The following is a 57,289-nucleotide window of genomic DNA, read 5'->3' as shown; positions in this document are numbered from 1 at the left end:
CCCAGCATTCGGAGTATTTACAAAGAGTCAGCTCCGCATACTTCGGCGGGTGTACCTTTCCACTGGAATCTCAGACGGCTCTTGGCGTCTCCTCCGGTGTACTGATTACATCCGCGACCTCTACCTCATCATAAAACAGGGTTGATGAGGTGTATGACATGATATTTTATTGTATAGCGAACTACAGTATAGCGTACCTGTACATCTTCTGACAATCGACAATTTTTTGAAGGTCCAGTCGTAAAATCACAAGTTAAGAGTTGCGTTTGGCCATCTGCTGCCAAACCGTCCCTGCGGCTTGCTCGCCTGACTCAATGCGCTCCAGCGCCATTTTGGCCTGTAGACTGACCTCGAATTCGGGGTCATCTACAGCCTTCTCCAGCGCGTCACGCGCGTCCTCGGTGCCGACCTCGTACAAAAAACGGGCAGCCCGCCAGCGAACCAGCTTGCTGTTATCTGACAAGGCTCCCATCATAGCTACGGTAGCCGACGGGTCGCCGATATCCGACAGCGTATCGCCCGCCGTACGGCGTACGGCCGCTGAAGGATCGCGTAGCGCCTCGGACAGCAGCTTCATCGCCTCCGGTGTGCGCAGATCGCCCAAATAGACGACCCCCAGCCGCCGTAGCTGCATTTTGTCGTCATGCAGCGCTTGGCGGATGAGTGGCAAATGCTCGGGCGTCGGCTCCAGCCGATCCAGCGCAGCGTAGCGAGTGCGCCAATCCTTGTGCTGTAGTGCCAGCTCCAGCTCGGTATCGCTCCACTCGCGGCGTTCCTCCACGAATTCGCTGTTGTCCGCGCCATGGGCAATCGCCTGCTGGATAATCTGCTCCAATCGCTCCTGTGGGAAGGCCGCCTCCAACTCCTGCTCCACCTCGCGCGCGATATCCGGCAGTTCTCCATAGCGGACGCCGTAATCGCTCAGCTTGCGCTCCTTGATCAGCGTCGCGCTGGCTACCCGGGTTACGGCCTCCACGAAACGGTCGGACAAGGAAATCCGTTCCTCCTGCTGGCCCGCTTTGACCCGGATTTGCATCGGAATGCCCCGGAAAAATTGCACAAATACCTGTGCCTCACCAAAAGCTTCCCCGGAGGTTTCCTCTGGCAAGTCCCAATTGGCGTCTGCGCCTTCCTCGCCTAGCTGGTCGCGAACCTGACCCAGAATGGTGGACCAATCTGCGTTCCCTTTGCGATCAAGGGCTACAAAATCCGTCGTGTGAAACACGCTTTTAACTCCTTCAATGCCCAGCATACGCCGGATAAAGGGGGGAGCGGAGCGTTCATTATCCCGTGTATATGTTCTGCGAATGCCCGCTTCCAGCCGCTCATCCAGATGCAGCATCATGGTGTTCGGACTGGGAGTTGGCTCGATAGATGTTATTTTCATAGCGCGGTACAGCCTCCTATTCAAAAGTTCTCCATATATAGCTTATCTGTATTGTACCTCATTCTACGAATGTCTCCAAAGAGGGAGTTCGTCATTTCGACGAAAATACAATGATAAATCTCACACAAATCATATGAATATGCCTAATGAAAGTTACTATGGTGCCACTGCGCAGTCGGATGGTGCTTCCCATCGCCACCGCCCCCGGATTTCTGAAATAAAGTCTATGATCAGGGTAGAAATCCGGGGACAAAAGCGACCGCTTCGCTTGTACAGCACCATTCCGCCTACTCCGTTTTTATGTGAATTTTACGAGTTCATTATACATAGCTTTATACACTTCGCTTCAGCGAATCGTTCTGGTGGCTGCGAATGAGCAGGGAGGCGATAAAGCCCACAGACAGAACAGCTGCCAGCAGCATAAATGTAATCGCCTGATTTCCGCCATCACCCATCAAACGAATAGAAAGCATAGGGGCTAGACTCGTACCGGCAAACAGAATGAAGGTATACAGTGAGACCGCTATCGCTCTTGCCGAGCCTCCAAGCTGGCCGACAATGGCAATCAGTGAAGGAACGCTTAGGGCAATGCCGCTTACAAAACATACACTCAACACGACGATAGCGATAAGAGAATGCGTCATTCCCATCAGCGCCAAGCTGAGAATGGAAAGGACAAGAGCTGTGCGTAATATTAGATGTACACCGAATTTTTGGGCTAGCTTTCCGGCAAACGGTGATAAAAGCATGCCGATGATGCCAGCGGCTCTTATATAAAGCATCTGTGTGCGATTCAAGCCAAATTCGGGTCCGCTAAGATAGCTGCCCAGAACTGTATACATACTCACGAAAGACATCAGGAGAACGAAGGCGACTGTATAGCTAAACCATAAAGGATACGACCGGAGAACGGTGCCTAGCTGACTGAAGGAAGCCCAAATACGGACGCCCCGTTGAGGCGTGGGTGCTTTCGGTAAGAAAAAAGTTACGATCAAGAAGGTTATGGCGTACAGTACGCCTAATACTCGAAATACCATATTCCATCCCATGTGTTCGCTAATGATGATACTAAATACCTGTCCGGCAATCCCCGCCACCAGAAACCCGGTACTGATAAAGCCAATGGCCGTTACCCGCTTTTCGGACGGAAACATATCTACGGCGTAGGCGAGAGCTACGGGAGAAAAGGTGGCTGCCGCCAAACCTTGAAGCAAGCGTAGTGTAATTAATAAAGGATACTGACTGGTAAAACCAAGACATAGCGAGATGATGGTTAATGCGAATAGTCCGGTAACGATAATCTGCTTTCGTCCAAAACGATCAGACAATCCCCCATACACAAGGCATCCGGCCGCAAACCCCAAGGAGAAGATGCTGCCCGGTATCGCAGCTTCAGCGAGCGTTTTGCCGAATATGTCCGCAAAGAGCGGAACTAAAGGAATGGTTACATATAGACTGGACATGACTGCAATCGCTGACCAACATAGAATTACGGTCATCCATGCATAAGGTAGAACAACGGATTTTTGCTGTATAGCTGTATGATCTGTTCGTAATTTACTCATCAATCGAACACTCCCTTAATAATAAAATAAGCTTTCATTTAATACATGCAATTAATTATATTAGATAACCTAATTATATGTTTAAAAAAATTTATCTGCCCACCCCCAGTCTGCGCTCCATATGATGATGAAGCTTCTCTATAATCCGCGAAAAAATCACTTGTTCCTCAGGCTCCAAAATGCTCGCCAGGGAAGCGCACGAAGACCAGAATACAGGCAGTACCTGTTGTACAAGCTTGGAGCCCGCTACTGTAATACGTACATGAATCTTGCGTCGATCTGTGGAATTATGTTCTCTGATAATCCATCCTCTTTGCTCCGTCCAGTCCAGTATAGATGTAACGGAGGCACGTCGGATTCCGAGACGGTCGGCAATCATGGAGGGGCTCATTTGCTCCTGTGATTGATGTAGTGTCAGCAGCAACAGCAAATCCAGCTTGCTCTCCGTCAGGCCAAAAGCCGATAAATCCAGATCAATCGCGTCGAGCACGTTATCACCCGTCCATAGCAAGAAGAGACCCATGCGGGCAAGATGACGGTCGGTTTCCGCAAGAGCGGTTTGATCCATTAACTCCAGATAAGGCTCTGGACCGAGACGGGGGAGGGGATGTTGAACGGTATCCCGCTTATTTTGTTTTGGCGGCATAGTTTCACTCTTTTCATATAATTAGGTTATCTAACTATATAGCAATATAACCGATCGACTGCACATTGGCAATATCCAAAATGGAATCCTGCTAAATTTATAGCGGCAGGATGGTTAAAAATAACAAAATTTAGATAGACTAAGATATGTTCTCCCCATGCTCCAAACGACGAGTAAAGGAGGCGTTCCATGTTCCGCAAGCAGGAAAGAACGCTCATTATTGTGTGTATTGTGATAGCGGCTATTATGCTGTACGCAGTCATTAAAAGCATAGCCCGCTTGACTCCCTAGATTGTAATCCGAAGAAATGTATGCAGGTACTTTCTATTAAAATGTGAAATGAAGGAGTGAGTACCATTTGTCTTCACTGGACCCCGTATTGCTAAGCCGGATGTTGACCGGAATTACCCTGTTTGTTCATATTGTATTTGCATCTATCGGCGTTGGCGTACCTTTGATGATTGCGCTCGCGGAATGGCGCGGGCTGCGAACTGGTGATCCGCACTATACACTGCTGGCCCGACGTTGGGCGCGGGGGTTTGTCATCACCGTTGCCGTAGGTGTCGTTACAGGTACCTCCATTGGACTGCAACTCAGCTTGCTATGGCCTACCTTTATGCGGGTGGCTGGACAAGCGATTGCGTTGCCCCTGTTTTTGGAGACGTTTGCTTTTTTCATCGAAGCTATTTTTCTAGGCATTTACTTGTACACCTGGGATCGGTTTAAAAGCAAATATTTTCACCTGATGCTGCTCATTCCGGTAGCGATTGCCTCATCTGCATCAGCGGTTTTTATTACGACTGTGAACTCGTTCATGAACCAGCCTCAAGGCTTTACACTTAAAAATGGAGTCATGACAGATATTCATCCCATCCAGGCCATGCTGAATCCGGCCACGCCGACCAAGGTTTCTCATGTGCTGGCTTCCTCGTATACGTTGAGCGCCGGGCTGCTGATGGGACTGGCTGCCTATAGTATGCTACGGGGGCGTAACCACCCGTATTTTAAAAAAGCGCTGAAGCTGACCGCCACCTGCACCATTGTATTTGCTATCAGCACCGTGATGATCGGAGACGCTTCTGGTAAATTTCTGGCCAAATATCAGCCGGAGAAGCTGGCCGCCGCCGAATGGCATTTTGATACGATGACGCACGCTCCTTTCGTATATGGCGGTTATATGGACAAGAACGGAGACATCAAGTACGCCTTGAAAGTGCCTTATGCGCTTAGCGTTTTGGCCGGGAATCTGCCCAGTACGGAGGTCAAGGGATTAAATGATTATCCCGTAGATCAGCGTCCGCCGTTGTCTATCCACTATATGTTCGATCTCAAAATCACCACCGGGGTGCTGATTCTCGTCATTCCGCTGTTGTATCTGATTCGCAAACGTCTGCCAGGTCGTAAACCATACCCCAAATGGCTGCTGCTGGCGCTCATTCTGGTGGGGCCGATGGCTATGGTAGCCATTGAGCTGGGCTGGATGTTTGCGGAGGTCGGCAGACAGCCGTGGATTTTACGCGGATACATGAAGGTGTCCGAAGCAGCAACCACTTCTACGAGTGTTGGGTGGATGCTGGTGTTGTTTGTTATTTTGTATCTGGTGTTGTGTTTCTCGGCCATTAAGGTACTCAGCAAGCTATTCCGTAATAAGGATGCGGTGGAAGAGATGAAGCAGTTGGGCCTGGAAGGGGCTGAAGGCAAGTGAGCTATGAAATTGTAGGTATCGCCATTTTGTGGACCTTCCTGTTCGGATATTTGCTTGTGGCATCTATTGATTTTGGTGCAGGTTTTTTCAGCTTTTACAGTGTGTTAACAGGCCACCAGAACAAAATCCACAATATCATTCAACGGTATTTGTCTCCAGTGTGGGAGGTAACGAACGTATTTCTCATCTTTTTTGTGGTGGGATTGAACGGGTTCTTCCCGGATGCGGCTTATTACTATGGCACAGCGTTACTCGTTCCCGGCAGTATTGCGATTGTGCTTCTCGCGATCCGGGGAGTGTATTATGCTTACAATACGTATGGGCATTCCGGTAAAAATAATATCGTCTACATGGCGTTGTACGGTGCGACTGGGTTGCTGATTCCGGCGGCACTGTCGACGGTCCTTGCTATTTCGGAAGGCGGCATAATTGTAGAGAACGACACAGGTGTTCATCTTCAATGGGGCCAGCTATTAAGCAACCCCTATACGTGGGCGGTTATTTTTCTGGCGTTGGTGAGTGTGCTGTATATTTCAGCGATGTTTTTGTCGTACTATGCCAAAAGGGCGGGAGACAAGGTCGCTTTTGAAATCGTACGGGGATATGCGCTGCTTTGGAGTGGTCCAACGATTGTAGCGAGTCTGCTCGCATTTTTTCAGATTAACAAACAAAATCCGGACCATTTTGCCAATATGCTGAATATGGCATGGATGTTTGTCGCCTCCTTCGTCTGCTTTGTCGGAGCTGTCTATCTGGTATGGCGTCGTCGTCATCTCGGAACCTCCTTTATTCTGGTCATGCTGCAATTTGCATTTGCCTGGTATGGCTATGGTCGCTCGCATTTGCCGTATGTTTTGTATCCCTACATTAATGTGCATCACAGCTTTACGAACTCCGCAATGGCGTATGCATTGATTACGGCGTTTATTGCGGGTCTGCTGGTATTGATTCCTTCGCTGATTTTGATCTTGAGACTGTTCCTATTCGATGCAAAATATGTGCGAGGAGAAGCAGGGAAGAAAGGGTGAGTACAAATGGCTGCTTTCGAGCATTTTACGATTATGTACGAGTCGCCTATTATTATTGTGGTGGCGATTGTGTTTCTGTTTATTTATTCGGCACGCTTTAAAAATCCACAGGACTGACAGCAATAGGTGGAACAGGCCTTTCTGATTGATCCGGGAGGTCTGTTTTTGCTGTATTATCGCAGAATTTCCTTTACAGACGTGATTGAATTATACTTTACATATATCAGGCTGTTGCATCATTTCATGTTCACACTCGAGTGACAATGTATAGTTAAATTGAACCGCTGCGTTTTTTGGAGAACGCGTTCATCAGGGAGGGAGCTGCATCATGCCCAAAGTTCGTTTTAACAATATGGATCATGTAAATACCGATAAAACAATCAAGCAATTCAGACAATGGCGGCAGGAGCGACGCAGCAAAATAAAGGATTATACGTTCGTTGTGCCAAACCATCCCCCAGAGCTGGAGTTCCTGCATAGTAATCGGGAGATGGCGACAGCCACCTGGGTGGGACACTCCACCTTTTTCATCCAGTATCTTGGGCTGAATATCGTCACCGATCCGATATGGGCAGAACGTATGGCTTTTGATAAAAGGTTGGCTCCGCCCGGCATTCGCATTCAGGATGTACCGCCGCTGGATATCATTCTGCTGTCTCATTCGCATTATGATCATTTACATTTAGAATCATTGCGGAAATTATATCGTGCAGATACGCTGATGCTTGTACCCTCGGGGTTAAAGTCGAAAATGGTCCGCAAAGGCTTTCGTAACTGCCATGAGCTGCAATGGTGGGAGCATTTTACGGTAGGCGGGGTACGATTTACGTTTGTTCCGGCCCAGCATTGGACACGACGTACGCCGTTTGATACCAATACTTCGCATTGGGGTGGATACGTGCTGCAAAGTGAGCAGCAGGTGATCGGCTCTGCCACGTCTGTCGCGGAATCCCATCGTCATTCGGATGCAGATTCAGCGGATGCACCGACGTTGTATTTTGTGGGAGACACCGGATATTTCCGCGGCTTTAAGGAGATTGGAGAGCGCTTTGCCATTGATCTGACCTTTATGCCGATTGGTGCGTATGAGCCGGAATGGTTCATGACCTCGCAGCATGTGACACCGGAGGAGGCGTTACAAGGGTTTGTAGATTGCGGCGCGGATCAGATGATCCCGATGCATTACGGAGCCTTTAAGCTGGCGGATGATACGCCGAGAGAGGCGCTGGATCGTCTCGAAGCGGAGCGTGAACGCTTGGGCATCGCCAAGGAGCGCATTCACATACTGGGACACGGTGAGACGCTGAAAATTCAAAGCCGCTGTTCAACTATCATCTGAGGATTCCATATAAAAAGCGACTCCGCAGACCTTTGTCCGCAGAGTCGCTTTTTATGGTTGTTTTGAATGAGTGAAAAGGTACGGGCAGACAAGTCTGTCGCTGTGTTACAGGATCAAACCGCTTCGGTATCGCTCACGAGTGAGGATTCGGAGTCAGTGTTGGCAATGGGGTGCCGCACGATTTTGACTTCATAGAACGTGATTTTATTATCTAAAATATAGTCCGGAATTTGGCGATGGCTGTGTGATTCACGGAAAGCTTCGCTTTTGGTCCAGCCCTGGAAGTTTTCTTTTTCCTTCCAGCGTGTGCTGATCGTTACTTCATCATAATCCTTTGTGTTTTCAGTGAGCAGTACTTCCAGACCGAGGAAGCCTTCCATTTTCTCCACTTTGCCTTCTTTGTTAAAGCGTTCGATGAGCAGGTGGGCATTGCCTGGGGTGATTTTAGATGTGTTTGTAACGATAACCATATTAAATTCCTCCTGAATGATGTGGTATGGTCGGTATAATGATCGGATAGCCATCCTCAAATTTGATCGTAGCGTTCATTTCATAAATGTCGCGAAGAAAAGCAGACGTCAAAATCTGACGGGGTTCGCCGGCAATGGCGATACGTCCCCTTTTAAGCGCAATCATATGATGACAATAGGCCGCAGCTTGCTGCAAATCATGCAGTACCATAACAATCGTCAAGCCGGACTCGTGATGGATACGCCTCAGCATATCCATCACCTCAAATTGATGGGCGATATCCAGAAAAGTGGTAGGTTCATCGAGCAAAAGAATGCCCGTTTGTTGGGCCAGAGCCATTGCAATTCGCGCTTTTTGTTGTTCACCTCCTGATAGAGTATGGAACATCCGATCCGCATAGGGCTTCATGCCTGTGATTTCCATGACATGGTCCACAATATGCTGATCCTGTCCGGTATGCCGTGTCCTCAAGCCCTTGGCATGAGGGGATCTTCCGTAAGCGACCAGCTCACGAACCGTTAATAACGGCAGCATTTCCTTCATTTGCGGCAGCATGGTAATCGTCTGGGCAAAATCACGTCGCTTGTATTCCTGAACCGGCTTGCCCAGTACGGAAACCTGCCCCTGATCCTGCTTGAGCAGCCGGGTCATAATCCGCAAAAGCGTGGACTTGCCCGAGCCGTTGGGCCCGACAATCGCGGTGAGCTGTCCGGCGGGCAAGGTGATGTTTACATCGTCCAGCCTGAAATACCCGTGTTGTAAGGAGATATGCTCACCCTGAATGGCTGTCATCCGAAATTCCCCCGTTTCTTGAGCAGGATTAAGAAGAACGGCGCTCCGATGACGGCCAGCAAAATACCTACAGGCAGCTCAATCGGGTCAAACCAGGATCGTGCCACCGTATCCGCGAGGACTACCAGCGTTCCGCCGCCCAGAATGGAAAGGGGAAGGAGGAAACGATAATCCTCCCCGATTAGCAGCCGTATGACATGGGGAACGACCAGTCCTACAAAGCCGATCAGCCCCGCCACACTGACCGCCGTACCGGCGAGCAGGGCAGAGAGCAAGATAATGAGCAGCCGCTGAAGCTCTACTCGCTGTCCGAGCAGTTGTGCTGAATCGTCGCCCAGCAGCAGCAAATTGGCAGGCTTGATCGCAAACAGGGAGGCGATTAAGCCGATGATGGCGTAAGGCGCCATGAACTCCAGATGATGCCAGCTTCGTCCGTTCAATCCGCCGGATAGCCACGGCAGAACTGCTTGCACGCGGTCGCTGTACATGACCATCACACCGTTGGTGAGCGCGCCCAGCAGCGCATTGATGGCAACGCCAGCCAGCACGATTTTGACTGGAGAAGCCCCCCGGTCCCAAGCCAGCAGATAAATGACAATAGCACTCAGAAAGGCTCCCGAAAAGGCCGTTACCGGAAGAAGATAACTGAGCTGCGGAAGCATTACCATCGTGATGACCGCAGCGAGTCCGCCACCAGCCGATACGCCAATAATGCCGGGATCAGCCAAGGGATTTTTCATCACTCCCTGAAGAAGTGCCCCGGAAGCTGCCAGACATGCTCCTACGAGCAGACCCACTAGTACTCTGGGGAGCCGGAGATCCATCAGAATTGTGCGATATATAGAGTCATCGTTATACAGCAAAACCTGATTGATTTCTCGTAGTGGAATCGACACCGATCCGTAAGCCAGGCCGTACACGGATACAGCTAGCAACAGGATCGGAAGCGTAATCCAGGCGATGGTGCGTCTTCTGGCGCGTTGTAGTTTGTTCATCGCTTATTTCGCCGGATACAGCTTTTGATGCATCAAATCCAGTGCCTCAGTAACCCGTGTGCCGGGATTTGTTCCGAACAGATCCGAGGGTAAAACTTCAACCTGATTGTTTTTGACTGCCCGAATTCCACTCCAAGCTGCATTTTCCTGCATTTCCTTGATAAATGCGGCTTTGACCTCATCCGTATTGCCGTGGGTCATAATCAGGATGTAGTCAGGGTCGGCCTGTACGATGCGTTCCGTATTTAGCTGCGCATATTGCGGGAAATTTTGCAGGCCCGGAAAATCAGCCGCAATATTAGAACCGCCAGCCATTTCCAAAATATTTCCGCCTAATGAATTCGGCAATGCCGCCATATATGTGGCCGGGGCTCCGTAGACAAGCAGCACTTTAGGTTTGGAGGTAGAGGCAGTTTCCTTTTGTAATGTGGCTATCTGTTGGTCAATTTGCTGATTCAGCTTCACGGCCTGAGCCTGCTTTTGCAGTAATTGTCCGAAGAGTGTAATTTGTGACTGAATATCTTTGACTGAATTGGCCCCTGTCAGCAGCAACTGCGAACCGACACCTTCAATAGCTGGAATGTCTTTCTCATTCATAGGATAATTGCCCAATACAACATCAGGTTTGAGCATTGTAATTTTCTCCAGATCGACTTCATGAGTAGAACCTACTTGTTGAACGTTTTCAGCAGCAGGCACGACGGAAGGTCCATTCGAGTTGGGTCTGCCGACGGCTGTCCCGCCCAAAGCATATATGATATCCAGATCGCCATTGCTGAGCGCAATGATATGTTGAGGGACACCTTGGAACGCCAGCGTCCGTTTTGAAAAATCAGTAACCTGAATCGCCGCATCGCTTGTTGTACCGGAAGTCGCAGATACAGATGCAGTGGCTGGTTTGTGATCTGCGGCCGGAGTACCATTACTACATCCGGTAACTGCGAATAAAAGCGCTGCGGATGACCACAACACATAAGATTTCATGTCATTCCTCCTGCAATTTTGAGTTAAATAATAATGATAATCATTTTCATTTACGTATAAGAGAATGATAATGAATATCAATGGAGATTGTCAATTGAAAAAACCAAAATTTTAAATAATTTATTTACTGAAATGGAGTAGATGGGATTCATGGTATAGAGGAAGGTATCCTAAATTTTTCTTAAAAAATAGCATATATCAAGGGGTTATGTACACGCTAATACATATTGACATTTTCGAAAAGTGTAAGATATATTGGTGATGGGTTCACTTGGTTTTGCGAATTTCTGGATGGGAAGGTGGGGAGGAAAAGCTCAAGAAGAGCTATTTTTTTTAAAAATTCAATTGAGAATGATAATCAATTACTTATATTCTCGTGGGGAGGAACTGCTGTCAAAATGAGGAAGGGTTATTCTGCAATGATTGCTGTGTTTCTGCTGGTCAGTGTGCTGAGCTTTTGGCCAACCTCATCATCTGTGGTAGCCGCTACAGCTTCTACAAAATTGGCGGATGGTACATACACGCTTAAATACAATATTCTCAAGGCCGAAAACGATTCTGTATCCATGGCTAATGATTATTTTGAAAAGCCAGCCAAGCTGTATGTAAACAAAGGCCAAATGACCATGCAAATTAAGCTGAATCACAGCGAATGGACAACCGGGTTTAAAGTGGATTACAAAGGCAAAATTATCGACACAAAGGTCATTCACAAGGACACCAAAACCGATACCCGTACTGTGCAATTTCCAATTACAACTGTGAACAGCCCGCTGATTTCAAAAATTCATGTTACCGTCCCTGCGTATAACTATGATCATGACTATACCATTCGCTTCGCTTTTGATTCCAAAAGTGTCAAAAAGGTAGCGGCCGTCCAGTCAACGAAATCAACCAAATCTTCTAAAAAGTAAATTCAAGCAATCTTATCGTTCATGAAATCAACATAAATTCAAGCATAAAAAATGGAGGAGTGTGTGTAGATATGAATATGGTAATGAATCGCTTTGAACAGTTTTCTTTCAAAAAGGTACTCGTTGCATTGATCATGACAGCGCTTGTTTTTGCGGTTATTGCTCCGTTCTCCGCTAAAGCGGCAGCAGCTGACGGCGCGTATGCAGTAGACTATACCGTTCTGAAAGATCAAACGAATGAAACCTCCCGTCTGGATAGCTATTTGACGAAACCAGCTCAGGTTACTGTAGCTAATGGCAAAAATGTTGTTCGTTTGACTGTGAAAAGCAGTAATCTGATCACGACGTTCAAAGTGAAACAAAACGGTGTACTGCAAGATGCGACTGTGGTAAGCACAGATACTGCCAACAACACTCGCGTAGTGGAATTCGAAGTTGCTGACCTGAATGCTAAAGTCAACGCTTACGCTGAAATCACCATTCCAGTCATTGGCTACACAGGCAAGTATGACGTACAACTGCAATTCGACGAAATCTAATCCAAAATAAAACGTAAAAGGAGACTGAGAACATGAACATGATCATGAACCGTATGGAAAAATTGTCTTTAAAAAAAGTGATGCTGACTGTATTGATGGCTGCTCTGGTATTTGTTGTACTAGCTCCATTTTCTGCAAATAAAGCGAATGCGGCTTTGCCTAACGGTACGTACACCATTGATTACACAGTGTACAAAGATGGTACAACTTCACCTTCCTACATGGACACAGGCGGTTATGTGGCGAAGCCAGCTACCTTGATTGCTGCTAATGGTCAGTACAAGGTTAGAGTGACGATTACCAAAAGCGCTTGGGTCACTGAATTCAAGACACAACAAAATGGTCAATATGTGAATGCAACTGTAGTCAGTACATCCGGTAATACAAGAGTGGTTGAGTTTCCGGTGAGCGATTTGTCCGCACCATTGAACGCTAAACTTCACGTAAGCGTACCAAAAGAATACACTGGCGGTGTGCCATACGAGCACGATTACATCGTTCAATTTGGTTTTGATGAAGATACGATTAATTAGTACAGAGACATTGCATGGATTTGAATACTCATTTGAAGTTCGGGAGAGCTTCAAATGAGTATATTTTAAGTAGGGGGATTAATACACTTGAAGAGGCAATTTAGAAAATACTTAATAACGTTAGCGACCTTTGCCATGCTGCTTTCGGTTGTGTTCCCGTTTGCACCAGTTGTATCTGCCGAAGATACTGTCACATCAACTGAATCTGGTGCGTCTGCAACTTCTGTGAGTGAGGATGTATATTCGATAGAACCAAGTATGGCGGAAACAACCCCGACAGAGAACGAAACGGCACCATCGGGAGGTGTGGTTTCAGTTGCAGAGGTACAGAGCCCCAGCGTCGTTCAGGACTCCAATAAATATTCAATTGAATATGCAGTGAAGAACAGAAAGACAGGCAACAATTCACCCCAAGCTCTCTATTTTGTGAAACCAGCTACTTTTAAAGTAGAGTATAATGCGTCAGTCGGACAAGCTACGTATCATGTTTCTTTGAATATTGATAATCCAACAGAACCATTATTAACAGATTTTGAATTTAAACAAAATGGAGAAGGTATTTCTGCTCATGTTTCAGATTTGGTCCAAACAGGAGACAAGTATAATCAAAGATCTGTAACATTTGACGTGTATGATTTAACTCAGAAAATTGATGTGGATTTTAATTTCAAAAATATAAAGAGAGAAAACTCGATTGAATTTGATCCATCTACAATAAAGGTTGCAGAGGAGACGACTCCGCCTGTAACATCACCAGAACCCGAGGTTCCTTTACAACCAGGAAACCTTGACTTCACGATTTTGACAGATAAATCGCAAGATGTGTCCGTTATGGATGGCTATGCTGTAAAACCAGCTAAACTGGTTCAAAAAGAAAACAAATGGTATGTACAACTGACACTTAAAAACAGCAGTTGGATTCCATCCTTCCAAACAGAACAGAACGGAAAATACGAAGAAGCCACTACGGTATCCACTGAGGGTGACCAACGTACAATCGAGTTTGAAGTAGGCAATCTGTCTAACAAAGTAAACGCTTATACCCACGTTATCGTGCCTGGTTTGGAATTCGGCGGAGTACCATACGATCATTGGTACTATGTTCAAATCCAGTTTAACGGCAGTGTTACCCCTGATCCGGGTACACCTTCGACTTTGGTGGATGGAACGTATTCCATCAACTTTGATGCGCTGCACGCAACCAAGGACCAAGCCTCTTCGATGGCACGGTACTTGGTGTCGCCAGCAACATTGACAGCGACTAAAGGCAAATATGAAGTGTCCATCCAGATCAAGGACAGTGCAACGATAACGAAGTTTAAAACCGAACAAAACGGAACGTTAACGGACGCAGGCACTGTGAGTGAGGATAAAGCAGCCGATACTCGCATTGTGAAGTTCCCAGTGGCTGATTTGGATGCCATTTTAAATGCGCAGGTTCATGTTAGTACCAGCTACAACGGAACCGCTTATGAAATGGATCATGCGATCCGCCTCAAATTCGACCGTAGCAGCATTGCGGTTAAAGGAACGGATGGCGGTACAACTCCTGGGGCTGAGAACGGCAGATACAGCATTGATTTCTCTGTACTCAAAAATGGAAGCAATGAAATATCTGTGATGGATGGTTATATGCAAAAACCAGCCACTCTATTGAAGCAATCCGGCAAAAATTTGATCCAGATCAAAATGGACAAGAGCAGCTGGATTAAGACGTTCAAGGTAAACGGTGCAGAGGCTCTGGTTATTGATCAATCGACCTCCGCAGATACAAGAACCATACAATTTGAAGTCGCAGATCTATCGGATAAAGTTTCAGTGAATACACATGTCATCGTACCGGGTCTGGAATTGGGTGGCATCCCTTATGACCACGTATATGATGTGCAGTATCAATTCGAGCCTGCTACCATTCGCAGCTTTGTCGAACCGTCCTCTTCAGGGTCACCAGATCCAATCGTCAAATTGGATTTTGACAAGCTCGCTAATGGTAAATATGTTTTGAAATTCAGTATTGTTTTAGCGGATGGAACAACAGGAGAGAATTCTCCGGCTCAACGCTTTATTGCCAATGAACCAGCGCAATTGGTCGTGGAAGGCGACAAACGGTTTGTTGGTCTAAAGCTGCAAAACAGCAACGAAGTGAAGGCATTGCGCATTTGGGATACTGCAAGCGGAGGCTACAAAGACGCAGAAGTGACCCAGGAAGATGCAGCAAGCAATACCAAGAACGTTCGTTTTGGCGTAAGCGACTTTAAGAACAACGTAAAAGTACAACTGGTTGTCTACGAAGCTCCGAAGGTAGCGAGTGCTGCTCCGATGGTCTTCAAAGCTGAGGATCGTGTAGAGAAGGTATACGATTTTGAATTCAAATTCGATACTAGCGATGTAACGTATTACAACGATAAAAAGACAAGCGAAGTTGAAAAAGGGAAAAGCAATTTAGCCGATGGAGAGTACACAGCGAATTTCCGTGTGCTGGCGAACGGAACAGACAAGGAATCCCTTGTAGCTCCTTTTGTACAGAGTCTCGCGAAGCTGGTTGTGAAGAATGGCAAAGTGCAAGCACATCTAACCGTTACGGATAATCAGGCTCTGAAGCTGTTCCAAACAGACATTGAAGGCCGTTATGCCAACCCGACCGTTGTTGGTTCCAACACGAAAGGTGGCACGCGCACCATCGCTTTTGAAGTGCCTGATCTGGACAAAAAGCTGAGCGTGTACACACAGGTATACCTGCCTGAGAAATTCATTTTGAATGAAAAATTCGGCGGACAAATTCAATTTGACCGTGCATCGCTTAAAGGCGAGGGAGTCAATGCAGCTACAACCGCACCAGCTACTGAGCGGACAGCAGAAACGCAAACACCTGTGGCTGAAACGAAACCTGTAGTTGAGCAACCAGCTCAAACCTTAGCTTCCGAAAAGCAATACACGATCAATTACAACGTATTTAAAGATAAAACGAGCGAAGCTTCCGTCATGGATGGATACCTCGACAAGCCAGCCACACTGATTGAAAAGGGAGATAAGCGTTATATTCAAGTTACTTTGAAAAATAGCTCTTGGATGCCTGTTCTTCAAGTGGAGCAGAACGGTAGCCTGAAAGATGTGGAGGTAATTTCGACATCTGGCGATACGCGTGTCGTTCAATTTGAAGTCGGGGACTTGTCTCAGAAAATCAGTGCCTACACCCACGTCATTGTGCCAGGATTGGTTCTTGGCGGCGTGCCGTATGATCACTGGTATACAGTTCAGTTTCAATTTGATAAAGCAAGCCTGAAAGCAAAATAACATCAGGACGCAGGAGCATCATACTTGCTTCAATAACAGAATAGCTTGTATGCAAGCAAGTCTTGGTGCCCTGGCATCAAGACTTGTCAGCATTTCATTACCCGAAAAGTTGAGGCTCATGCTGCTTCTATATTTTAAACTGAGGTGATTTGGCTTTCATGAAACGATATACAGCTTTGGTACAAGGGAAATCGTTCTGCTTTTATATGTTGATAGGTCTGGTGCTTTTGTTGCTCGCCGGATGTTCGGGAGGAACACAGGCCGGACAGAATCAGAGCGATGGTTCAAAATCAGCGGCAACATCTAATGCAACCGGAAAGTCGTCTGACGATCAAGCTCAAGCTCCGCGTATTGTGGCGACTACGGTAGCCATTGCAGAAATTACGGATGCGCTGGGCCTGGATTTGGCAGGCAAGCCGACAAGCATGAAAGTACTGCCTGACCGTTACAAGGATGTACCTGATGTGGGTAATCCGATGAGTCCTGATATGGAAAAGGTGATGTCGTTGAAACCAACGGACGTACTGTCGGTTACGACACTGAAATATGATTTGGAGCCTAAATTTAAGGACTTGAAAATCAATGCCGAATTTATGAATTTTGAAAGTCTCGCGAATATGCAAAAAGAAATTCAAAAGCTGGGAGATACGTTCGGTAAAGCCGAAAAGGCCAGAGAGATTAATGGAGCCTTGGACGCCAAAGTAGCCGAGATTCAACAAAAGATCAAGGGGAAGAAGTCCCCTAAAGTGTTGATTTTGCTGGGGGTACCGGGAAGCTATCTGGTGGCTACCGAGCATTCCTATATTGGGGATCTGGTTAAAATTGCAGGCGGAACAAATGTGGTTCAGGGCGAGAAGGTGGAGTTTATTGCCCACAATACCGAAGCCTTGCAACAGTCCAATCCGGATATTATTTTGCGTGCTGCACACGGGATGCCGGATGAAGTGGTCAAAATGTTCGACGAAGAGTTCAAAACCAATGATATTTGGAAACATTTTAACGCTGTGAAAAACGGACACGTCTATGATCTGCCTGAGCCGCTGTTTGGAACAACAGGAAATTTGGCGGCAAACTCGGCGCTGGATGAGCTAGTAAAAATGTTGTATCCTTCGAATTAAAGGAAGCTGATGACATGTCGAAAAAAGGTTGGAGTTTTATCGTTGTAATCGCCTTGCTCATCGGTGTCATTCTCTATTCAGCGATGACAGGAAGTCTCAAGGTGAATTTGAGTCAATTGGTGACCGGATTGTGGACAGGTACGGATAATCAGGTCAATGTGGTTAAGGATCTGAGGCTACCGAGAATTATCGTAGCTGTGATGGCGGGAGCCGCGCTTGCGGTGGCGGGTGTTTTGCTGCAAGCCGTGATGAAAAACCCGCTGGCGGATGCCGGGGTTATCGGTATTTCTTCGGGGGCGGCTCTGGTTTCGCTGATAGCCGTTACGATCTTTCCGGCGCTCTATTTCTGGATGCCCTTCTTTTCTTTTATTGGTGGTGCGCTGGCCTGCCTGATGGTTTACGGATTTTCATGGAAATCCGGGCTGCATCCGATTCGTCTGATCTTGATCGGGGTCGCTGTGAATGCGATTTTTTCGGGTCTGGGGCAGTCGTTTTACTATCGGGGGAGTTATGCGGTCACCAGCATTAATCAGGTTACAACCTCAACCTTGTCCATGAAAAAATGGGTCGATGTCGAGGTTATTTTGACCTATGGCGGGATTGGGCTGATTTTAGCTATGCTCGTGTTCTCCTGGTGCAATTTTTTGTCTTTGCAAGATAAAACGGCTAAAAACCTGGGATTCAATGTGACGCGTGCGCGGCTTTTGATCTCCGTCATTGCGGTGCTGCTTGCGGCAACGGCTACAGCCATTGCTGGAGTTATTGCCTTTATCGGCCTGCTCGTTCCGCATTGTGCCCGCTACTTGGTGGGTTCGGATCACAAGTGGCTGATTCCGTTCTCTGCTTTATGCGGGGGATTGCTGCTACTGCTCGCGGATACACTGGGCCGGACGGTACTTGCTCCCAATGAAATTCCGGCTTCTATTATTATGGCCGTCATTGGCGGGCCGTTCCTGATATTCCTGATCAGAAAGGCGGATCGCACCTATGGACATTAAGGATATTACCTTTTCATATGACCGGAAAACGGATCGTCTTCACGCCATCAATGCTGTCATTGAGCCGGGACGGATTACGACCATCATTGGTCCCAACGGCTGTGGCAAATCGACGCTGCTTAGCGTCATGTCGAACAATGCGGCTCCCCGCCTGGGTCAGGTGATTTTGGACGGTAAAGAGATTGTCCACTACAAGCCCAAGGAGCTAGCCCGTCAACTGGCGGTGGTTCATCAGCAGAATGAGGCACCCTCTGACCTGACCGTAGAAAAGCTCGTCAGCTTCGGAAGACTCCCGCATAAGAACATGTTCACAGCGAGACGTGACGAGGACGAGCAGGCGGTCGAATGGGCGATAGCCTGTACGAATCTGGAGGAACGCAGAACACGCACGCTGGACCAGCTATCCGGGGGAGAAAGGCAGCGTGTATGGATTGCAATGGCCTTGGCACAACGGACACCGATTTTATTTTTGGATGAGCCGACCACCTATCTGGATATGTACTACCAGCTTGAAATTTTGGAACTCATCCGGCAGTTAAATCAGGAACACGGCCTGACGATCGTAATGGTGCTGCATGATATCAATCAGGCTATTCGGTATAGCGACGTTATGATTGCCATGAAGGAAGGGCGCATTATAACGAACGGTCCGCCCGCTAAGGTCGTCACATCTGATATGATTCAGGCAGTATACGGCGTGGAAGTAGTCGTAAGACATGACGCTGAGGCGGGAATGTATCTTATTCCGATTGGTGTGGGAGCTTCCGTACATTTACAAGCACAGGGAGTGTAGATACTGCCTGCTGAATGGCTCGTCTGTCTCCTGGTGGCATCGAATTTGGAAACAAGAAAAAGTGGTTCTGACCCGCGTTTTTGTCAGGAGACAATCGTGGGGATGGAAGCATTTTTTATTTTATTTTTAGAATATCGACGGAGGTTTCAGGGTTGTTCGGTTCACACACGGTTCGAATCCGATCCGTTGTGTGTTATACTATTGCCGTCGGTAATTTTGTGATTAGCACTTTACTAATGATAAGGATGGTATGCTCATATGATCAGTACAAGCGGCGTAACGCTTCGTTATGGTAAACGCCCACTTTTTGAAGACGTAAATATCAAATTTACTCCTGGGAACTGCTACGGCCTGATTGGGGCGAATGGCGCGGGCAAATCTACCTTTTTGAAAATTCTTTCCGGTGAAATCGAAGCCAATTCAGGTGAGGTTCACATGACACCGGGCGAACGGATGGCAGTGCTCAAGCAGAACCATTACGAATACGATGAATTCCCGGTTCTGGAAACCGTTATTATGGGCCATACGCGTCTGTATGAAATCATGAAGGAAAAAGATTCGCTGTACGCTAAATCGGAATTCACAGAGGCAGACGGCCTGCGTGCCGGCGAGCTTGAAGGTGAATTTGCGGAGCTGAACGGATGGGATGCCGAGCCGGATGCGGCTTCATTGCTGATCGGTCTTGGTATTCCGCGCGACCTGCATGACAAGAACATGTCTGAGCTGAGCGGTAATGACAAGGTACGTGTTTTGCTGGCTCAAGCGTTGTTTGGTCGTCCGAATAACTTGCTGCTCGATGAGCCTACCAACCATTTGGATCTCGAATCCATTCAATGGCTGGAAAATTTCTTGATGGACTATGAAGGCACCGTCATCGTCGTATCCCATGATCGTCACTTCCTGAACAAGGTATGTACACATATTGCGGATATTGATTTTGGCAAAATCCAGATGTACGTCGGCAACTACGACTTCTGGTATGAGTCCAGTCAGCTTGCGCTTGCCTTGACTCGTGATGCCAACAAGAAAAAGGAAGAGAAGATCAAGGAGCTGCAAGCCTTTATTCAGCGCTTTTCCGCGAATGCTTCCAAGTCCAAACAGGCTACTTCACGTAAAAAACAATTGGATAAAATTACGCTGGACGATATTCGTCCGTCGAACCGTAAATATCCGTTCCTGAACTTCAAGCCCGAACGCGAAGCGGGCAAACAACTCCTGACAGTAGACCGTCTCAGCAAATCCATTGAAGGCGAGCAAGTGCTGAATGAGTTCAGTCTGGTTGTGAACAAAGGCGATAAAATCGCGTTTGTCGGCCCGAATGGTTTGCCTAAATCAACGCTCTTTCAGGTATTGATGAACGAAACGGATGCGGATAGCGGTGAATTCTCTTGGGGGATTACCACCACTCAGGCTTATTTCCCGAAAGACAATTCCACCTATTTTGAAGGTGTGGATATGAATCTCGTGGAATGGCTGCGCCAATATTCCAAGGATCAGGACGAAACGTTCCTGCGTGGCTTCCTGGGACGTATGCTCTTCTCAGGTGAAGAAGCGCTTAAGAAAGCAAGCGTGCTGTCCGGAGGCGAGAAGGTTCGCTGTATGCTGGCCAAGATGATGCTGAACGGCGCCAATGTGCTGCTGCTGGATGAACCGACCAATCACTTGGATCTGGAATCCATTACAGCGCTGAACAATGGTCTGATCGACTTTGACGGTACCGTGTTGTTTACATCTCATGACCATCAGTTCATTCAAACCATCGCGAACCGTATCGTGGAAATTACGCCAAACGGTGTAATCGACCGTACGATGAGCTATGATGAATACTTGGAAAACGATGAAATCGCAAAATTGCGTGAACGTATGTATCCGGTAGAAATCGGCTAAAAACCAGCTAATTTCAGTAAATAGATAAACGAAAAGAGGAGCTCCTTCAGGCCATTTATGATGGCGGGGGAGACTCCTCTTTTTCGTTTGCGCCATTACCAATGGCTTACACCGCCAGGGCTACAGGGCAAAGATAATCCTGCCTGAGTCCGGTGCAGTTAGCCTAACGGGTTGGCTTATGATCCGCCTGTACGACGGCGTTGGTTGTTCGGCTTCTTCGTATTTTGGCTTTTCAGTGTTTTGGCGGAACCGCCTTGAAAGCCGCCCTGCTGTGAAGCGCCGGACTGCTGTTTTTTTTGTGCCAGCTTTTCCCGAATGGCATCTGCGAGATTAACTTTACGTGGTTCATTAGCATCGCTCATGAATAAATTCCTCCTGTTGCCGCCAAATTCATGTCAATCATGCTGGATTGAAGGAAAACGCGGCTGTGTCCCCATTTTATACGTTTTTAAAAGAAGGGACAAGGGCAACAATGATAACATGACGACGGGGCGGACCGGAAGAGGGAATGCATTTTTTTGCATAAAGGAAAAAAAGTTTTATATACCCCACAGGAATGGGGCTTGGCAATACTTTTTCGTTGTTCCTACAGCGATGCGGAGCGGAAAGACTGTTTCTCTAGACCCACACAAAGATCGTCTGCTATCCTGAAAATAACCGTTACCCGAAGGCAAATGGTTAGTTTTAGGGCAGCTACGCTGCTGTTTTGGAAAGCACTGTTTACCGTAGAAGTGCAGATCGTTTGATCGGTTTATTTTCAGGGCAGCTATGCTGCTATTTTTATTTTGGGTTGGCACAGTATGAAACGACATAAGTGTTTATCCTGACTTTTATGGTTCTCCCGTGACTATGGTGGTGAGATCGTTCTGTCGGGAACTCTAATTTTGAAGGAGTGTTCCCCGTTGTGGTGAATGTGTATGATGAAATACGAAAAGGTGAGCGAGGAGCATGGGTGAGCATTATCGCCTACCTATTTCTGTCTGCCTTTAAGCTGATTAGCGGATATATATTTGCTTCCAGTGCGTTGCTGGCCGATGGATTTAACAATGTCACTGATATTGTGGTGTCCGTTGCCGTACTGATCGGTCTGCGAATATCTCAAAAACCGCCGGATTCCGACCATGCCTATGGACATTTTAGAGCGGAAACGATAGCGGCGTTGCTGGCATCCTTTATTATGACTGTCGTCGGTCTTCAGGTGCTTATTGGCGGGATCGGAAGTATTTTCAGAGGTGGCAAGCAGACACCTGATATCACTTCTGCGGGAGTAGCGGTAATATGTGCAGTCATTATGCTGGGAGTATACATGTACAACAACAGACTGGCCCGGAAAATTAACAACAAGGCGTTACTGGCGGCAGCCAAGGATAACCTGTCAGATGCGCTCGTCAGTATTGGTGCAGCGGTTGGTATTATTGGTGCACAGTTTGGTTTGCCATGGCTGGATACGGTTGCGGCGATAGCGGTAGGATTTATAATCTGTAAAACGGCGTGGGATATTTTCAAGGACTCTACACACAGCCTGACGGATGGTTTTGATGAGCAGGAGCTGTCAGACTTACGTAGTACGATTGCTCATATACCCGGTGTAGAGGGGATTCGTGATGTCAAGGCACGGGTACACGGCAATCATGCTTTGGTGGATGTTGTCATAGAGGTGAACCCGCAACTCAGCCTGATTGAAGGACATCGGATCAGCGACCGGATTGAGGAACGCCTGCAAGAGGTTCATAATACGATGCATGTTCATGTTCATGTAGAACCCAAATTATAGATTATTTATTTAATAATTAGTGGTAAAAATGACTTTAGACCTATGCATAAAAGGTGTGTGTGCTGCCTTTTGTGACGTTTGGATTATATCTCTCTTCCTGTTGCTTTTACTATAATGAAAGCATGTCCGGCTATATTCGTCGGAATTGGACTTGCTCTTTAAATTCGTAAAAACAGCCAGGAGGTGCAACATTGAGAAGACGCGTGTTGGGAATGCTCATGACGTCAGCCGCGCTGTTGGCAGCAATTCATGTGACGCCGGGTCAGGTTGACGCAGCGGCATCGACAGCATCTACCGGACAGAAGGCGGTTATTCAAGCGGCAGTAAAGCTTAGATCCGGCCCTTCGACTACGGGAGATGTAGTCAGCTTTATGAAGCAGGGAGAGGCCGTAACGGTATTGGAGAAAACAAACAGCTATTGGTATAAGATCAAGACGTCTGATGGGGTAACTGGATACACAAGCAGCTCCGACAAGTACATAAAAGTAGGCGCTACCAGCGTCGCTGCTGCTGTCACCGAGCCTGCCGTCCGTAAACCGGAGGCCAAAGAAGTGCTTAAAACTAACAGTTCAGCTAAAGAGGCTCCAGCCTCAGTGAATAGTTCTGCCAGTCAAATGAAAGCTACGATTCAAATGTCCGTTCGTTTGCGGGCGGAGGCATCCACTTCATCCGAGGTTTTGGGCTATTTGAATGCAGGAGATATCGTCACCATTACAGATCCAAGTAACGCCTATTGGTTTAAGATTACCAATGCTGATGGCACGGTGGGCTATGTCAGCTCGTCTCCACAGTATATTCGTATTGGTGAGGGCGTTGTTGTGCAGCAGCCTGTGGCTGCTCCAGTAACATCTGCTCCTGACACTACCGTGATTCCTGCGGCAGCATCTCCTGCGGAAGCCATAAACGTGCCTTCTGGTGACGCAGCGGATGCCATTGAACAGGTTATTAACACAGGGATGACTTATCTCGGTACTCCATATGAATATGGTTCGGATCGTAACAGTACGGCTACTTTTGATTGCTCGGCATTTACCCGTCAAATTTTCCGTCAGGCTGCAGGTATTCAGCTTCCGGCGGATTCACGTTCACAGGGTGAGTGGATCAAACAGAATAGTCAGCCAAACACAGACATGACCACGCTGAAGCGTGGCGATCTGCTTTTCTTTACTAACTACAACGCATCTTCCGGGGCGTATACGTCCTTGGACAATTCCTCCCAAACGATTACACACGTAGCCGTATATCTGGGAGACAACAAGCTTCTTCATACGTTTTCTGTAGCGAGTGGCGGTGTGAAAGTTACGGATTTCAGCAAGCCTTGGCAGGATCGTTTCCTGTTTGGGGGTAGCGTAATCCAATAAAGCGCCATTAGCCTTAAAAAATTACGCATCAAAAATAGGATGTTCCACAACCCTGTAATTGGGGCGGGAACATCCTATTTTTAAGGCTATATAATGATATATCTTCACTACACTTGTTTCAGACTTCCTCTATTACGACTATGACGCTCGTCTTCTTCCGGTAAAGAGTGAAATGACGAACAACACCAGAAATAACACAAACAATATTTTGGCGATTGTAGCAGCTAGGGATACAACGATACCAAAAAAACCTAAAATCCCGGCGATCATGGCAAAAACTAAAAATAAAGCGGACCATTTCAGCATGTTCTGCATCCTCCTTCAATTGTATATAATGTGGCATACTCACGCCCGATAGAGCGTGGCTGCGAATGACGGCTGAATCCTTTGAATCTTTCGTGGCTGTGCCATCGTTATATGTTTTAAACCGTGCCCTAATCTGTGAAACATAGCGTCAGGAGTGGGGGGAAGGCGAGCTGCAACGTTGTTTCGTGTCTGGACGTAAGGGGTAACTATGCAGTAATCATAAACATCATCGTGAAAAACGAAAGAGAGGTTAGGCCATGTTAACACAGGTCAGTATTTTTATTATCGCTATTGCATTTGCAGTTCTCGTTATTTTCCTCATTAGAACACTTAAAGCAGCACAAGGATCTCTGGAAAAGGTAACTCAAACTCTCCAGGATGTACAAAAAACGGTAGATGAACTGAGCTATGAAGTAAAGCAAACGGTTCGACATGCCAATGATATTACCGCAGATGTTGATCATAAATTGAAGCAGGTGGAGCCAGTAATGGAATCGGTTAGAAACTTGGGCGAGGTGCTTAACGAAGTCACTCTGGCGGCGAAGCAGGCTTCAGCGGCATTAATCACCCGGTTTCAGAAGCCGCATCATACAGTGGATAAAAAGACCGATACGGAAACCGCGATCAAGTCAGCTGCGTCGAGCAGGCCGTTAACTTCAACGGAACGGACGGTTCAGAGCTACAATGCGACCTACGAGGAGCCTGCGGCAAAGCCGGCTAAAAACTGGTTGGGTTATGTAGATATCGCTGCCGGGGTGTGGCAGAAAATGCGTCAGTAGCATAGCGACTGAACCGTAAACTATAGGAAATTCATTGAAAGGGTGAGAATTATGATGAAGATTTTATTGCTAGCTGCTGGTTTGCTCACTCCCTTTTCCGGACAGGATACGGTTCAGCAAGCCGTTTCCCCGCATACGGCGGGGCATGTAGTAAGGGCTGTGCAGACGATTCCCGCCAAAAATGCCGTACTGGCTGATTTTCATACGTTAAACGGCATTTCTCTGGACGATACGCGTATGGATGTATTGAAAAAACTGGGCAAGCCCCTTCGAGTGAAAAAGGATATGCTGCTGCTTTCTACGGAATATCAATATCCTGACGTGGTGGTCGGTTTGCGAGATGATATGGTTTCTTATGTGCATGTGGATCCCGCTGCCGGACGGATCAAGGTCAATGACGAGTGGTTGCCGCTAAAACGGCAAACGCTGGATAAGGCGCTGGGTGGCTCGCAATTTACAGCGGAGGATGGCGAGGTATACGTTCGTGGACAGCGTGCGATCAAAGTTTTTATGGATGAGTCGTCCGATAAGCCTAAATATGTCGAGCTTTTTGATGAAACGGAGTGGTAATGTATCTAATTTTAAGAGCATGACATAACATGGAAGTTTCAAATGAATGTACAGCGTGTAATAGTCAGAGAAGTCAATCCTAATAAGGAGCGTGAGAAACATGAATCAGACCCATCATAAATCTTATGCCAAAGTGGTAGAGAACGGTGTACAAGCCGTTGAAGCGGTGAATGAATTGCGCAACACGGGCTATCGTTATGAGGATGTGTTCGTGCTCGCTCATGATCAGGACCGGACGGATCGTATTGCAGATACGGTGGATGCCAAGGAAATCGGGATTAAGGAAGAGGGAGTTTTTGACTCATTAGCCAATCTGTTCCGTTCCCGTGGCGACGAGCTTCGCGCTAAAATTACTTCCTTGGGATTTACAGATACGGAAGCTGATTTTTACGAAAAAGAACTGGATCAGGGCAAAGTTCTGGTTATTGCCAAAAAAGCTTGATAACGCCGGTTGAGCAGGGAAACAGACTGGCATTAGAGCTGAAAAAGAGGATGCTGAACGCCGCACAAGTGCTTCGTGGTTCCTCCAAAAACATAGATAAGGAATGGGGCGAGGGCCTCATTCCTTATCTATGTTTTTGGAATGCCTTCTTATGGAGAAGCTATAATACATGGGTTACAGATAAGGAGAGAAAAATGAGAATCCTAATTGTTGACGATAATCCGACCAATGTCATTATTATTCGTGAAATATTAAAGAAAGAAAATTATAGGGATGTTATCTCTGCCAGCTCAGCCGCAGAAATGTTAGAGCATCTGGGGATCGGCGACCGTACCATCAGTCTGCGCCCCCGACCTTCCGATATTGATTTGGTTCTGCTGGATATGATGATGCCTGAAATGGATGGTATCGAAGCTTGCAGCATCGTGCAGGAGTACGAGCATTTGAAAGATATACCTATCATCATGGTAACTGCTGTAGGCGATTCCAAGAAACTGGCAGAGGCACTGGATGTAGGGGCCGTCGATTACGTCACTAAGCCTATTAATAAGGTAGAATTAATGGCCAGAATACGGCTTGCCTTGCGTCTCAAACAAGAAAAGGACTGGCATAAAGACCGGGACCAGCGGATTCAGGACGAGCTGAAGCTGGCCGCGATGGTACAGCAGGCGGTGCTTAGTCCTGCTATTCATGACTCGGTCCTGCAAGTCAATGCCCTGTATCAGCCTTCCTTTGAACTGGCGGGAGACTTATATTCCTGGTATCCGCTAGGGGAAGGTAGATATGCGATTATTTTGCTGGATATGATGGGTCATGGCATTTCTTCTTCACTGTTCTGCATGTTCATTGCATCTGTACTCAAGGATACCGTGACCACGTACGTAGAGCCCGAAAAGGTGATTCAGGAGCTGAATCGTCGCTTTAATCAACTGGATTTGGGCAAGCAGCTCGTGCAGTATTATTTTACGGCAATCTATATGGTCATTGATACCCGTTCTCGGCGGATTGATTATGTGAATGCGGGGCATCCACCTGGGCTGCTGTTTAGTCAGGACGGGAGCATCACCAAATTTGACCGTGCATGCAGCCCGGTAGGTTTGTTTGATAAAATTGATGCGGAAATGCACACGATCCATTATGAAGGAACGGGGCATATCGCTTTGTATACCGATGGCTTGCTAGAGGCCGTAGAGGGCGAATATGAAGAACAACTGGAGTATTTGACCGCGTGTCTGCGCAAGCATGAGGAATGGAATGAAGAAGCGATGCTGGATGCTTTTTTTCGTAAAGAGGCACCGAAGGATCGCGATGATGATAAGTGCCTGATCTGGATTGAATTGAAAGAGGGAGAGAGCTTGCATGAAAATCAGAAATAAACTGCTGATCGGCTTTGGGTCGCTAATGGCGATCCTCCTTGTGCTGACACTGATCAGCTATGATCGAATGGGGAGTCTGAATGAGCAGCTAAATCAGGTTTACCAGGACCGCTATATGAAGGTCCGAAAAACAACGGCCATTCGCGGTCAGGTGAACGATATGGCGAAGGTTATGGCCAACCTGATCTTGAATCCAGGGTCCTCCGTCAGTGAGGCTAAAGGCGAGCTCGATGATATATCTGCTTCTGGAGTGAATGTGCTGTCTAGTCTGCAAAACAGTTCCGGTACCAGCGAAGAACAGCAGCAAGTCGATCGGGTAGCTGTCGCATGGAAAGAATTTTTAAGCTACGAAGAGAGGCTCGTTTCCTTATTGGGGCAAGATCGCATTGATGAGGCGAATGCTTTCCGCAATAGCACAGGTTTGCCTGCTCAAGAGGAGGCGATGGACAGCATTAATGACCTGGCCGTTTTTCAGGATCGGGAAATAGATCATGATATGGAGCAAGCCAATCAGGCTTATCAGGAATCCGTGCAGATTACCACGATTCTGATGGTCGCCGGGCTGCTTATGGGGTTATTGGTTATCTTGTGGGTGCTCCCGAGTATTGCCAAAGGTCTAAATATCGTTAACCTCATGATCAACGGCTTTGGCAAAGGAAAATACAGGGCGATCAGCCGCATGAGTGTCGCTTCCAAGGACGAAATCGGGGAGGTTGCCCGCGTATTTCAACAAATGGCTGGAAACCTGGAGGAAAAACGCAAATTTGAGCATTCCGTTCTTCAGACGCAGAAGGATCAAACCTGGCTTAATGCCAACACGGCACGAGTAACAGAGCTGTTCCGAGGTGTGTATTCACTGGACCAGGTCGCACAGATGTTTATCAGTGAGTTTACGCCCATCTTGGGAGGCAGCTATGGAGCCATCTATTTGCAAGGAAAAGATGTAGAAGACAACCGATTTAAGTTATACGGCTCCTATGCGAAGGCGGCTGGCGAAGATTCGATCAAGGACGTTATCCATGTTGGCGAAGGCTTGCTTGGACAATGTGTTCTGGATCGTAAGCCGATCCTGATTACAGAGGCTCCTGATGGGTACTTGTCCATCGGCTCCGCATTGGGGGCGAGTAAGCCGGTGGGAATTATGATTTTTCCTATATTGTTCGAGGACGATTGTATCGGTGCTGTGGAAGTAGCGTCGCTGGACCGCTTTAGTGATCTGGAAACGAAGCTATTTGCTCAATTAGTCGAGAGCTTGGGGATTATTTTGAACAACATCAAGGGACGGATGCGGGTAGAGCAACTGCTGCGCGAATCGCAGGCGTTGACCGAGGAATTGCAGTGCCAGTCCGAAGAGCTTCAAACCCAGCAAGAGGAGCTCAAGCGTTCTAACGAAAATTTGGAGGAGCAAACAGAGGAGCTCCAACGTTCCGAGGAATTGTTACAGCGTCAACAGGAGGAATTGGAGCATTTTAACACTGAGCTGATTGCCAAAACGAGAGCGCTGGAAGAGCAGGTTCGGGAAGTGGAGGAAAAGAACGACGAGATCGAACGTGCGCGTGCCCAGTTGGAGCAGCAGGCGATGCAGTTGGGCATCACAAGTAAATACAAATCGGAGTTTTTAGCCAACATGTCGCATGAATTGCGTACTCCGCTGAATAGCTTGCTCATTCTTTCTCAGCTCCTATCCGAGAACAAGGACGGCAATCTCAAGCCCAAGCAGGTAGAATATGCACAGACCATTTATATGTCAGGCGCGGATCTACTGAAAATGATTGATGAAATTCTGGATTTATCCAAAGTGGACGCCGGGAAAATGGATATTAACCATGAAGCCGTCAATCTGAAAGAGCTGAAGGTGTTTGTGGAGCAAAATTTTGCTCCAGTCGCAGCCAAACGTGAGCTTCAATTGCATACCGAGATTGCAGAGAACTTGCCAGATGCCATTATAAGTGACGGTTATCGTCTCAAACAAATTTTACGTAATTTGCTGTCCAATGCGTTCAAGTTCACTATGGAAGGTTCTATTCGTTTTCGTGTTTCTCGGGCAACCGGAGAGCAGCTTCCCGATCTGCTAAATCCACGAAAATCATATCTGGCCCTATCTGTGCGTGATACGGGCATCGGGATTGCTTCGGATAAAACGGATCTGATCTTCGAAGCCTTCCAGCAGGTAGATGGTACAACTAGCCGGAAATACGGCGGAACTGGGCTTGGCTTGTCGATCAGCCGCGAGCTTTCCAGATTGTTGGGCGGCGTCATTACCGTGGAATCCGAGCAGGGACAGGGCAGTTGCTTCACACTGTTTTTGCCGGAACAAACGCCTACGATTGAGGATATGGATTCTCATTCGAGAGAGGAACTTTACAGTGCCGATGTGAACCCGGATTTTGAGGATGTCGCAGCATCGGCAGAAACGGATATTCCAATGATTGTGCCTGCTGAACGGTTGCCATTGTATCAGATGCCCTCGAAGAACAAAGCAGAGGACATTATACATCCGGGCGATGACCGGAACGAGATTGCCTCGCAGGATAAAGTGCTGCTGATTATTGAGGATGATATTAATTTTGCTAAAATCCTGTACGACATGGCCCGTAGTCGGGGCTTTAAGGCGCTGATCGCCCTCCAAGGAGACGATGGGCTGAACATGGCTCATTCCTATTTACCGGATGCCATTATTTTAGATATTCAGTTGCCTGTGATGGATGGCTGGTCCATTTTGGGCGAGCTGAAAGGAAATGCATCCACACGTCATATTCCGGTGCATGTCATTTCGGTCATAGATGATGTGAAGCAGGGCTTGATGATGGGCGCGATTGCCTTTCTCAAAAAGCCTTCTTCGAAGGAAAGTCTGGATAAGGCATTTTCACATATTAAATCATATACAGATAAAATGGTGAAACGTCTTCTCGTGGTCGAGGACGATGATAATCAGCGTAAATCCATTATTGAACTGATTGACCATGACGATGTTGCCATTACGGCGGTATCGACCGGTCAGGAAGCACTGAATGAACTGGCAACCCAGCGGTATGACTGCATGGTACTGGATCTGATGCTAAGCGACATGACAGGCTTTGAATTGCTCGACCGCATTCGGGAGAATGAGCAACTAGCCGATCTGCCGATCATTATTTATACAGGCAAAGACCTGAACAGCAAAGAAGAAACGCAACTGCGCAAATTTGCGGAGTCCATTATTATTAAGGACGTCAAATCGCCCGAACGGCTTTTGGATGAAACGACCCTGTTCCTGCATCGTGTCGAGGCGAATCTTCCAGAGGACAAACGCAAAATTTTGCAGAAGCTATATAACAAGGAAGAATTGTTTGAAGGTAAAAAAATACTGTTGGTGGATGATGATATTCGGAACGTATTTGCTCTGTCCAGCGTGCTGGAAAGCTACCGCATGGAGGTTACCTTTGCGGAAAATGGAAGAGAAGCGCTCGAACTGCTGGAACGAACACCTGATTTTGATCTGGTGCTAATGGATATGATGATGCCGGAGATGGACGGATATGAGGCCATGCGGCGCATTCGAATGATGCCGCAATTCGAGAAGTTGCCTATTATTGCGCTGACAGCCAAGGCCATGAAGGATGACCGTTCCAAGTGTATTGAAGCGGGCGCTTCCGATTATGTGAAAAAGCCGATTCAAACCGAACAGCTTTTGTCATTAATGCGGGTGTGGTTGTATTCGTAACCCGAAAAAATGGGTAATATAAATCAACACATGATTGGAGCGGTACAAGGCAAAACCTATTCAGGAATTGGAGAGAGATTATGACATCGAAGGATATGGCGGATAATGCTGCTAAAGAATTAAAATCGAACGAAGCTGAGCGGGAAATGATTGAAATTGAGCTGTTGCTGGAAGGAATTCATCGGCTGTACGGCTACGATTTTCGTAACTATGCTCTACCTTCGATCAAGCGGCGTATTTATTATCATGCACAGTCCGAGAATGTTAGCACGATATCAGGGCTTCAGGAGAAGGTGCTGCATGATCGCAGCGCCTTCGACAGACTGGTACAAAGCCTTTCAATTCCAGTAACCGAGATGTTCCGCGATCCAGAGCTGTTTCTGAATTTCAGGCGGAAAATAATACCGATTTTACGGACATATCCGTATATTCGAATATGGCATGCAGGTTGCTCGACAGGTGAGGAAGTATACTCGATGGCGATTATGCTGCATGAGGAAGGCTTATATGATAAAGCCCGTATTTATGCGACGGATATGAATAACCTGTCTTTACAGCAGGCGAAGGAAGGCGTATACGGGATTGATCGAATGAAGCTGTATACCAAAAATTATTTGGAGTCGGGAGGCACGCAATCGTTCTCCGAATATTATACAGCCAAGTATGATTCAGTCATGTTTCATCCTTTTTTACGTAAAAACATTATTTTTGCGGAGCACAACTTGGCGACAGATCGGTCCTTTAACGAGTTCAACGTTATTTTTTGCCGGAATGTCATGATTTATTTTAACGATGAACTTCGCAACCATGTACACGGGTTGTTTTATGATAGCTTGAGCCATTTTGGCGTATTGGTGCTTGGGGCCAAGGAATCCATACATTTTACTGATTATAGTGATTCCTACGAGCCGCTGGACCGGATAGAAAAAATATACCGGAAGATTAAATAGAAGTGCTTAGGAGGATCCCATGGGGCTTCATGAACCGATTCATATACTGCTGGTAGATGACAGACCTGAGAACCTGCTCGCTCTTGAAGCGGTGCTGGAGAGTGAACAATATAATTTGGTAAAGGCAACATCCGGGGAAAAAGCACTGCGATGTCTGTTAAAAGATGAATTCGCACTGGTAGTCCTTGATGTGCAAATGCCGGGTATGGATGGAATTGAGACTGCAAAGCTGATTAAGGCCAGAGAGAAGACGAAAGATATTCCGATCATCTTCATTTCCGCTAACAGTAAGGAAGCGGAGCATTTGTTTGCCGGTTATTCAGCGGGTGGTATTGATTATATGGTGAAGCCATTCATCCCTCAAATTCTCAAGTCCAAAATTGAAGGCTTTGTGCAAATGTATCTGACCAACAAACGCCTGAAAACACAGTCCATGCTGCTTCATCAGAAGACGCATGAGCTGGAGAAGATGAATAGCGAACTGATTGCCGCCAAGGAGGCAGCCGAAATCGCAGCCAATGCCAAAACGGAGTTCCTGGCTATGATGAGCCATGAAATTCGGACACCTATGAATGGTGTGATTGGCATGATTGACCTGTTGATGGAAACAGAGCTGCAAAGCGATCAGCAGGAATATGCCGATATCATCCGCCGCAGTGCAGATGCGCTCGTAGCGGTCATTAACGATATTCTGGATTTTACCAAGCTGGAGTCAGGCAAAATGGAGATAGAGGAATATCCGTTTGATCTGGTTTCCTGTATCAAGGAAGTTTTCAGCCTGTTTACAGTGGAAGTAAATCGAAAGAATCTGGAGATGGATTATTTTCTGGATGAGCAGCTACCGCCAGTGTTATACGGTGATATGGGAAGACTGCGTCAGGTTCTCATTAATCTGGTATCCAATGCCGTCAAATTTACAGATCGTGGCGGCGTATACGTCTTTGCATCTGTCAGAGAGCGTAGCGATAAAGGACTTACCGTTGAGTTTTCCGTGAAGGATACAGGCATTGGTATTGAGCCAGCCAAGGTCGGAGGGCTGTTTCAGCCCTTTTCCCAGCTTGATTCTTCGATGACGCGCAAATATGGTGGAACTGGTTTAGGACTCGCTATTTGCAAAACATTGGTGAACATGATGGGCGGCGATATCCGTGTGGATACAAGTGGAGAGCAGGGGGTAACATTCCATTTTACAACGAAGCTTGGCTTTGCTCAGGAAAATGAACTGGAGGGAGAGTCCAGTCACGAATGGGAAATTCCCCATCAGAACTCCTCAAGCCGTAAACCTGTACTGGTCGTGGATGACCATCCGATCAACCAGAAGCTGATGGTTAATATACTGGATAAGCTCGGTTTGGCTTCGGATGTGGCAGCAGACGGGCAGCAGGCGCTTGATATGGTCATGGCTAACCAGGATTATGACTATATCTTCATGGACCTGCAAATGCCTGTGATGGACGGATTAGAATGTACGGGCAAGGTGCGTGAACAATTGGCGGGAAGGTCACAGCCTGCTATTATCGCCATGACAGCGAATGTGATGGATGGTATTCAGACCCGATGTATTGAAGCCGGAATGAACGATTATATTAGCAAGCCCGTGAAGATCAGCAGTGTAAAACAGGCTCTACTGCGGCATTCTCCGGATCATTTTCCAATGCAGTCAGGCAAAGATCAAATCCACGAGGCGTAGCCTGATGCGTAGATGGTGACATTTGGAAGGTGCAGAAAGCATCATACGGTGATTCAAGCGATCGTATAATGGGTTAGTATGTAAGGAAATCTTTTTTTGGGAGAGTAGACCTATGAATACTAATAAAAATGAGAAGTTCAATGCGATTACAGAAACAAGCGATGGCGTAAATACCGTTTATCTTAGCGGAGAGCTGGATCTTTCGGTGGCACCTGATTTTCGTCTGGTGATGGAGCCTTTGGTGGGGGAATCCGGCCAGGACTTGATTATTAACTTAAAAGAGCTTAAATACATTGACAGTACAGGTATTGGTATTTTGTTATCTATTTTAAAGGCAAGGCATGGGATGGAGTCCCGGTTTGCCGTTCAGGAGATACCACCTCAAATTCAAAAACTGTTCGATATGACCGGTATTGCCAAATTCTTTGTCCCCCAGGAGAATTCCCAATAGGAAAGGAAAGAAAAAGAAATGAACGCTCAAATTCAAAAAGTAGTTCTTAATTTGCCGGCAACTGCTGACTTTGTTGATATTGTAAGATTAAATTTATACGGAATTGCCGCGAAAATGGGATTCTCTTACGAGGATATAGAAGACATGAAAGTGGCTGTATCTGAAGCCTGTAATAACTCTGTTCTTTATGCTTACGGTCATGAGGGTGGAGTGGTGGAAGTAACATTCGAATTTGACGAAGCTTCGTTGTCCATCCGTGTCAAAGATGAAGGGGAGAGCTTTGAACGCGTGGAGAACCCGTCCCGTCTTGCATCCTTGCATGACAAAGAGCTGAATGATGCACAGGTAGGCGGACTAGGCTTCTATCTCATGCAGGCGCTTATGGACGATGTCCATATCTTGAATGAGACTGGAAAAGGCACGGAAGTCGTGCTTGTAAAGCGTCTGGTCAGAAGCGAGGAAAAAGTATGAATGAAAAGGTAACTCCCCCGGAGTCGATGGATGAAGCCGTTGGTCTAATCTGGGAGTACCAGCAAACCAAAGATAACGAGATTGCTACCGTGCTGATCCGCAAGTATGAGCCAATGGTCAAGATGGCTGCCGGGAAAATCTCCCGTAACCGCCCGGACTTATACGAGGATTTATATCAGACCGGTCAGATGGCTTTGATACGTCTGCTTCAGCAATACGATATCAGCTTGGGTATCCCCTTTGAACCGTATGCTATGAAAAGCATGCTGGGACATATGAAAAATTATTTACGCGACAAATCCTGGTACATTCAGGTTCCCCGCCGCATCAAGGAAAAGGGTGCGCTCGTTCAGCATGCCATCGACGAACTAACCGTTAAACTGGAACGTTCGCCGAATGTGAACGAGATTGCGGAGTATTTGGACCTTACCGTGGAGGAAACGATCGAAGTGCTCGCAGGTCGTGAGTGCTACCATTATGTGTCACTGGACTCCCCTTTATCCCAGGAGGAGAGTGCGGCTACGTTAGGCGAGCTTATCAGCTCAGATGCCAACGACTACGACACTGTGGAAAAACGAATGGATTTACAGCAAGCTCTAAGCCAACTGAAAGAGCAGGAACAGAAGGTGCTTCTTCTGGCATTTCAGGATGGTCAATCTCAACGTGCGATTGCGCAGACCTTGGGCGTATCGCAGATGAGCGTTTCCCGTATTCAGAAACGGGCAACGGAAAAGTTGAAGCAGATTATGTCTAATCCCTCTATTTCATGAGAGGAAGACAGCCTTCATGGTTTCAATTACTGGACGTCACATAATAAGGACACGCCATTCCATCAGGGAAGCGTGTCCTTTTTTAAAGCGGAAAAGGAGGGGGAGGAAGTGTGAAATCCACGACAGCATTTGAACAGATTTCCTCCTTTCGCGGAGGATGGGAATGGTGGGACATCAGCGCTACAGGCTGGCAGTCCCCCGTCATACAAGAGTTAAAAGATAAGCTCCCGGACGCTCGGGAATGGCTGGACAAGGTAGAGGATATCCCGTCCAGTTTTATTTCTGTACGTTTTCCGGATGGCGATCAACCTTTGATATGTGGCTCGCTAATCTATTCCATTCAGGAGGAAATCGACAGTCAACGCGATTGTAACAAGTTCTATTTTCTCGTGCTGGACCAGAAATTAGTAACCTTAAACCTGGATCAGAATACCCGCGAAATCATGCACACGGTTGAACGTCAAAAAATGCTCGACCGATGTGAAAGTGCGGCTGATGGAATGTTTGTGCTGGCGAGGGCCGTTCTTCATTATTTTCATACGGGAATGGACAAATTCGAGATTAACCTCAGAAAACTGGAAGAGGGTATGGAGAAAGGAAATGCTCGTACGCTGATGGATTCTATATTGAATGCGCGTTTTGAGCTGCTGTATTGGAGCAATATGTTCATTCCTTTTTCAGAGCTGGTGACGGCTTCCCGGGAGGCGTATCTTGATGAACTGGAGGAAAATCGTTTTTTCAAGCAACTGCTTCACCGTGTCAATCGAATGGAAGGGCTGTTCCGGCATTATGAAAAGGAAATTGACACGCTGATCTTCATTGACGATGCGATTTCTGCATTTAGGGGCAATGAGATTACGAAGACGCTCACCATTGTAACGGCTGTATTTACGCCTGCAACCGTAGTGGGCGCCATTTGGGGCATGAACTTCGAGAATCTGCCCTGGATCAAAACAGGCTGGGGTTTTACGGCCGTGATTACGGCGACCCTGTTAAGTATGGTGGGGATGTACGGCTGGCTGATGATGAAGGGATGGACAGGAGATTTGCTGAAAGCTAACAAGCGCAACAAGCTCTAGCGCAGTCATCCAAAATGTACAGATCAAAACGATCCATGGTAATGGGTTGCGTGTACGCACGAACCTCCGTTACTATGGATCGTTTGCTGTCTAATTTCCGCCTTGGCTCATTTTGATATAGCTTAGCAGCTCGGCAATGAAATCTCCGATGATCGGAAGATTCAGTTGTACAAGGAAGCTGAGCAGCCAAGCGAGCAGCGCGAGTATGACGACCGTACCCAGCGTAAGACCAAGACCCCTTGCAATGCCTGCGGTCAGGTTACTGATGATTCTTTTTTTGGGATTGGAATAGGTCTCCAGTACATCGCGAAATTCTACTTTTTCCAGCATGTCGGCTATTTGATCTAAGCGCTTATTAAGCCGCTTCACTTCATGACGCAGTTCAAAAGGGTGCTCATTCACGTCAAAATCCCTGGGTTCATCCTGACCCTGCCGGGGATGAAAGGTCCGTTTGTTGTTTACGCTAAGGTCATCTCCATACGAGTTTGGCTTGCTCATCGTCATCCCTGCCTTTCTGTCATCTAAAAAACAGCCAGCTTCGTGCATGCTGGCTGTTCAGTGTTTTTAGGTCTATTCTTGTTGTACACAGAATTCCCTGACATTAGGAAGTGGCGTTTAATTGTTTTTGTGTTTCCTTGGCAGCTTGGGCCGTTGCATCCATAATTTCTTGATCAGCCTTGACTGCTTCATCAGCAACATCGGCAGAAGCTCTGGCTACGCTGGATAAAATAATGTCTTTGCTACCTGATACGGTTTTAGCTACATCTTCTGTTTTGGTGGAAACCGTTTTGGCCAAATCCGTTGCTTTGCTGCTGACTACGGATGCAACGTCTTTTGTTTTATCGGCAACAACTGTAATTTTATCAGACAAATCGCTGCGCAAATCGCGGCCTGGTTTCGGCGCGAACAGCAGGGCTGCCGCAGCACCAATCAAACCTCCGATGAATAAACCCTTTGCAAAGCTTGAAGTATTACCTACCGTATCTTGATTATCAATGTTACTCATGTCATATCACTCCTCTTATAGAATAAAAAAAATATATAAATGTTAGGTAGCCCTTCTTAAAAGCCTGGACACAAGTCCGAGCAGGAACACAAATAATGCGGTTCCGAGTATGGCCGGAATGACTGCAAAATCACCGATGACCGGACCCCAGTTTCCCAGTAGCGTGGCACCAAGCCAAGCTCCTGCAAATCCGGCGATCATAGAGCCCACAATGCCTCCGGGCATTTCATGGTCAGCGAGCGCGTCGCCAATCAATCCGATAATAATAGCCATTATAATACTTAATACAATTCCCCACACATGGATCGCCCCCCTTATCCTTCAGTTTACAGAAACGTCTGTCTAACAGAATCATAACGATTTTTGTGAGTGGTGAGTTTAGAGTGCTGCATTGTCTTGCTTACTTCGTATATAAACGCCGTGACTCCGTGTGAAACAAGAAACCGTCTCGAACCGCTTACGGGCGGGGAGTCGATGGAGGCAGAGAACGTGGCAGACGTGCTCGCCAATAGATAACAGGGACGGTAAACACTAGCCAAATGATTCCGGCAATATAACCACCTGCTATGTCGGTTGGAAAGTGAACCCCCAGATAGACACGGCTTAGCCCGATCAGGAGAATCAAAAGTGCGCCAAGAACGCAGGGAAGGAAGATAGAGCGCTCATGAATTTTTCGTTTTATCGCCCAAATGGCAAAAATCATGCCGTAAAATCCCATGGAAATCATGGCGTGCCCGCTGGGAAAACTATAGCCGCCGACTTCTACCAAATGCTGAAGTGCTGGGCGCTCCCGTTGCAAAACTTCTTTAATGAGCGTGTTCAACACCCACATCGCCGTAAAGCTGCTTATTACTGCAAAGGAATAAGCCTTCGAGCGGAGATATACCCAGCACCAGACGGCAATACCCAGAGCGACCAGCAACGATACACGGAAAGAACCGAAAGACGTAATGAATACAGCGACAGTCAGAAGCTTGTGATGAGCATCCGTTGTGTCTGGAAAGACCACATCCTGAATGCGTTCATCCCAATATAGTAAAGGAGCTGTACCGATCCAACGAACAGAGTAGGCAATGAGAAGCAAAACGGCAATCATGACGATGGACGCGTACAGACTGCGACGTAAATACCATGGCAAAAAACGGGATAGCTGAGGTTCTTGGGACAGCATATGTAGGGAATCTCCTCCTTATGGCTTCGTGCATAGACTTATCTTTTCGTACTATAAACTTAACCAATATTGAACTTGAGAGCAAAACGTGACCGGAACACCGCTATGTCATGTGGAGGTTACTTGCCAGGATGGCAATTTTCAGTTGGGACCCGGTGATGCTGCACGAATCCACAAAAGCTATCATTTAAAATTACAAGCTACAGGGAATGAGGATGTGTCTGAACTGGTGTTGGCAGATTTGCCTTAAAGACATCTGCGAAGAAACGCATAAGAGATGGATAAAAATAAAGCTCGTATCCCGTTACGCGTTTGTTAATGCGAACGGAGATACGAGCTTTATTTACGGGAGGCACTACCATGAACAGTGTCACCCAAGACGATCAGGAGGGGTTACGTAATCTGCCCAACTCGGAAACGATGGCCTCGACTTCTGAAATACTCAGATTAGGCTTGTTCATCACCATATCATAGACATCACGGAGATCCTCGTATTGCTCCAGAGAGAAAGCGGAGGACTGCATAGCAGCGCCACTCGCCATACGAAGCTTGGTTTTGATGCCTTCAATCATATGTTCAATGTTGGCATGAGACGGTACAGACAAATCCATCGTTAATGTTCCATCCTTTCATATCAGGGGAAGTTGCCTGTATTGTACCATGTTTTTGTTGTAGAATGTACTGAAAGTCAGATTATCGGTCAACGGCCGGATCAAGGAGGATGGACGAAGGTGTCTTTGTATAATCGGGCTTCCGTATTCGGGCGCTCTCCTTTAGACAGTCATGCGGAAAAAACAGATCGCGAAGGGCTCGTACCGTTTTTTCGTGAAATTTATTCTCAGCATGAGGTGAATAAGCTGACCTTTGTTTGTATCGGCACGGATCGATCGTCAGGCGATTCACTGGGACCGCTAGTCGGCACCATGCTTATGGAACAGGGCTTTCCACACGTGATCGGCACCATGACTGAGCCGTGCGACGCGGATCATCTGGTTTCGTATTTGAAGCGTATTCCCCAGGACCATCATGTGATTGCCATCGACGCTTGTCTGGGACAGCAAGGCTCGGCGGGGATGTTTCTGGTTGCCCGTGAACCGCTGACTCCGGCACGTTCGGTCGGACTGGCCCTACCGTCTGTCGGAGATTACAGCGTCGCGGCCATTGTGAACGAGCGCAGTCCCAAACCCTACTGGACATTGCAAATGACATCACTGCATCTCGTCATGACGATGGCTACACATATAGCCCATGCTGCGGCTTGCGGGTTTGGTTTAAGAGCAGATTCGCAGGAATTTCCAGAGAGCTACCGTTTCAGATATTGATGGTCTGCTTAATAATATACATCAGCATGTTCTAATCATAATATATTCGCTCCAATAGATTATATACAGAGAAAGAAGGGTTCCACATGGAAAAGGTACTATGTGAAGGAACGACAATCTGCTATGCCGAACAGGGAAAAGGAGAGCCCATCATCCTGCTGCACGGATTTTGTGGAAGCTCTTCCTATTGGGATGAGGTTGTTCCATTGCTGTCCCAAAGTTATCGCTGCATTGTCCCGGACTTGCGTGGTCATGGACGTAGCGATGCTCCGCTTGGGGCCTACACGATTGATCAAATGGCGAATGATGTGCTTAAGCTTCAAGAACAACTGGGCATTCCACAGGCTGCCTGGTTCGGCCATTCCCTCGGGGGCTATTTGACGCTTTCTGCGGTACAGCGCCATCCCGAGCGACTTACAGCCTTCGGGCTGATTCACTCCACCGCCTATGCGGATACAGAGGAAGGAAAAGAAAAACGGAACAAGGCCGTATCCACCATTCAAACAGAGGGAATCACCGCATTTGTAGATGGACTCGTTCCCGGACTTTTTGCTCCACAACACGTAGAGTCCTTGTCGGATCAGGTGCTCAAGGTCAAAGAAATCGGTTATAAAACGCCGCCGCAAGGAGCCGTAGGCACATCTTTGGCCATGCGTGAGCGTTCAGACCGCCGCGACGTGCTGTCGGCCTCCACCTTGCCCACTCTGTTAGTGGCGGGTGAGCAGGATCAGGCGATTTCTCCCGCCCGGACGTTTACAACAGATCGGGCCGGGATCACTCAGGTCACAATACCTGAAGCTGGTCATATGAGTCTGTTCGAAGCGCCGGAACAACTGGCACATGCCATCTTGGCATTTTTACAACAAAACATCCAGCAGTAAACTTGAACAACAAACCCAAAAAACCGGAACCATCTGGTACCAATCAGAGGGGGGCCGGTTTTTTTGGCGTTTTAAATTGATTTTGATTGTTACCAAACGTTTTCCGTCTTGACCGAGCCATTTGGCTTTTGCACAAGGATGACTTACAATCAGAAGTGAAATAGTTCCTGGTTGTCGAGGCATCGGGATGGAAAGAAGGGAACGGCTTGCTCAGAAAAGATTATTTGCTCAGTATGATGGAAGAAATGACATCGGCAGTAGCTTCGGTGCTCGGTCTAAGGCGTGAAAATAAACACGTCGAAGCGCTGAAACAACTGGATGACCTGCTTAACAAGCAGTTTCGCCTTCGTTCAGATTTGCTCAGACGATTGCCGCCGGAACAAATTATAGAGCTTTTCCGACTGGGCCCCGGTATTGAAGCGGACAAGCTTCAGCAGGTGGCTCGCATTTTGGAAGAAGAAGCCGCTATTTACCTGGAAACCGACAGAATAGACGAGGGCATACGAATCTTGATAAAATCCCTTCATCTATATTTGTACAGTGATGTGAATGGTGCGACCCGTGACATTCAGGTTCTGCCTGAGCGAATTGCGTGTATCGTTAATTTGGTTCAGGAATATGAGCTGCCAGCCGACACAAGCAAGCTGCTGGTTGTCTATTACGAACGAGAGGACAGACTGGACAAGGCCGCTGATGTTTGGTTCGGACTGGCATGGGAGCAGCCGGAGCTGCTGCCGGATGCGGAGGCATTTTATACTCAATTGCTGGATAAGACTGATGCGGAGCTGCAACGGAGTGGACTTTCACGCCGGGAAGTAACCGAAGGTCTGGTCGAGATTACCCAACTACATGGAAGAAAGTGAGATGTACCTTTTGGATTCACTGCGTGAACTTATATACCAACTAACTACAGGAGGGTCCCTCATAACTGCGACGCTAAGTCAGCTTCGCAAACGGGAGGATGCTTCTTTTACTAAAGTGCAAATCAAGCCTGTGGAATTGAAGAACAAACTGCATTACCAGTTTGCTTTTCATTACAGCAACAAGGTCATTCATGAAAACTTGACCCCTGACGAAGCTAACGAGCGCATGACTGCCTTGTTTGAGGACACATTCCGACAAGGACTTTTGTGTGCGAAGAATGCGGACTATCAGGTGCTGATCAGTAAAAAATATAAAGTTTCCATTTTGACAAAGTCACCGAGCAAAAGTACAGCCGACCTGTCTCATAACCGCAAAAAGCAATATGTGCTGGAAGAAGGAGAACGGATTCCTTTCCTTATTGAGTTGGGGATCATGAATGAGGACGGCAAGGTGCTGGCCCGCAAGTATGATAAGTTCCGCCAAATCAACCGTTTTCTCGAAATGGTGCAGGATGTATTGCCTAGCCTTCCCGTAGGCCGCCCGTTAACCATTGTGGATTTTGGCTGCGGCAAATCATATTTGACCTTTGCGCTGTATCATTATTTGGCAGTACAGCAAAAACGACCTTTGCAGATCGTGGGTTTGGATTTGAAGGCAGATGTTATTGAAACCTGTAATCTTCTGGCTCAAAAGCTGCAATACCGCCAACTGGAGTTTTTGGTCGGTGATATCGCGGACTATAACGAGCTGGAGCAGGTGGATATGGTCGTGACTTTACACGCCTGTGATACCGCAACGGATGCCGCGCTGGAGAAAGCTGTCCGCTGGGGAGCGTCCGTTATTCTGTCAGTTCCGTGCTGCCAGCATGAGCTGTTTAGCCAGTTGGAAAATCCGGTGCTGGAGCCATTGCTTTCCCATGGTATTTTGAAGGAGCGCTTTTCAGCGCTGGCGACAGACGGTATCCGGGCCAAGCTGCTGGACATGATGGGATACCGGACACAGTTACTGGAATTTATCGACATGGAGCATACGCCTAAAAATATTTTGATCCGTGCCGTCAAAGGCCAAGCAGGGGAACGTTCTGTTTTATGGCGTGAATATACGGCATTTCGGGATTTTATTCATGCTGATCCTTATTTGGAGCGTGCCTGTGCGGATCTGCTTCCCGAGGGAGCAGGGCAGACAAAGAAACAGGAATAGAGATATAGCAAAAGTGGGGCCACTGCGAAGTGGCCCCACTTTTATTGTGATTCACAATTTACAGTTTGCAGTTACAGGTTGAGTTGCTTCTCTTGCTTCGCATATTCTTGGATGCGCAGAACTATCCGCCGTAGGCACTTCTAAAGGCAGTGCACAAAACAGCGCGATCCACCTTCCACAATGTCGCGAGTTCCTCGCTGACATCCTCATCCCACCAGTCGCACAGTAGTCTGCGGTTGCTGTGGTTTTCGGCGATCCAGATGAGGTGTCCGGCGACCTTGCGGCAATACAGCTCCTCGCCCTGCTTGACCAGATCGGGAGCAATGTGAACGGGCAGACGCTTGCAGGTTCGGTACAACTCTTTGCTGCATGCACGTCGGATACCGCGAGCCGTGGGTAAACGGGATTGTGAATTGTCATGTTTGGGGAATTTGCCGGGAGGCATATTGTACCCCCTCCTCTCTCTCACAACTTATGCGGGCAGAGGAGTTGGGGTCACTGAACTCCCTATTTGAGTGAAGTGGCGACTTGTTCTGCCCCTGTGATACACTAATGGAAATAGAGAAACAGGCAGGGAGTGGGAAGATAATTGGACCATATATCTAGTATCATTAATTATTTGTTTGAGATCATTCGTAGTCTTGGGTATTTTGGTATTATGCTAGGCTTGATGGTTGAGGTCATTCCAAGTGAAATTGTCCTCGCTTATGGTGGCTTTTTAGTGTCTTCGGGTCATATTAACTTCTTTGGCGCGGTTGTTTTTGGAACTATCGGCGGGGTGCTGGCACAGCTGTTTATTTACTGGATTGGACGCTATGGCGGCAGACCAGTATTGGATAAGTACGGAAAATACATACTTATCAAGAAAAGCCATGTCGACCACGCCGAAGCCTGGTTCAACAAATACGGCACAGGGGTGATTTTCACAGCCCGCTTTATCCCTGTTGTGCGTCACGCGATCTCAATCCCTGCCGGGCTGGCTCGCATGAGCGTATGGCGTTTTATTATTTTGACGACGCTGGCGATTATACCTTGGTCTGTTCTGTTTATATATTTAGGAATGCTGCTTGGAGACAAGTGGGAGCAGATTGACGAAGTAGCAGCACCTTATATCAAACCAATTTTGCTGGTTGCCCTTGCGCTCCTGATCATTTATTTTGTTATCAAATGGATTATGTCCAAAAACAAGAAAGGAAGTGTATAACATGAGTCGTACTAACGTATCGCAATATTTCGGAAAAGGTCTGAGCCCCGAACAGTTTATGGAGGGTATGGAAAAGAATAAGGAAGCCTTCAACTCCGGGTATGATCAGTTTGTGTGGAACCGTGAAGAGGACCGCGAGTATTTTGAAAGCCTGAACCATCGGGATGATCTGCGTGTACTTATTTTGGCCGCCGACTGGTGTGGAGATGTAGTGCGCAATGTGCCAGTTGTGTTCCGTGCGCTGGAGAATAGCGGGATTCCGACCGAAGTATTAATCTTGGAAAACCATCAGGCGCTGATGGATGACTTCCTGACAATGGGCGGACGTGCTGTACCGATCGTGATTTTTGCCGATACAGGAGGTCACGTACTCGGTCACTGGGGACCACGCCCTGCACATGTCCAACAAATTATGATCGGGTTCAAACGTGAAAATCCGGATCGGGATGCCGACGATTATCAAGAAAAAATCGCAGTTGCTCGCAAAGAAATGGCTGAAAAATATGGGGAGGTAACCGAGGTCCATCCTGTGATTGTTCAGGAATTGCGCGAGCTGATCTCGGGATTTTAATTTATGACATTATCTATTCGCAGCTTTAATCTAGGCCCACTCCAAACGAATGCTTATTTGCTTCAAGGGGATGACCCGCAGCGCGCCGTTATTATCGATCCGGGGATGAATCCGGGTCCTTTGCTGAGAGCCATTGAGTCACTGGAGATTGAAGCCATCTTGCTGACCCATGCTCATTTTGATCACATCGGTGGAGTAGATGAAATTCGCAAGGCGAAGGGCTGTCCGGTTTATTTGCACCCTTTGGAGCAGGACTGGCTTACATCCCCTAAGTTAAACGGCTCTTTGATGTGGCCCGAGGCATCCCCGCCGATCTCGACGGAGCCTGCCGAATATGATTTGGCGGAAGGTCAGCAATTGAACCTGATCGGGCATACATTCAAGGTATTCCATACACCTGGGCACTCACCCGGAAGCGTCAGCTTTTTGTGTGGTAAGGACTTGTTCTCCGGGGATGTATTATTCCGTCAGGGTGTCGGCCGCACAGACCTGACCGGTGGGCGGGAACGGGACCTGTACGATTCCATTCAGAACAAATTGTTCCCGCTTGGGGATGACGTTACGGTGTACTCCGGACACGGTCCCAAAACGTCCATTGGTTATGAAAAAGCCAATAATCCGTATATTCGGTAAAACGCAATGAATGTTTTCAGTTGGGGCAGAATCAAAGCTGTGACAGGTTCTGCCTCATTTCGACAATAAATTATCAATAATGTATAGACAAAGGTTTTTATTTTTGTTAACATACACATATTGAAGTTACATACTAAACTCGCGAAGCACGCAAGCTGTGGATGAATCCCGGTTTGCGTTCTTTTTTTTGCCCATTAAGAGGATAAAGAGGCAGTTGGCCGTCAGATCACAAGGGGGAGCATGAATGAAAAGGAAGTATATATCTGGGTTACATCGTGAAAATGGAGATAGCCACCATTTTTCTATAAAGACAGGAGATAGAGCTTCTGTGCAAGGTTCTGAACCGAAGGTAATAACCTGGAAAAAGGTAACAAAGCAAGGCGGAACCATTGCACAGAATTGGCACACAAGGCTGAATGAGCACAGGCTGGGACGTGGAGATGGACAGTTTTGAAGATACATAGATGATATAGACAAGCTACTTTTTTTTTAGTAGACTTAGCAGATAAGTTCAGACAAACGGGGGGGCTAACGATGCATCATTTAGGAACTAGAATTATGATCGTCGCGGATGCTTTTGAGCAGAATCTTCCTGTGGGCGAACATGGTTATATCATTGCTTACGACCGTAATGCGGACAATGCTTTTGACTATGTCATTCGCGTCCCGAAGGTGAATCGCAACTTTTTTGTACCATCCGGGGACATCGAGCTGGAAGAAAGTATTTTGAAGCTGGAAGCCGAGCGGATTGAGCGTGAAGCGCTGATAGATTACGCCCTTGCTACGCATAATGAGAAGCTGTTCAGACATGTGATGAACGGTGGTCTTGATTCGGTAGAGGCTGAGGAAGAAGAAACCGCGACAGAATTGTTGTCACAGGCTGATTTTATTAGACAAGTTAATTTACGTGCTTGGATATAGGGGTCGGCTAATGTCGACTCTCTTTAAGAATATATATAATTGGCACGTTCTTAGCTCCTACCGCTTTTCGAAAGAGCACCGAGAGGTGCTTTTTTTATATACATTTAGTAGCATTTTACCGCCAGGTAACACAGTTTGCTTCTGTACCGCGTCAAAGATTGAATTGTAAAGGGTTCTATCCTATAATTAAAAACGTTATTTCAAAGTTCGGTGCAGCATTTTTGATATCAGGATTCTGCAAATTCGATTCCAGTCGCTCCGAAGTGCAATATATAGACGAACTAGACCATTTCGATCTATATATTGTTCATTGGAAGTCGCTTATTGGATTTTTGCAAAATCCTCTTATACACGAGGAGGTTTTTGTATGAACATTTCCACGGAAGATGTCCGTCACGTAGCCAAGTTGTCCCGGTTGAATCTGACCGCAGCCGAGGAAGACACGATGACAGGGCAATTGAACGCCATTCTCCACTATGCGGAGAAGCTGAATGAGCTGGATACGGAACAGGTAAAACCGACCACTCATGTGCTGCACGTCAGCAACGTTATGCGGGACGACGAAGTTCGCGAAAGTTTGACACACGAGCAAGTGATGCGCAATGCACCTGAAGAAGAAGACGGACAGTTTAAAGTTCCTGCTGTTCTGGAATAGATTTCACATTTGAAAGGAGGATGTAAATTGAGCTTGTTTGATAACACATTGCCGGAAATACATAACAAGCTGCATCAAAAGGAAATTTCTGTGAGTGACCTGGTAGGTCACGCTCTGGAGACGATTGGTGCGCGGGAAGACAAGATCAAGGCCTACATTACGGTTGACGAGGAGCAGGCACGTGCATCCGCACGTCAGCTGGATGATCATCTGATCTCGGGAGAGGAACGCGGGTTGCTGTTTGGCCTGCCGGTCGGTATTAAGGATAACATCGTGACAGAAGGGCTGCGTACAACGTGCGGCAGTCAGTTTTTGAAAAATTTTGATCCCGTGTACGATGCAACGGTTGTCGGCAAATTGCGTGCGGCACAAACCGTGACATTGGGCAAAATGAACATGGACGAATTCGCGATGGGCGGCTCTAACGAGAATTCCAGCTTCTTCCCGGCACGAAATCCTTGGGATCTGGAACGCGTTCCCGGAGGCTCCAGCGGCGGCTCGGCTGCGGCTGTAGCAGCGGGTGAGGCTTATTTCACCCTCGGCTCCGATACAGGCGGTTCCATTCGCCAGCCCGCTTCTTATTGCGGCGTAGTCGGCTTGAAGCCAACCTATGGTCTGGTATCACGTTTTGGTTTGGTGGCCTTTGCTTCTTCTTTGGACCAAATTGGACCGATTACGAAGAATGTTCAGGATTCGGCGTACGTACTGCAAGCCATTGCAGGCTATGATCAGAAGGACTCCACTTCTGCGAAGGTAGACATTCCTGATTACTTGAACGCTTTGACCGGAGATGTAAAAGGACTTCGTATTGCTGTACCCAAGGAGTATCTGGGTGAGGGCGTCGATCCACAGGTCAAGGAAAAGGTGCTGGACGCGCTTAAAACGCTGGAAGGACTGGGGGCGGTATGGGAAGAGGTCTCTCTTCCACACACTGAATATGCGGTAGCCACATACTATCTGCTGGCTTCATCCGAAGCATCGTCCAATCTGGCTCGTTTTGACGGTGTACGCTATGGCGTACGTGCAGACAATCCGGACAACCTGCTGGATCTGTACCATCAGTCCCGCACGCAGGGCTTTGGCCCCGAGGTGAAGCGCCGGATTATGCTGGGCACTTATGCGCTGAGTTCTGGGTACTATGATGCTTACTACCTGAAAGCACAAAAAGTGCGTACACTAATCAAACAGGATTTTGATCGTGTGTTTGAACAATATGATGTCATTATCGGACCTACTGCGCCGACAACAGCTTTTAAAATCGGTTCGCAAGTGGATGATCCATTAACGATGTACTTGAACGATATCTTGACGATTCCGGTGAGCTTGGCTGGAGTGCCAGCCATCAGTATCCCTTGTGGTCTTGCGGATGGATTGCCGGTTGGACTGCAAATTATTGGAAAAGCCTTTGACGAGTCTTCCGTACTGCGTGTAGCACATGCATTTGAACAAAATACCGAATTCCACAAGCAGCGTCCGCAGCTGTAATTTGCCGAAAAGGAGGGAACCCATTCATGTCTACAACTACATCCAAATATGAGACGGTCATCGGACTGGAAGTCCATGTGGAACTGCATACGAAGTCTAAAATATTTTGCGGATGCTCGACATCCTTTGGAGCACCGCCAAACTCGCATACATGTCCTATTTGTCTTGGGCATCCGGGGGTACTGCCGGTATTGAACCGTCAGGCCGTTGATTATGCGATGAAAGCGGCGATGGCGCTTAATTGCACGATTGCTGATGTGAGCAAGTTTGACCGCAAAAACTATTTTTACCCCGATTCACCCAAGGCTTACCAGATTTCGCAATACGATCAGCCGATCGGCGAGCATGGCTGGATTGATATTGAAGTGAACGGCGAGACAAAGCGTATCGGCATTACTCGACTGCATCTGGAAGAGGACGCAGGTAAATTAACACATGTCGATGGCGGCTATGCGTCTTTGGTTGATTTTAACCGGGTCGGTACACCGTTGGTCGAGATCGTTTCGGAACCGGAAATATCTTCACCGGAAGAAGCCAAGGCTTACTTGGAAAAAATACGTGCGATCATGCAGTATTGTGACGTATCCGATGTGAAGATGGAGGAAGGCTCGCTTCGCTGCGACGCGAACATTAGCCTTCGTCCGCATGGACAGAAAGAGCTGGGTACTAAAGCAGAGCTAAAAAACATGAACTCCTTCCGCGGCGTACAGCGCGGATTGGAATATGAGCAGTTCCGTCAGGAACAGACGCTGGAGGAAGGCGGAACGATTGTACAGGAGACACGCCGTTGGGATGAGGCCCAAGGTAAAACTCTGTCTATGCGTGGTAAGGAACAGGCGCATGACTATCGTTATTTCCCGGACCCGGATCTCGTTACGCTGCATATTGATGCAGAATGGAAAGAACGCATCCATGCTTCCATTCCTGAACTGCCTGACCAGCGTAAAGCACGCTACACCTCGGAATATGGATTGCCTGAGTATGACGCACAGGTCATTACGTCTTCCAAGCCACTGGCCGATTTGTTTGAGGATAGTCTTCAATACACGAAGGATGCCAAAGCAGTATCCAACTGGATTATGGGGGATTTGCTCGGTTATTTAAACAGTGCCGGTGTGGAGCTGTCGCAGGTTAAACTGACAGGTCGAGGCTTGGGTGAAATGATCGGACTGCTGGAGAAGGGGACGATCAATAGTAAAATCGCTAAAACCGTCTTCAAGGAAATGCTGGAGAGTGATAAACTGCCGCAGCAAATTGTTGAAGAAAAAGGGCTTGTGCAAATCAGCGACGAGGGTGCGATCCTGACGATCGTCGAGCAGGTAGTAGCGGCTAACCCGCAATCGGTTGAGGATTACAAAGCTGGCAAGCAGAAGGCCATCGGCTTCCTGGTTGGTCAAGTGATGAAGGAGAGCAAGGGCAAAGCAAACCCTGGCCTCGCCAACAAGCTGCTGACGGAAGTGCTAAACCGCTAATGGCATAGATTTGAAAGGGGCTTGTCTTATAGGGACAGGTCCCTTTTTGTATAGGCTCTGTGAGAACTGCTGTACAGAGTTTGGAAGCGCAATGACATGTTACGAGTTTTTTATAGAAAACAGCAGCATAGCTGCCCTGAATAGAAGGAGGGATGCAGCATGATTAGCATATGTTCATTGGAAGACGATGAAATGGTCAGTCAGATATGGCGTCTTCAGCACCTCGCTTACAGGCTGGAGGCTGAGCGGATCGGTTTTTATGAAATACCACCCCTTATGGATACGTTTGATACGCTGCGAAGCTGCGGAGAGACATTCTATGGCTGGATTGAGGACGGCGACCTGCTAGGGGCGCTGGCGGTGCAGTCTGAGTCATCCGGTTCGCTCACTCTTACACGTATGATGGTTCATCCGGATCATTTTCGCAAAGGGATTGCCGACTCCTTAATGAAGCATGTTTTGAATGAATATCATCATATACCGCTGTTTATCGTATCTACAGGAACTTTAAATGCTCCTGCGGTGGCTCTTTATCGAAAACACGGCTTTCGCCCCGTATCGGCGGTAGAGGTGGCTCCGGGCGTGGAATTAACCACATACCACCTGCATAACGTGAAATAAGTCTTAGCAAAAACTGTATCCCCGGAGAGGGAAGCACGATATACACCGGGAGGGAGAGCTTGATTGGATAACCCATGGATTATAGACGATTCACATATCATTTTACGACTTTTGCTATCCATGCTCCTGGGCGGATTCATTGGTTTTGAGCGCGAACGTTCCAATCATGCTGCAGGTTTGAGGACTCATATTATGGTTAGTCTCGGTTCGACGCTGATTATGCTGCTCTCCATTTACGGCTTTACCGACTTTATCAAAGAGGCCAATGTACGTATAGATCCAGCACGTTTGGCTACGGCGGTAATTACTGGAGTAGGATTTTTGGGCGCAGGAACAATTATGTTTACAGGCAAATCCATTACAGGCTTAACGACTGCTGCTTCCATCTGGGTTGTAGCAGCTATTGGTCTCGGGGTCGGAGCGGGCTTTTATTTTCCATCTATAGCGGCGACTGTACTTGTATTTTTGAATTTATGGGTGTTTAACAAAGTTGAATTGCGGTATATGCGTGGACGACAACGTCATCTTATAACACTATACGGATTGTCATCCCATAGATTGCTGGAGCAAATTTCGACTTATTTAGAGCAAGAAAAAGTGGAAATACGTAAAATAGTGATTAAAGAGCATGAGAATGTCCCTTTTCACGAATTGCATCCCAATCGGCAGAGCATGGAGGTTTCCTTGGAAGTGCTGGCTCGCCGCGATTTTAATCCAGTGCGTATTGCAGCCGATCTTCGACAGTGGGAGGATGTAGCGGCAGTTTCCGTGGAATGAGGGCTTACCACATTTTTTCCAGTTACTCTTGAATCCGATTGGGGTACTATCTAACCATTAAGCATTTGCTGCGGATCACGCATGGAATTCAAAAGGGAGGATGGCATGAACTCGGAACAACCGTTACTGTCTGGAGAGGGACAACAGTCACCGGAGCCGGAACAGCGGGAACACCCCAAACGGGGTAAACGTTTTAAATACGCTAAATTTCGCAAAGTGATTGCCATTATCATGGCAGCATTGTTACCCGGCCTGGGGCATCTTTTTTTAGGGCTGTTCATTAGAGGGCTTACATTTATCGTATTGCTTCTGTTAGATATTTTTGCGATGCTGTATGTTGCTTCTGACGGCTTGAGGATTAACATTCCGCTGCTTATTTTGCTCGGCTTGTTCATTCCTGTCTTATATTTTTATAATGTATATGACGTGTTACAATCAGCGGATTATATGGTCCGCTATCGCCGTAAGCCGGATCGTAATGCACAGATGGATGCACGAGGGCAGCAAAGTAGTCCGTTTTATGCCTGGGAGAGAGGCTTGTCTTTTGCCGTGCTGCTCGTGGCGGGTGGAGGACTTATGATTCTGTTTCGTATGAAGCCACGCTGGCTGGGCAACTTTTTCGAGGATTATGGCTTTTTGACGTTAGCTATTTTATTAATGCTGATCGGACTATTAGTCTTCTTGCGAGAAGTCGGCTTGTCGGTCAAACGTAAAAAGGTAAAGGAAAGAGGGTGAAGCTGGCGTGCACCGCAAAATAAGAGTCGGGCGCTACACCTCTTCGCTTCTGTTGATGGCTGTAGGCGTTCTGCTTATCTTGGATGTTGTCCAACATACCGAATATATGCTTCAGCTCCTTGTATGGTGGCCCGTTATCTTTGTGCTGTGGGGACTCGAGTATCTGATTTTTTTTGGTGTGTACTACCGCAAGGAGGGCAAGCCCGACAACGGACGACGTTTCAGACCTGATCTGAAGGGAATTGTCTCCGCATTGGTCGTGGCCGCCGCTGTTTTTATCGTAACCCAGCAAAATCATTATATGTATCTGTGGAACAGGGTTAGTTTGAATCTGACCGCGGCATCCATGGATTTTAGTCAGGCGAAAGGAAACCGATATGATATGGGCGGCGTACTGGTGCCTGTAACGATGCAGACGTCCGATTTGGTAGTTGATTCGGTCAATGGCGATGTAACGCTGATCAGACGTCCTGTGTCCAATGTAGAGGTACGTGCGACCCTGTGGGTGGATCAAGCGCCTGCTGCCGAAGCGGACAAGATTGCTCAAGCTTCCTCGCTGACTTCTACTGACGGCAAGACTATTCAGATTCTTCCAGAGGTGCAGTCATACGGAGCATCGAGCAGACGTCAGCCCCGTACGAATATGTTAATTACAGTGCCGGAGGATCGGCGATTTAATATGCAGATCAGAACCTCCAATGGAGATATTACCCTCAACGGAGTAGATGCCATCGACAGCATCCGGCTGGAGAGCGGGAATGGGAATTTGACGGTTAATGATGCTATCGGCAATGTCCAAGGAGTCACCTTGAACGGTCGGATCAAATTGCATCGTATCACCGGAGATGTAGATATGCGAACCAATCGCGGTGATATGCAGGCAGGGGATATTGAAGGAACGGTTGCGCTACGCACGATGGTAGGCGACATTCAGCTTGCCCGCTCGGAAGGTGATATTACGGTTGATACCCAAAATGGTGACATGAACGTTCTCAATCCCACAGCCAAGCTGAATGCAAATTCGCTCAATGGCGGAATCAAGGTGCATAGCGAGCAGGTAGGTGGAGATTGGAAAATATATAGTGCTGTCGGTGACATTGCGTTGGATCTTCCGTCGAATGGTGACTTTCAGTTGGAGGGGTCAAGCAGTTACGGCAACCTTCGATCAGACTTCCCTTTTAAAATAGATAGTAAAAGTATCTCAGGTCAAAACGGGACAGGTAAGTACTCGATCAACGTGGAAGGCAATAGTAATTTAACGATCAAGAAGCTACTAATGCCATCGCTGCCTGGCTTGGACGAGTCAGCAGGAACGAATGTGCCTAATGCTTCAGAAACGCCTGCGGCTCCATCTGAATCTCCCGCTACCGGAGCCTCTAACGGGTCATCCAGCGATAATGCGGCGCGTTGACAAGAAACTTGAATTGACCGTACAATGTGAATAGACGTACAACGTGAATAGAATGTAAAATAGTTGTAATAAAGCAAATCGTAAGTAAGGGATAAGGCGGTGGACATATATGGCAGCTCGCGTCCAGCATGCTTTGGAACTTCTAAAGAAGACAGGTGTACGCATAACACCCCAGCGCCATGCCATATTAAACTATTTGATGGAATCTATGGGACATCCGACCGCAGATGAAATATATCGTGCGCTCGAATCCAAGTTTCCAAGCATGAGTGTGGCTACGGTTTATAATAACTTAAAGATGTTTATAGAAGCGGGTATGGTACATGAGTTGACCTATGGAGATAACGCCAGTCGTTATGATGCCAATGTTTCGGAGCACTATCACATCATTTGCGAAAAATGCGGAAAGATTGAAGATTTCAGTTATCCGTATTTGGCTGATGTGGAACACCATGCCTCGTTAGAGACAGGTTTCGAAGTGCATGGACATCGTATGGAGTTATACGGAGTGTGCAAAGCTTGCATGAACAAGGAAATTCAGCTAAATAAGGAATAGAAGTTTTTCGGTGTGGTATGTATATATTGTAATGGGTTGGAAACGTGAGAAATTCCCCACAAGCGGGGATTTACCGCGTTTTTTTGTTTAAATAACTTGTCTGTCAGCTACCAGTTCAGCTTACGTTAACCTGTAATTCAAAGTTCCGACAATGGAGGTTGAATATTGGCCAGAAATCATTCCAGACGCCGCCGTAAACGTTCACGTTTCAAAGGGGCTACAATGTTGCTGTTGTTCGCAGCGATCATCTGCGCAATTACTGTCGTATGGTTCGGTAATCCACTGCATGAAAAACCCGATTGGCAAGGCAGTGTCCGTCCCATTTTTATTCAGGGAAAGCTGACCGGGTATGAAGCTCAAAATTCCGGCAAGAACATGCTGGTACCACTCAAATTTGTGCAAAGTAAAATCGATCCAGCGATTCGTTATGAGGATGACAGCCAAACTGTCATTTTGGCTACGAGGCAAAATTTGCTGCATATGACTGTTTCCAAGCCGCAGGGGGAATTGAATGGAACATCATATACGCTCAGCGCAGCTCCCCAGATTATTAGTGGATCGGTTTATATACCTATGCAAGCTGTCCGTGAAGTATATGGTGTATCTGTTCATGAAGACACAGTGACGGGTGCAGTCATCCTGATGAAAGCCGGAGAGAAAGTCAAACTGGGGAACGTGGAGAAGAAGGATGGACGACAGGATGCCAAAATTGCTTTGCGTAAAGAAGCCTCCAGCCTGTCTTTTATTTTGACGGATATACCTCAACAAACGAAGGTGCGTATTTGGTCCAAGCAGGCTGATTGGTATTTTGTTCAACTGGATAACGGCTACGCTGGATATGTGCAGGCGGCCAACATCTCTGAAGGAGAGGAGCTTGCGGTCGCCCCGGCTAAAGATACTCCATCTATCTCGGAGAAGCACTGGAAGGGAAGACCCGTGAACCTCGCCTGGGAGGCCGTTTACAACCGTAAACCTGATCCTTCCAAATTTGACCCTATGCCTGGAGTGAATGTGGTGAGCCCCACTTGGTTCAGTATCATAGATAATGAGGGCGCCGTACAGAGCAAAGCCGACCCTGCCTATGTCAGTTGGGCGCATCGCAAGGGGATGGAAGTATGGGGCTTGTTGAGCAACAGCTTTAACCCTGAATTAACGACAGAGGCCTTGTCTACCTTTGAACGACGAAAATCAATTATAGATCAGATGATTACACTTGCCGAGAAAAATGGTCTGGACGGTATCAATATTGACTTTGAGAATGTTCATACGAAGGATGGACCCAATGTCACCCAATTTTTGCGAGAGCTTAAGCCGATGGCACGTGAACATGATTTGATGTTGTCTATCGACGTAACACCTAAATCTCAAAGTGAGATGTGGTCTGCATTTCTGGATCGAAAATCATTGGGGTCGATTACGGATTATCTCATGGTTATGGCCTATGATGAGCATTGGGCAGCCAGCCCGAAGGCTGGTTCAGTCGCCTCACTACCGTGGGTGGAAGCGTCGATCGAGCGAATCATTCAGGAGGATGAAGTACCATCTCAAAAGGTTGTCTTGGGCATTCCGTTATATACTCGTGTATGGTCTGAAACACCTAAAGGAGACACCGTCAAAGTTAGCTCCAAGTCGCTTGGTATGGAATCAACAGCGGGGATTATCGAGAAATTTAAGCTGAAGCCTAAATTCAGAGCCTCGGAAGGCCAGAATTATGTCGAGTATACTGAAGACGGTATTGTTAAAAAGATTTGGCTGGAGGATCGTGTATCTCTGGAAGCGAGGGTGCAACTTGCCAAGTCATTGAAACTTGGGGGAATCGGTGTATGGAACCGAACCTTTGCAGATCAGACCGCCTGGAATACGCTGAAAGAAATAAGTAAATAAAACTTAAAATTTTTAGAGTTGAAGAAGGAAGTTTCTTTTTTATGTAGAAATGTTCACATATATCCAAATTTAGCGGTTATGGCCGCCTTACAGGTATGGAGGGAGAAGTGCAGCTAACCAAATTAAGCTTGATGTATGATGAATTGTTGCAGGAAGATTCGATCGGCATTATTTCGTATAGAAAGCCGGGCGAATATTTTCATGGAGCCATGCTGTATGATTTTGATGAACTCATTCTAATTATTGGAGAAGGCCGGAAGCCAGCCCGTTCCATTCAGCATTTACTGATAAATGGATTAAGATGTCAGGTGTTGTACGCAACACTCAGTTGTCTGAAAGGCTGGATTATCGCCGGTGAACATGCCAACATAATAGATTATTTACTGGAAGGTCATATTCTGTGGGAACGGGACGAGAGAGTCAGTCTGCTAAGGCGGGAAATCATCGAATTCAACGACCCGTTACGGGAGCAAAAGCAATTTCATGAGTTCGCCCGTTTTCTGGTTAATTACGTTCATGGTAAAAGAGCAATGCGAGAAGGTCGGATTATTGACGCTCACCAAAGTATTTTGAAGGCGTTGGATCATTGGGCATCCATTGAGCTTATTAAACGGGGAATTTATCCGACGGTTCACTTGTGGGTTCAGATACAGCCATTGGATCGAACCATCTACAAGCTGTACAACGAACTCACGTTTAGTACGGAAACCCTTGAGCAGCGGGTTGAGCTTGTGCTGCTTGCTTGCGAATTTTCAGTGATGTCTAAAATGGAGGGGTGCTCAGCACCGCTATTCCGCATTTTAGGCAGCAGACGGGAACCTTGGTCCATAAATGAGCTTATTAATCATCCTGAGCTAAAAAATCTCCAACTGGATCTTACCGTAGTACTACGTAAGCTGGTATACCGCTCACTGATCAGGGAATCGGTTGGCGGGAATCTCAGGGATCATGGACACCATAGCGAAATACGTTATTCCCTTATTTGATTGATACATCGAATCAGCGGGAGGAAAGTCCGTTAAACGGATCTTCTTCCTTTTTTTATGCGTAATGGAGTCACATTGACGCTCAAAATATAAAAATTGTCGTTAAAGGTTGACGAGTTTATAAAAGATATGCTAAGTTATAACTCGCCCCATTAAGCGGCATGAATAATTTAGACCTGTTTACAGCAGGATAAGTATGTTGCAAACAAGCATGAAAAATAAAT

General features: G+C 47.2%; 60 protein-coding genes and 1 riboswitch (1 of these 61 only partly in view). Of the genes, 45 read left to right on the top strand and 15 right to left on the bottom strand.

The window, feature by feature from the left end; translation table 11 throughout:
• A riboswitch (Lysine riboswitch) is annotated at positions 1-131 on the bottom strand; it reaches 72 nt to the left of the window's first position.
• 122 nt (positions 132-253) lie between these two features.
• The 3 genes from AC0WRU_RS20780 to AC0WRU_RS20770 all read right to left on the bottom strand — a co-directional run bounded on the left by AC0WRU_RS20780 (position 254) and on the right by AC0WRU_RS20770 (position 3,598).
• A complete protein-coding gene (locus AC0WRU_RS20780) occupies positions 254-1,387 on the bottom strand; it encodes a virulence factor (RefSeq protein WP_476126157.1) in 1,134 nt (377 codons plus the stop codon).
• Between the two features lie 332 nt (positions 1,388-1,719).
• Positions 1,720-2,952 carry an MFS transporter gene (locus AC0WRU_RS20775; protein ID WP_476126156.1) on the bottom strand — a complete coding sequence of 411 codons (1,233 nt, stop codon included), beginning with the start codon at positions 2,950-2,952 and terminating at the stop codon, positions 1,720-1,722.
• 91 nt (positions 2,953-3,043) lie between these two features.
• Positions 3,044-3,598 carry a MarR family winged helix-turn-helix transcriptional regulator gene (locus AC0WRU_RS20770; RefSeq protein WP_025682048.1) on the bottom strand — a complete coding sequence of 185 codons (555 nt, stop codon included), beginning with the start codon at positions 3,596-3,598 and terminating at the stop codon, positions 3,044-3,046.
• A gap of 358 nt (positions 3,599-3,956) precedes the next feature.
• On the opposite strand from AC0WRU_RS20770, the gene AC0WRU_RS20765 reads away from it, so the two are divergent.
• From AC0WRU_RS20765 to AC0WRU_RS20750, 4 genes are all read left to right on the top strand, one after another.
• Positions 3,957-5,303, top strand: a complete 1,347-nt coding sequence (locus AC0WRU_RS20765) for a cytochrome ubiquinol oxidase subunit I (RefSeq protein WP_476126155.1) — start codon at positions 3,957-3,959, stop codon at positions 5,301-5,303.
• Positions 5,300-6,331: a cytochrome d ubiquinol oxidase subunit II gene (locus tag AC0WRU_RS20760; protein ID WP_476126154.1), complete on the top strand. Its 1,032-nt coding sequence runs from the start codon at positions 5,300-5,302 to the stop codon at positions 6,329-6,331. Before AC0WRU_RS20765 ends, AC0WRU_RS20760 begins: the two co-directional genes overlap by 4 nt.
• A gap of 6 nt (positions 6,332-6,337) precedes the next feature.
• Positions 6,338-6,448 (top strand): cytochrome bd oxidase small subunit CydS family protein, encoded by a 111-nt coding sequence (gene cydS / locus AC0WRU_RS20755; protein WP_007432143.1) that lies wholly within the window; start codon positions 6,338-6,340, stop codon positions 6,446-6,448.
• Between the two features lie 211 nt (positions 6,449-6,659).
• Positions 6,660-7,670, top strand: a complete 1,011-nt coding sequence (locus tag AC0WRU_RS20750; RefSeq protein WP_476126153.1) for an MBL fold metallo-hydrolase — start codon at positions 6,660-6,662, stop codon at positions 7,668-7,670.
• 113 nt (positions 7,671-7,783) lie between these two features.
• Here the strand turns inward: AC0WRU_RS20750 and isdG are convergent, their stop codons facing one another.
• Genes isdG through AC0WRU_RS20730 form a run of 4 tightly spaced genes read right to left on the bottom strand, consistent with a single transcriptional unit; the run spans position 7,784 to position 10,912 of the window.
• The gene (gene isdG, locus AC0WRU_RS20745) at positions 7,784-8,140 is read right to left on the bottom strand and encodes a heme oxygenase (RefSeq protein WP_476126152.1); all 357 of its coding nucleotides are present in this window, start codon (positions 8,138-8,140) and stop codon (positions 7,784-7,786) included.
• 1 nt (position 8,141) lies between these two features.
• Positions 8,142-8,933 (bottom strand): ABC transporter ATP-binding protein, encoded by a 792-nt coding sequence (locus AC0WRU_RS20740; RefSeq protein WP_476126151.1) that lies wholly within the window; start codon positions 8,931-8,933, stop codon positions 8,142-8,144.
• Complete coding sequence (locus AC0WRU_RS20735; protein WP_476126150.1) at positions 8,930-9,928, bottom strand: FecCD family ABC transporter permease; 999 nt, start codon at positions 9,926-9,928, stop codon at positions 8,930-8,932. Before AC0WRU_RS20735 ends, AC0WRU_RS20740 begins: the two co-directional genes overlap by 4 nt.
• Before the next feature lie 3 nt (positions 9,929-9,931).
• Positions 9,932-10,912 (bottom strand): ABC transporter substrate-binding protein, encoded by a 981-nt coding sequence (locus tag AC0WRU_RS20730; protein ID WP_476126149.1) that lies wholly within the window; start codon positions 10,910-10,912, stop codon positions 9,932-9,934.
• A gap of 398 nt (positions 10,913-11,310) precedes the next feature.
• On the opposite strand from AC0WRU_RS20730, the gene isdC reads away from it, so the two are divergent.
• From isdC to AC0WRU_RS20690, 8 genes are all read left to right on the top strand, one after another.
• Positions 11,311-11,826 (top strand): heme uptake protein IsdC, encoded by a 516-nt coding sequence (gene isdC, locus AC0WRU_RS20725; protein ID WP_476126148.1) that lies wholly within the window; start codon positions 11,311-11,313, stop codon positions 11,824-11,826.
• Between the two features lie 71 nt (positions 11,827-11,897).
• Positions 11,898-12,365, top strand: a complete 468-nt coding sequence (locus tag AC0WRU_RS20720; protein ID WP_476126147.1) for an NEAT domain-containing protein — start codon at positions 11,898-11,900, stop codon at positions 12,363-12,365.
• A gap of 32 nt (positions 12,366-12,397) precedes the next feature.
• On the top strand, positions 12,398-12,898 hold the full coding sequence (locus tag AC0WRU_RS20715) for an NEAT domain-containing protein (protein ID WP_476126146.1): 501 nt from the start codon (positions 12,398-12,400) through the stop codon (positions 12,896-12,898).
• Between the two features lie 87 nt (positions 12,899-12,985).
• Positions 12,986-16,192 carry an NEAT domain-containing protein gene (locus AC0WRU_RS20710; protein ID WP_476126145.1) on the top strand — a complete coding sequence of 1,069 codons (3,207 nt, stop codon included), beginning with the start codon at positions 12,986-12,988 and terminating at the stop codon, positions 16,190-16,192.
• Between the two features lie 158 nt (positions 16,193-16,350).
• Complete coding sequence (gene isdE / locus AC0WRU_RS20705) at positions 16,351-17,310, top strand: heme ABC transporter substrate-binding protein IsdE (protein WP_476126144.1); 960 nt, start codon at positions 16,351-16,353, stop codon at positions 17,308-17,310.
• Positions 17,311-17,324: 14 nt separating this feature from the next.
• Positions 17,325-18,308: a FecCD family ABC transporter permease gene (locus AC0WRU_RS20700; RefSeq protein WP_476126143.1), complete on the top strand. Its 984-nt coding sequence runs from the start codon at positions 17,325-17,327 to the stop codon at positions 18,306-18,308.
• Positions 18,298-19,101 (top strand): ABC transporter ATP-binding protein, encoded by an 804-nt coding sequence (locus AC0WRU_RS20695; RefSeq protein WP_476126142.1) that lies wholly within the window; start codon positions 18,298-18,300, stop codon positions 19,099-19,101. The genes AC0WRU_RS20700 and AC0WRU_RS20695 overlap by 11 nt, the downstream gene beginning before the upstream one ends.
• A 258-nt stretch (positions 19,102-19,359) precedes the next feature.
• A complete protein-coding gene (locus AC0WRU_RS20690) occupies positions 19,360-20,988 on the top strand; it encodes an ABC-F family ATP-binding cassette domain-containing protein (protein WP_025684072.1) in 1,629 nt (542 codons plus the stop codon).
• 176 nt (positions 20,989-21,164) lie between these two features.
• On the opposite strand, the gene AC0WRU_RS20685 is transcribed toward AC0WRU_RS20690, so the two are convergent.
• Positions 21,165-21,350, bottom strand: coding sequence for a hypothetical protein (locus AC0WRU_RS20685; protein WP_013311941.1), 186 nt, complete (start codon positions 21,348-21,350; stop codon positions 21,165-21,167).
• A 542-nt stretch (positions 21,351-21,892) separates the two neighbouring features.
• Here AC0WRU_RS20685 and AC0WRU_RS20680 point away from each other — a divergent pair.
• Both AC0WRU_RS20680 and AC0WRU_RS20675 read left to right on the top strand, forming a co-directional pair.
• On the top strand, positions 21,893-22,762 hold the full coding sequence (locus tag AC0WRU_RS20680) for a cation diffusion facilitator family transporter (protein WP_476126141.1): 870 nt from the start codon (positions 21,893-21,895) through the stop codon (positions 22,760-22,762).
• A 191-nt stretch (positions 22,763-22,953) separates the two neighbouring features.
• Positions 22,954-24,123 (top strand): C40 family peptidase, encoded by a 1,170-nt coding sequence (locus AC0WRU_RS20675; RefSeq protein ID WP_476126140.1) that lies wholly within the window; start codon positions 22,954-22,956, stop codon positions 24,121-24,123.
• Positions 24,124-24,261: 138 nt separating this feature from the next.
• On the opposite strand, the gene AC0WRU_RS20670 is transcribed toward AC0WRU_RS20675, so the two are convergent.
• Positions 24,262-24,429 (bottom strand): DUF1328 domain-containing protein, encoded by a 168-nt coding sequence (locus AC0WRU_RS20670; protein WP_025684491.1) that lies wholly within the window; start codon positions 24,427-24,429, stop codon positions 24,262-24,264.
• A 257-nt stretch (positions 24,430-24,686) separates the two neighbouring features.
• On the opposite strand from AC0WRU_RS20670, the gene AC0WRU_RS20665 reads away from it, so the two are divergent.
• From AC0WRU_RS20665 to AC0WRU_RS20615, 11 genes are all read left to right on the top strand, one after another.
• A complete protein-coding gene (locus tag AC0WRU_RS20665) occupies positions 24,687-25,208 on the top strand; it encodes a DUF948 domain-containing protein (RefSeq protein ID WP_476126138.1) in 522 nt (173 codons plus the stop codon).
• A gap of 51 nt (positions 25,209-25,259) precedes the next feature.
• The gene (locus tag AC0WRU_RS20660) at positions 25,260-25,778 is read left to right on the top strand and encodes a hypothetical protein (protein ID WP_476126137.1); all 519 of its coding nucleotides are present in this window, start codon (positions 25,260-25,262) and stop codon (positions 25,776-25,778) included.
• A 100-nt stretch (positions 25,779-25,878) separates the two neighbouring features.
• Positions 25,879-26,220, top strand: a complete 342-nt coding sequence (locus AC0WRU_RS20655) for a YflT domain-containing protein (protein WP_025684488.1) — start codon at positions 25,879-25,881, stop codon at positions 26,218-26,220.
• A 194-nt stretch (positions 26,221-26,414) separates the two neighbouring features.
• A complete protein-coding gene (locus AC0WRU_RS20650) occupies positions 26,415-27,596 on the top strand; it encodes a PP2C family protein-serine/threonine phosphatase (protein ID WP_476126135.1) in 1,182 nt (393 codons plus the stop codon).
• Positions 27,580-31,299: a response regulator gene (locus tag AC0WRU_RS20645; RefSeq protein WP_476126134.1), complete on the top strand. Its 3,720-nt coding sequence runs from the start codon at positions 27,580-27,582 to the stop codon at positions 31,297-31,299. The genes AC0WRU_RS20650 and AC0WRU_RS20645 overlap by 17 nt, the downstream gene beginning before the upstream one ends.
• Positions 31,300-31,379: 80 nt before the next feature.
• Positions 31,380-32,249, top strand: a complete 870-nt coding sequence (locus tag AC0WRU_RS20640; protein ID WP_476126133.1) for a CheR family methyltransferase — start codon at positions 31,380-31,382, stop codon at positions 32,247-32,249.
• Between the two features lie 19 nt (positions 32,250-32,268).
• On the top strand, positions 32,269-33,939 hold the full coding sequence (locus AC0WRU_RS20635; RefSeq protein ID WP_476126132.1) for a response regulator: 1,671 nt from the start codon (positions 32,269-32,271) through the stop codon (positions 33,937-33,939).
• A 112-nt stretch (positions 33,940-34,051) separates the two neighbouring features.
• Positions 34,052-34,390 (top strand): STAS domain-containing protein, encoded by a 339-nt coding sequence (locus AC0WRU_RS20630; RefSeq protein ID WP_025684483.1) that lies wholly within the window; start codon positions 34,052-34,054, stop codon positions 34,388-34,390.
• Positions 34,391-34,408: 18 nt separating this feature from the next.
• Positions 34,409-34,861 (top strand): anti-sigma B factor RsbW, encoded by a 453-nt coding sequence (gene rsbW / locus AC0WRU_RS20625; protein WP_014278092.1) that lies wholly within the window; start codon positions 34,409-34,411, stop codon positions 34,859-34,861.
• The gene (locus AC0WRU_RS20620) at positions 34,858-35,631 is read left to right on the top strand and encodes a sigma-70 family RNA polymerase sigma factor (RefSeq protein ID WP_476126131.1); all 774 of its coding nucleotides are present in this window, start codon (positions 34,858-34,860) and stop codon (positions 35,629-35,631) included. Before rsbW ends, AC0WRU_RS20620 begins: the two co-directional genes overlap by 4 nt.
• A 110-nt stretch (positions 35,632-35,741) precedes the next feature.
• A complete protein-coding gene (locus AC0WRU_RS20615) occupies positions 35,742-36,710 on the top strand; it encodes a magnesium transporter CorA family protein (protein WP_476126130.1) in 969 nt (322 codons plus the stop codon).
• A gap of 90 nt (positions 36,711-36,800) precedes the next feature.
• On the opposite strand, the gene AC0WRU_RS20610 is transcribed toward AC0WRU_RS20615, so the two are convergent.
• The 4 genes from AC0WRU_RS20610 to AC0WRU_RS20595 form a co-directional block, all read right to left on the bottom strand.
• The gene (locus AC0WRU_RS20610) at positions 36,801-37,214 is read right to left on the bottom strand and encodes a DUF5665 domain-containing protein (RefSeq protein ID WP_476126129.1); all 414 of its coding nucleotides are present in this window, start codon (positions 37,212-37,214) and stop codon (positions 36,801-36,803) included.
• Between the two features lie 97 nt (positions 37,215-37,311).
• On the bottom strand, positions 37,312-37,716 hold the full coding sequence (locus tag AC0WRU_RS20605; RefSeq protein WP_476126128.1) for a YtxH domain-containing protein: 405 nt from the start codon (positions 37,714-37,716) through the stop codon (positions 37,312-37,314).
• Positions 37,717-37,758: 42 nt separating this feature from the next.
• Positions 37,759-38,016: a GlsB/YeaQ/YmgE family stress response membrane protein gene (locus AC0WRU_RS20600; RefSeq protein ID WP_476126127.1), complete on the bottom strand. Its 258-nt coding sequence runs from the start codon at positions 38,014-38,016 to the stop codon at positions 37,759-37,761.
• A gap of 157 nt (positions 38,017-38,173) precedes the next feature.
• A complete protein-coding gene (locus AC0WRU_RS20595) occupies positions 38,174-38,887 on the bottom strand; it encodes a phosphatase PAP2 family protein (RefSeq protein WP_476126126.1) in 714 nt (237 codons plus the stop codon).
• Between the two features lie 88 nt (positions 38,888-38,975).
• Between AC0WRU_RS20595 and AC0WRU_RS20590 the strand changes: the two genes are divergently transcribed.
• Positions 38,976-39,137 carry a hypothetical protein gene (locus tag AC0WRU_RS20590; protein WP_476126125.1) on the top strand — a complete coding sequence of 54 codons (162 nt, stop codon included), beginning with the start codon at positions 38,976-38,978 and terminating at the stop codon, positions 39,135-39,137.
• 133 nt (positions 39,138-39,270) lie between these two features.
• Here the strand turns inward: AC0WRU_RS20590 and AC0WRU_RS20585 are convergent, their stop codons facing one another.
• Positions 39,271-39,498 (bottom strand): DUF1128 domain-containing protein, encoded by a 228-nt coding sequence (locus AC0WRU_RS20585; protein WP_025684475.1) that lies wholly within the window; start codon positions 39,496-39,498, stop codon positions 39,271-39,273.
• A 120-nt stretch (positions 39,499-39,618) separates the two neighbouring features.
• Between AC0WRU_RS20585 and yyaC the strand changes: the two genes are divergently transcribed.
• The 4 genes from yyaC (at position 39,619) to AC0WRU_RS20565 (ending at position 43,154) form a co-directional block, all read left to right on the top strand.
• Complete coding sequence (gene yyaC / locus AC0WRU_RS20580) at positions 39,619-40,209, top strand: spore protease YyaC (protein WP_476126124.1); 591 nt, start codon at positions 39,619-39,621, stop codon at positions 40,207-40,209.
• Between the two features lie 86 nt (positions 40,210-40,295).
• On the top strand, positions 40,296-41,090 hold the full coding sequence (locus AC0WRU_RS20575; RefSeq protein WP_476126123.1) for an alpha/beta fold hydrolase: 795 nt from the start codon (positions 40,296-40,298) through the stop codon (positions 41,088-41,090).
• A 206-nt stretch (positions 41,091-41,296) separates the two neighbouring features.
• The gene (locus AC0WRU_RS20570) at positions 41,297-41,953 is read left to right on the top strand and encodes a DUF6483 family protein (RefSeq protein WP_476126122.1); all 657 of its coding nucleotides are present in this window, start codon (positions 41,297-41,299) and stop codon (positions 41,951-41,953) included.
• Entirely contained in the window at positions 41,940-43,154 is a 1,215-nt protein-coding gene (locus tag AC0WRU_RS20565; RefSeq protein WP_476126121.1) for a class I SAM-dependent methyltransferase, read from the top strand. Before AC0WRU_RS20570 ends, AC0WRU_RS20565 begins: the two co-directional genes overlap by 14 nt.
• Before the next feature lie 121 nt (positions 43,155-43,275).
• Here the strand turns inward: AC0WRU_RS20565 and AC0WRU_RS20560 are convergent, their stop codons facing one another.
• Positions 43,276-43,599 (bottom strand): dehydrogenase, encoded by a 324-nt coding sequence (locus tag AC0WRU_RS20560; protein ID WP_476128689.1) that lies wholly within the window; start codon positions 43,597-43,599, stop codon positions 43,276-43,278.
• Between the two features lie 144 nt (positions 43,600-43,743).
• Here AC0WRU_RS20560 and uptA point away from each other — a divergent pair, with 144 nt between their 5' ends.
• The 15 genes from uptA to AC0WRU_RS20485 all read left to right on the top strand — a co-directional run bounded on the left by uptA (position 43,744) and on the right by AC0WRU_RS20485 (position 57,065).
• Positions 43,744-44,358: an undecaprenyl phosphate transporter UptA gene (uptA, locus tag AC0WRU_RS20555; protein ID WP_476126120.1), complete on the top strand. Its 615-nt coding sequence runs from the start codon at positions 43,744-43,746 to the stop codon at positions 44,356-44,358.
• Between the two features lies 1 nt (position 44,359).
• Positions 44,360-44,929, top strand: a complete 570-nt coding sequence (locus AC0WRU_RS20550; RefSeq protein ID WP_025684468.1) for a thioredoxin family protein — start codon at positions 44,360-44,362, stop codon at positions 44,927-44,929.
• 3 nt (positions 44,930-44,932) lie between these two features.
• A complete protein-coding gene (locus tag AC0WRU_RS20545; protein WP_025684467.1) occupies positions 44,933-45,562 on the top strand; it encodes an MBL fold metallo-hydrolase in 630 nt (209 codons plus the stop codon).
• A 244-nt stretch (positions 45,563-45,806) separates the two neighbouring features.
• Positions 45,807-46,016: a hypothetical protein gene (locus AC0WRU_RS20540; protein WP_476126119.1), complete on the top strand. Its 210-nt coding sequence runs from the start codon at positions 45,807-45,809 to the stop codon at positions 46,014-46,016.
• 80 nt (positions 46,017-46,096) lie between these two features.
• Positions 46,097-46,483: a hypothetical protein gene (locus AC0WRU_RS20535; RefSeq protein WP_025684465.1), complete on the top strand. Its 387-nt coding sequence runs from the start codon at positions 46,097-46,099 to the stop codon at positions 46,481-46,483.
• A gap of 367 nt (positions 46,484-46,850) precedes the next feature.
• Positions 46,851-47,138, top strand: coding sequence for an Asp-tRNA(Asn)/Glu-tRNA(Gln) amidotransferase subunit GatC (gene gatC / locus AC0WRU_RS20530; RefSeq protein WP_025684464.1), 288 nt, complete (start codon positions 46,851-46,853; stop codon positions 47,136-47,138).
• A 27-nt stretch (positions 47,139-47,165) separates the two neighbouring features.
• On the top strand, positions 47,166-48,623 hold the full coding sequence (gene gatA, locus AC0WRU_RS20525; RefSeq protein ID WP_476126118.1) for an Asp-tRNA(Asn)/Glu-tRNA(Gln) amidotransferase subunit GatA: 1,458 nt from the start codon (positions 47,166-47,168) through the stop codon (positions 48,621-48,623).
• A 26-nt stretch (positions 48,624-48,649) separates the two neighbouring features.
• Positions 48,650-50,095: an Asp-tRNA(Asn)/Glu-tRNA(Gln) amidotransferase subunit GatB gene (gene gatB / locus AC0WRU_RS20520; protein ID WP_025684462.1), complete on the top strand. Its 1,446-nt coding sequence runs from the start codon at positions 48,650-48,652 to the stop codon at positions 50,093-50,095.
• A gap of 159 nt (positions 50,096-50,254) precedes the next feature.
• Positions 50,255-50,716, top strand: coding sequence for a GNAT family N-acetyltransferase (locus AC0WRU_RS20515; protein ID WP_025684461.1), 462 nt, complete (start codon positions 50,255-50,257; stop codon positions 50,714-50,716).
• A gap of 63 nt (positions 50,717-50,779) precedes the next feature.
• Positions 50,780-51,493: an MgtC/SapB family protein gene (locus tag AC0WRU_RS20510; RefSeq protein ID WP_476126117.1), complete on the top strand. Its 714-nt coding sequence runs from the start codon at positions 50,780-50,782 to the stop codon at positions 51,491-51,493.
• A gap of 81 nt (positions 51,494-51,574) precedes the next feature.
• A complete protein-coding gene (locus tag AC0WRU_RS20505) occupies positions 51,575-52,228 on the top strand; it encodes a hypothetical protein (protein ID WP_476126116.1) in 654 nt (217 codons plus the stop codon).
• 7 nt (positions 52,229-52,235) lie between these two features.
• The gene (locus AC0WRU_RS20500) at positions 52,236-53,639 is read left to right on the top strand and encodes a DUF4097 family beta strand repeat-containing protein (protein ID WP_476126115.1); all 1,404 of its coding nucleotides are present in this window, start codon (positions 52,236-52,238) and stop codon (positions 53,637-53,639) included.
• 109 nt (positions 53,640-53,748) lie between these two features.
• On the top strand, positions 53,749-54,195 hold the full coding sequence (perR, locus tag AC0WRU_RS20495; protein ID WP_134912735.1) for a peroxide-responsive transcriptional repressor PerR: 447 nt from the start codon (positions 53,749-53,751) through the stop codon (positions 54,193-54,195).
• 165 nt (positions 54,196-54,360) lie between these two features.
• Positions 54,361-56,079: a glycosyl hydrolase family 18 protein gene (locus tag AC0WRU_RS20490; RefSeq protein WP_476126114.1), complete on the top strand. Its 1,719-nt coding sequence runs from the start codon at positions 54,361-54,363 to the stop codon at positions 56,077-56,079.
• Between the two features lie 107 nt (positions 56,080-56,186).
• Positions 56,187-57,065, top strand: coding sequence for a nucleotidyltransferase-like protein (locus AC0WRU_RS20485; protein ID WP_476126113.1), 879 nt, complete (start codon positions 56,187-56,189; stop codon positions 57,063-57,065).
• Positions 57,066-57,289: the final 224 nt, after the last annotated feature.

Source organism: Paenibacillus sp. 1-8, assembly GCF_056316205.1.
This window is presented reverse-complemented; position numbering and strand designations above follow the sequence as displayed.

Excerpts from the sequence above, each read along its gene's own strand:
- AC0WRU_RS20780 (WP_476126157.1), bottom strand. The coding sequence starts at position 1,387 with ATGAAAATAACATCTATCGAGCCAACTCCCAGTCCGAACACCATGATG.
- AC0WRU_RS20775 (WP_476126156.1), bottom strand. The coding sequence starts at position 2,952 with ATGAGTAAATTACGAACAGATCATACAGCTATACAGCAAAAATCCGTT.
- AC0WRU_RS20770 (WP_025682048.1), bottom strand. The coding sequence starts at position 3,598 with ATGCCGCCAAAACAAAATAAGCGGGATACCGTTCAACATCCCCTCCCC.
- cydS (WP_007432143.1), top strand. The coding sequence starts at position 6,338 with ATGGCTGCTTTCGAGCATTTTACGATTATGTACGAGTCGCCTATTATT.
- AC0WRU_RS20750 (WP_476126153.1), top strand. The coding sequence starts at position 6,660 with ATGCCCAAAGTTCGTTTTAACAATATGGATCATGTAAATACCGATAAA.
- isdG (WP_476126152.1), bottom strand. The coding sequence starts at position 8,140 with ATGGTTATCGTTACAAACACATCTAAAATCACCCCAGGCAATGCCCAC.
- AC0WRU_RS20740 (WP_476126151.1), bottom strand. The coding sequence starts at position 8,933 with ATGACAGCCATTCAGGGTGAGCATATCTCCTTACAACACGGGTATTTC.
- AC0WRU_RS20735 (WP_476126150.1), bottom strand. The coding sequence starts at position 9,928 with ATGAACAAACTACAACGCGCCAGAAGACGCACCATCGCCTGGATTACG.
- AC0WRU_RS20730 (WP_476126149.1), bottom strand. The coding sequence starts at position 10,912 with ATGAAATCTTATGTGTTGTGGTCATCCGCAGCGCTTTTATTCGCAGTT.
- isdC (WP_476126148.1), top strand. The coding sequence starts at position 11,311 with ATGAGGAAGGGTTATTCTGCAATGATTGCTGTGTTTCTGCTGGTCAGT.
- AC0WRU_RS20720 (WP_476126147.1), top strand. The coding sequence starts at position 11,898 with ATGAATATGGTAATGAATCGCTTTGAACAGTTTTCTTTCAAAAAGGTA.
- AC0WRU_RS20715 (WP_476126146.1), top strand. The coding sequence starts at position 12,398 with ATGAACATGATCATGAACCGTATGGAAAAATTGTCTTTAAAAAAAGTG.
- isdE (WP_476126144.1), top strand. The coding sequence starts at position 16,351 with ATGAAACGATATACAGCTTTGGTACAAGGGAAATCGTTCTGCTTTTAT.
- AC0WRU_RS20700 (WP_476126143.1), top strand. The coding sequence starts at position 17,325 with ATGTCGAAAAAAGGTTGGAGTTTTATCGTTGTAATCGCCTTGCTCATC.
- AC0WRU_RS20695 (WP_476126142.1), top strand. The coding sequence starts at position 18,298 with ATGGACATTAAGGATATTACCTTTTCATATGACCGGAAAACGGATCGT.
- AC0WRU_RS20690 (WP_025684072.1), top strand. The coding sequence starts at position 19,360 with ATGATCAGTACAAGCGGCGTAACGCTTCGTTATGGTAAACGCCCACTT.
- AC0WRU_RS20685 (WP_013311941.1), bottom strand. The coding sequence starts at position 21,350 with ATGAGCGATGCTAATGAACCACGTAAAGTTAATCTCGCAGATGCCATT.
- AC0WRU_RS20670 (WP_025684491.1), bottom strand. The coding sequence starts at position 24,429 with ATGCTGAAATGGTCCGCTTTATTTTTAGTTTTTGCCATGATCGCCGGG.
- AC0WRU_RS20665 (WP_476126138.1), top strand. The coding sequence starts at position 24,687 with ATGTTAACACAGGTCAGTATTTTTATTATCGCTATTGCATTTGCAGTT.
- AC0WRU_RS20660 (WP_476126137.1), top strand. The coding sequence starts at position 25,260 with ATGATGAAGATTTTATTGCTAGCTGCTGGTTTGCTCACTCCCTTTTCC.
- AC0WRU_RS20655 (WP_025684488.1), top strand. The coding sequence starts at position 25,879 with ATGAATCAGACCCATCATAAATCTTATGCCAAAGTGGTAGAGAACGGT.
- AC0WRU_RS20650 (WP_476126135.1), top strand. The coding sequence starts at position 26,415 with ATGAGAATCCTAATTGTTGACGATAATCCGACCAATGTCATTATTATT.
- AC0WRU_RS20645 (WP_476126134.1), top strand. The coding sequence starts at position 27,580 with ATGAAAATCAGAAATAAACTGCTGATCGGCTTTGGGTCGCTAATGGCG.
- AC0WRU_RS20640 (WP_476126133.1), top strand. The coding sequence starts at position 31,380 with ATGACATCGAAGGATATGGCGGATAATGCTGCTAAAGAATTAAAATCG.
- AC0WRU_RS20635 (WP_476126132.1), top strand. The coding sequence starts at position 32,269 with ATGGGGCTTCATGAACCGATTCATATACTGCTGGTAGATGACAGACCT.
- AC0WRU_RS20630 (WP_025684483.1), top strand. The coding sequence starts at position 34,052 with ATGAATACTAATAAAAATGAGAAGTTCAATGCGATTACAGAAACAAGC.
- rsbW (WP_014278092.1), top strand. The coding sequence starts at position 34,409 with ATGAACGCTCAAATTCAAAAAGTAGTTCTTAATTTGCCGGCAACTGCT.
- AC0WRU_RS20620 (WP_476126131.1), top strand. The coding sequence starts at position 34,858 with ATGAATGAAAAGGTAACTCCCCCGGAGTCGATGGATGAAGCCGTTGGT.
- AC0WRU_RS20610 (WP_476126129.1), bottom strand. The coding sequence starts at position 37,214 with ATGACGATGAGCAAGCCAAACTCGTATGGAGATGACCTTAGCGTAAAC.
- AC0WRU_RS20605 (WP_476126128.1), bottom strand. The coding sequence starts at position 37,716 with ATGAGTAACATTGATAATCAAGATACGGTAGGTAATACTTCAAGCTTT.
- AC0WRU_RS20595 (WP_476126126.1), bottom strand. The coding sequence starts at position 38,887 with ATGCTGTCCCAAGAACCTCAGCTATCCCGTTTTTTGCCATGGTATTTA.
- AC0WRU_RS20585 (WP_025684475.1), bottom strand. The coding sequence starts at position 39,498 with ATGGATTTGTCTGTACCGTCTCATGCCAACATTGAACATATGATTGAA.
- AC0WRU_RS20575 (WP_476126123.1), top strand. The coding sequence starts at position 40,296 with ATGGAAAAGGTACTATGTGAAGGAACGACAATCTGCTATGCCGAACAG.
- AC0WRU_RS20565 (WP_476126121.1), top strand. The coding sequence starts at position 41,940 with ATGGAAGAAAGTGAGATGTACCTTTTGGATTCACTGCGTGAACTTATA.
- AC0WRU_RS20560 (WP_476128689.1), bottom strand. The coding sequence starts at position 43,599 with ATGCCTCCCGGCAAATTCCCCAAACATGACAATTCACAATCCCGTTTA.
- AC0WRU_RS20550 (WP_025684468.1), top strand. The coding sequence starts at position 44,360 with ATGAGTCGTACTAACGTATCGCAATATTTCGGAAAAGGTCTGAGCCCC.
- AC0WRU_RS20545 (WP_025684467.1), top strand. The coding sequence starts at position 44,933 with ATGACATTATCTATTCGCAGCTTTAATCTAGGCCCACTCCAAACGAAT.
- AC0WRU_RS20540 (WP_476126119.1), top strand. The coding sequence starts at position 45,807 with ATGAAAAGGAAGTATATATCTGGGTTACATCGTGAAAATGGAGATAGC.
- AC0WRU_RS20535 (WP_025684465.1), top strand. The coding sequence starts at position 46,097 with ATGCATCATTTAGGAACTAGAATTATGATCGTCGCGGATGCTTTTGAG.
- gatC (WP_025684464.1), top strand. The coding sequence starts at position 46,851 with ATGAACATTTCCACGGAAGATGTCCGTCACGTAGCCAAGTTGTCCCGG.
- gatB (WP_025684462.1), top strand. The coding sequence starts at position 48,650 with ATGTCTACAACTACATCCAAATATGAGACGGTCATCGGACTGGAAGTC.
- AC0WRU_RS20515 (WP_025684461.1), top strand. The coding sequence starts at position 50,255 with ATGATTAGCATATGTTCATTGGAAGACGATGAAATGGTCAGTCAGATA.
- AC0WRU_RS20505 (WP_476126116.1), top strand. The coding sequence starts at position 51,575 with ATGGAATTCAAAAGGGAGGATGGCATGAACTCGGAACAACCGTTACTG.
- perR (WP_134912735.1), top strand. The coding sequence starts at position 53,749 with ATGGCAGCTCGCGTCCAGCATGCTTTGGAACTTCTAAAGAAGACAGGT.